Below are 55,594 nucleotides of genomic sequence, written 5' to 3'. Positions count from 1 at the left end.
CCACGCGGGCCACCTCGGGCAGCCGGGCGCGCAGTTCCGGCCCGTCGTTGTTGCCGTACACGCCGACGAGCCGCCGCGCGCGGGCGGTCATCGCGTCGAGCAGCGACTCGTCGACCCAGTCGCCGGCGTGCAGCACGACGTCCGCCGCGTCGATCGCCGTCCACAACTGCTCCGGGAGGTCCCGGGCCCGCTTGGGGAGATGCGTGTCCGCCGTGAGCACCAGCCTCATGCCGGCATCATCCCCCGGGCCCGGGCGACGTGCTCAGCGCGACGCCGGGGTGAAGAAGGCGGGCGGCGTGCCGAGGCTGCGCAGCGCCGGGTCCTGTTCGACGTCGCTGAGCACACCGACGGCGTTGATCAGGCCGATGTGCGAGAACGCCTGGGGGAAGTTGCCCAGCTGATCCCCGGTCCGCGGGTCGATCTGCTCGGCGAACAGACCCAGGTCGTTGAGTCGCGCGAGGAGGGTTTCGAACAATTCGCGCGCCCGGTCCCGCTCCCCGCCCAGCGCCAGACAGCACACCAGCCAGAACGAGCAGATCAGGAACCCCGCCGGGTCGCCGTCCCAGCGTCGCAGCAGGCCGTCGTGGGACAGCTTGGCCTCCACGGCACGGATCGTCGAGCGCATCCGCTCGTCGTCGGCCGGCAGGAACCCCACCAGGGGTAGCACCAGCACCGACGCGTCCAACTCGTCGGATTCGTAACTTCCGGTGTACGCCCCGACCCGCTCGCTCCACCCTCGCTCCAGCACCTGCGCGCGCACCGCGTCGCGGGCGGCCGCCCAGCGGGCGATGTCCTGCGGATCACCCAGTCGCGCGCCGAAGCGGACCGCCCGGTCCAACGCCGACCAGCAGTGCACCTTGGAGGACACGTGGTGGTGTTCGATCCCGCGCTCCTCCCACATCCCCGCGTCCGGTAGCGCCCAGTCCCGGGCGGCCTTGTCGGCGAGGGAGCGCAGCAGGTGGTAGACGTCCGGCTCCAACGGTTCCAGCCGGTCACGCATGAGCCAGGCCGCGTCCATCGCCTCGCCGAAGACGTCGGTCTGGCGCTGCCGCCACGCGTCGTTGCCGATCATCACCGGTGGGCTGTCGCGGTAGCCGGCGAGCTGGTCCAGGCGGTGCTCGGTGAGGTCCCGCTCCCCCAGCACCCCGTACATGATGGGCACCGGCTCCTCGTCGATCCGGCCCATCGCCCGGCCGAGCCAGGTGAACTGCCGCTGCACCTCGTCGAAGCACGCCGTCCGCCACAGCGCTCGCAGGGTCAGGCTGAAGTCCCGCACCCACACGTACCGGTAGTCGTAGTTCCGGTCCCCACCGAGCTCCTCGGGCAGCGAGGTCGTCACGGCGGCCACCACCGCGCCGCTGGGCCGGTACGTCATGCCCTGCACGATGAGCGCGCTACGTCGGACGTGGTCGGCATACATGCCCTCGTACCCGTGCCTGCGTGCCCAGGAGCGCCATCCCTCGGCCGTGTCCGCCACGGTCCGGTCGGCGTCGGGCACCTGTGGTCGCGGCGAGTCGTAGGTCGGGGCGTACCCGAGGGTGAAGTTGTGCAGCGTGCCGGCGCGGACGGTGAAGGTCGCGGCGGCCTCGCCGTCGCCGCAGGTCAGCCGCACGGTCCCGACGAGGGTGAGCCGGCTGGCTCCGCCGACCGCCTCCAGGCCGCCGTCCTGCTCGACGAGGAACGGCGTGGTCCGGCCGTACTCGAATCGGGGCCGGTAGTGCACCCGCATCGGCACCTCGCCGGCGAGGCCCCGCACGCAGCGGACCAGCACCTGCGGCGAGCGGTGACCGATATCGTGCTCGCGCGCGCCGGGCTCCAGGGCCAGCGCGTCGGTCAGCTCGACCTCGCCCTCGGCGGTGCGAAAGACGGTCCGCAGGACCAGGGTGTCGTCGAGGTAGCGGCGTTCGACGGTGAAGTCGTCGGTCTCCGGCCGGATGGACCAGTGTCCGGCGTCGTCGCCGATCAGCCGCGCGAACACCGACGGGGCGTCGAACCGACCCGGGCACCACCAGTTCACCGACCCGGTGTGGTCCACCAGAGCCGCGCTGCGGCCGTCCGCGAGGAAGCCGTGGTCGCTGATCTTTGCGGTCTGCACCCGGCTGCCTACCCGGGCCGCCCCGGCGCATGCCTCCCGGAGCCGTGGCACAGACCTGCCGGTGCGGCGTTACCGCTCGGCGCTGGCGGGAAACCGGGCGGCTGACGAGGGAGGATGCTCATGACCTCAGCTTCGGGGCCGACCGCCGCCTGGCGGACCGGCACACCCAGTGGTGACGTGCTTCCGTCCGGTCCGGCAGGCCGTCCGTCGACACCTGGCGCGGACGGGCACGGGCCGGAAGGTGGCGCACCCACCGTGACGATCGGCTCGTATCCGGACTATCCGTCCGCCCAGAAGGTGGTCGACTACCTGGCGGACAATCGCTTCCCGGTGGAGCACACCGCCATCGTCGGCACGAACCTGACGCTTGTCGAGACGGTGCTCGGACGGCTGACGACGGGCCGCGCGGCCCTGCTCGGCGCCGGTACCGGCGCGTGGTTCGGGCTGTTCATCGGCCTGCTGTTCGGCATCTTCACCGTCGGCAACTGGCTGGCGGTGATCCTGGTCGGGCTGGTCATCGGCGCGATCTGGGGTGCCGTGTTCGGCGCGGTCGCGCACGCCATGACCGGCGGGCAGCGCGACTTCACCTCGGCCAGTTCGCTGCGCGCGGGCCAGTACGCGGTAACTGTCGACGCGCAGCTAGCCGACCAGGCAAGACAGCTCCTGGGCCGCATGCAGATGCCCGGCTCAAGCCCAGCAAACACCCGCTAACCACGCGAAGGCCCCGGCGCCCCGCGGCGCCGGGGCCCTCGGCGCGTCGATCTTGCACTTTCTGTTGCGGCAAAAGTGAGCAGAGTCGGCATTTCGGCAACCGAAAGTGCAAGATCGGCGGGCGCGGGGCGGGCGCGGGGCGGGCCTCACGGTCAGTCGTGGTACTTCAGTTCGCCGGCGTGCAGCGGGACGTCTACCCGGTTTTCGGGCGGCGCCAGGGGGCAGGCCCAGCGGTCGTCGTACGCGCAGCTCGGGTTGTAGAGGTAGTTCGCGTCCAGCCGTACCCGGTCACCGGGCAACAGCTCGACGCCCCGGCCGAAGGTGCCCTTCACCGTGTCGGTGAGGTAGCGGCCCCCGCCGTACGTCTCCTGTCCGCAGGTGCCGTCGCGCAGCGGCACGAACAGCCCACCCCCGTACGCCTCGATCCACCACAGCGTCAGCGGCCCCCAGGACGTCTCGGCCACCGCCACCCGCCGGTACGTCACGACCCCGTCCGGACCGCCGGTGTCGATGCTCAGCTCGCCGCTGGCGGGCCGGAGCGGCGCTTCGACCACCGCCTCCGGATTGGGCGGGAAGTAGCGCACACCCCGGAAGGCGGACCGCTCCTCGGGCGGGATGGGGCTCTGCGGGTGGGTGGCGAAGAGGTCGTCGCGGCCGGCGCGGAAGCCCACCAGGTCGACGTCGGACAGGTACAACCGGGCCACCCGCTCCCGCCAGTCGGCCAACTCCAGGTCGGTCAGCATGCGTGGGACTCCTTGTCGAGGGACAGCTCTCCGGACCGCAGGGGCTCACCGCACGCCCGGCACCGGACCTCGGCGACGAACACCTCGCCGCAGGGGTCGTGGATGAAGTCGATTTGAGGCACGTCGGCGTCGCTGTAGGTGTCGCCCCAGCGCTTCAGCACGAGGATGACGTGACCGAGGTCCCGGCCTTTCTGCGTGAGTTCGTACCCCGCAACCTTCCCGTCCTCGGCGGTACGGGTCTGAAGGATGCCCGTTTCGGCCAGTTTCCGCAGCCGGGCGGCGAGGACGTCCCGGGGCGCGCCGACCGCTCGCAGGATCTCGGTGTACCGCGATGCGCCGAAGGCGAGCGCTCGCACGATGTGCAGCGACCACCTGTCGTTGACGGCGTCGAGCGCCACCGCGAGAGTGTCCCGCGCCGGTTTGGAATTCAAACCAGCGGTGCTACGGTTCATCTGGTTGGACATTCAAACCACACTACCCCGAGGAAGCACCCATGACGTCGCCGACCGAACCACCCTCCGAGCGGGAAACGCCCGTCGTCACCCAGCGACGAGCCTGGCTGTCGCTGGTGATCACCGGGTTGATCATCGGCACGGCGTTCATCGCCGTCTACGTCGGGCTGCAACGTGATCCCGCGCCGAGCCGCCTGCCGATCGCGGTGGTCGGCGACCAACTCGCCGCCGCCGCCCACACCGGGTTCGGCGACGCCGTCGCCGTCACCCCGGTCACCAGCGTCGACGCCGGCGCCGCCCTGGTCCACGACGGCGACGCGGTCGCGGTCCTCAGCCCGACCGCGCCCGACAGCGTGCGGCTCGACTACGCCGGAGCGAGCGGGTTCAGCGAGAGCGGGGCCGCCCGGCAGCTCGTGGCCGGTTTCGCCCGCCAGGCCGGCATGACGGTCCAGGAGAAGGACATCGTCCCGCTGGCGAACTACGACAGCCGCGGGTTGTCCGCCTTCTACGTGGTCTTCGGGGTCACTCTCTCGTCGTTCGTCCTCGCGCAGGGGCTCACCGCGGCCACCGCGAAGGTGCGCCTGCGCCACCGGCTCTACGCGATGGGCGGGTTCGCGGTCCTGATCGGCGTGGTCGCGGCCACGGTCGCCGGCCCGGTGTATGGCTCCCTGACGGCGCCGTTCCCCCTGCTCGCCCTGTCGCTCATCCTGCTGTCGGCGGCCAGCGCCTTCACGACGAAGGCCCTCGGCGCCTGGCTCGGGCCGATCGGCATCGCGCTCGCCGTGCTCACCCTCACCACCATCGGCAACGCGACGAGCGGCGCGACGATCGGCGTCGACCTGCTGCCGGGCTGGGCGCAGGCGATCTCGGCGAAGCTCCCGCCGGGCGCGGCCGTTCGCGCGGTGAACAACTTCGGTTACTTCGGCGGCTCGCACACACTGGTGCCGCTCACGGTGCTCGCCGCCTGGTTCCTGGCGGGCCTCGGGTTCGTCCTGCTCCGACAGCGGACCGCACCGCGGCGTCCGCTCGCCGAGGCCGGCCGATGACCTGACCTGGGCCGGATTCGCGGCGAGTGCGGGCCGGGCGAGCAGGGGCAGTTCATGCCCGCCCGGCCGTCACCGCTGCGGCCAGTTGCGCAGCAAGGCATCAAGGGCATCGAGGGTACGGGCCCAGGAGTCGTCCGTCGGACGTGGCGTGTGGCGGAAGCTGCCGGTCCGCTCCAGGCTCACGAAGCCGTGGAACGTGCTGTGCATCATCCGGATGGCGTCGGTCTGGTCCGGCTCGGCGAGCTGGTAGCCGCGCAGGATGGCCCGGGTCATCTCCGAGTGCCGCACTCCCGCGCTCGCGGCGGCCGTCTCCGGGTCGAGGTCGATCTGCATGGCGGCGTACCGGCCGGGATGGCGCGTCGCGTAGTCCCGGTAGGCGTTGGCGAACGCCACCAAGGCGTCCTTGCCGGCCCGGCCGGCGAGCGCGTCGGAGACCTGGTCGGCCAGCTCGGCGAGCGCCAGCAGGGCGATCCGGACGCGCAGGTCGTGGGCGTTCTTGAGGTGGAAGTAGAGGCTCGCGTCCTTCACGCCGAAGTGCCGCGCGAGAGCGGCGACGGTCACGTTCTCGACTCCCACCTCGTCGGCCAGGTCGGCCGCCACCTGGGTCAACCGCTCGACCGTCACGCCGGCACGTGCCACTCGCCACACCCCTCAAACTAGCCTCGTTAATCGCTTGCCTAGGAGAGCTAGGCTACTACCTATGTTAGCCATCACCGAACCCGCCGTCCGCGCCTCCTTCGTCAACTGCACGCAGGGCGAGGCGAAGCGGCTGGCCGTACCGGGCGATCTGGAGACGTACCCCTGGGACGACCTCGACTTCCTCGGCTGGCGCGACCCCGCCGCGCCGCAGCGGGCGTACCTGGTCGCCGAGACCGACAGCGGCCCCGTCGGGGTCGCGCTGCGGGTGGCGCCGCAGCAGACCGGGCGCGTACGGCGCAGCATGTGCTCCTTCTGCCTGACCACCCACACCGGCGACGGCGTGTCGCTGATGACCGCCCGCAAGGCCGGCCGCGAGGGCCGGCAGGGCAACTCCGTGGGGGCGTACGTCTGCTCCGACCTGGCCTGCTCGCTCTACGTGCGGGGCAAGAAGGAGGCCGGACGACGGATCGACGAGACCATCACCCTGGCCGAGAAGATCGACCGCACCACCGGCCACCTGGCCGCGTTCCTGCGCCGGGTCACCGAGTAGCCGGCGGCTGTTAAGCCAGGCTCTTACCGAGGGAGAGACCGGCGTCGGTGTAGCCGTGCCGGCTGTAGAAGCGGACCGCACCGACGTTGCGGTGGTAGATCCCAGCCGACAGATAGGTGATCCCCCGGTCGCCTGCCCACCGTTCGGCCGCCGCCAGCAACGCTGACCCCACCCCGAGCCCTCTGACATCGGGCAGCACCACCGTGTGAATCTGTGCCGACGGCTCAGGGCGCAGGATCTGATGGTCGGGCGGGTCGGAATGCCGCAGCACTTCGACCATCCCGACCACCTGACCGTCGTTGCTCTCAGCGACGAGGACACCATCCCGCCCGGCCTCGTCGGCCACCGTGGCCGCGAAGTGGCGCACCACCGCGTCACGAGGTGGAACGCGGTACGTGGCAGCGTCGAGAGCAACGTGGGCCTCAGCGTTGGCCAGGCGCAACTCCACCAGTGAGGCAACATCCGCCAAGCTCGCTGGCCGAACCGTCAACCGGGTCTCTCGCACCGTCCCGATCCTAGGGTCGAGATCTGGGCCGGCGTCGAGCTGCCCATGTGGGTGGGGTGTTCACCCTGTCGAGCTGCCCCAGATCTGGGCCATCGCCAACTCACAGCGCCCAGTCGGCGCAGCCCGCCCCATTTTTGGGGCAGCTCGACAGCTTCCCTACAAGGCGATCCGACCTCCACCCGGGCGCCGACCCTGCCTGGGCTGGGCGTCGGGTGGCTAGCGGTCGGTGGCCAGGCGGGCGTGCAGGTGCTCGTCGTAGCGGCGGCCGTCGCCGTACCGGTACGACTCGCGCAGCGTCCCCTCGGCGGGGTAGCCGGCCCGGTCGGCGACCCGGCAGGACGCCGGGTTGGCGACGGCATGGCACAGCTCGATCCGGTGCAGCCGGAGGTTCTCGAACGCCCAGGCGGTGAGCCGGGCGACGGCCCGCGTCGCGACACCGCGCCCGCGCGCCGCCGGCATCGTCCAGTAACCGATCGAGGCGTCGCCGTGGCGGATGTTGTGCAGCGACACCGAGCCGAGCAGTTCGCTGTCACCGGCGTCGGCGACCGCCAGCGAGGCGTGGTCACCGGCCGACCAGTCGGCCCGGCGACGCACCCAGAGCAGGGCAACCTGGTCGTCGATCGGGCCGTCGCCCTGGGGGTTCCACTGGGCGATGGCCGGGTCGCGCAGGGCGTCGAGCACCGACGGGGCGTCCGCGTCCCGCCAGGGCCGCAGCAGCAGGTCGTCGGCGGTGAGCTCCACGTGTTCCACGAGGCCGGAGTCTGGCACACGCCGCGTCGGTCTCGCCGCCGGATTATCCACAGCCTTCTTCAAAGCTGTACGAAGCAGGCCTGCAACCGGACAGACGTGACGCAGGCAACCCGCAACGCCACTAGTTAAATTTTTAACTAGTGCTATCGTCGTGGTCGTGACAGAGAGCCTGGACAGCACCCGAGCGGCCGCCTGGCGCGCCTACATCGAGGCCAGCCAGCGCCTGTTCACCCGGATGGAAGACGACCTACGGGCCGACAGCGACCTCAGCTTCGCCGACTACCACGTGCTGGTCCTGCTCTCCGAAGCGCCGGGGCAACGGCTGCGGATGGGCGAGCTGGCCGGCCGCCTGGTCTTCTCCCCCAGCCGCCTCACGTACCAGATCTCCTCGATGCAGCGGCGCGGCCTGGTCAGCAAGGAGCCCTGCCCGGACGATCGGCGCGGCAGCGAAGCCGTGCTCACCGCCGCCGGGCTGCTCACGCTGACGGAGGCCGCACCTCACCACCTGGCGTCGGTGCGTACCCATCTGATGGACGACCTCGACGACGCCGAGGTCGCCTGCCTCACCCGGATCTTCGACCGGCTCGGCCGCCGCCTGCGGGCGGCCGGGACCACGTCGAACACCCACGCCTCACGCTAAGGAGCCCCGCGATGCCCGCGATCACCGTTGACAACGTCCTCGTCCTGCCCCGCCTGCCCAAGCTTCACAAGGCCACCACGATCCGCAAGGTCCGCAAGGTGACCACCGCGCCCAGCGGCTTCGAGGGTGAGGGCTTCCCGGTCCGCCGGGCCTTCGCCGGGGTGTCGACGACCGACCTGGACCCGTTCATCCACCTCGACCAGATGGGCGAGGTCGACTACGCGCCGGGTGAGCCGAAGGGCACCCCGTGGCACCCGCACCGCGGCTTCGAGACCGTCACGTACATCATCGACGGCGTCTTCGACCACCAGGACTCGCAGGGTGGCGGCGGCACCATCACCGACGGTGACACCCAGTGGATGACGGCCGGCAGTGGCCTGCTGCACATCGAGGCGCCGCCGGAGCACCTGGTCACGAGCGGCGGCCTCTTCCACGGCACGCAGCTCTGGGTCAACCTGCCCCGCAAGGCCAAGATGAACCCGCCCCAGTACCAGGACATCCGGGGACGCGAGTCCGCGCTGCTCACCACCGAGGACGGCGGCGCGCTCATCCGGGTCATCGCCGGTGAGATCGCCGGGCACAAGGGGCCGGGCTCCACGTTCACGCCGATCACCATCAGCCACGTCACCGTCCAGCCCGGCGCGCAGGTCGACCTGCCCTGGAACCCCAACTTCAACGCCCTGGTGTACGTCCTCGGCGGGCGCGGCACGGTCGGCGCCGAGCGCCGACCGGTCCACACCGGCCAGCTCGCGGTGCACGGGCCGGGCAACGCGCTGCGCTTCAGCGCGAACGCCACGCAGGACAGCAACACCCCGGCGCTCGACCTGTACATCATGGGCGGCCAGCCCATCCGGGAGCCGGTGGCGCAGTACGGCCCGTTCGTCATGAACACCCGCGACGAGCTGCTCCAGGCCTTCGAGGACTTCAAGGCCGGCCGCCTCGGCGTCATCCCCACCGAGCGCATCCCGCACACCAACGGCAAGCGCCGGCGTCCCTGACCTGATCACGCAGAAGGCCCCCGGAGCGATCCGGGGGCCTTTCTGCGTAGTACCGGTCAGGCCGTCTCGTGGGCCTTCGCCAAGTCGACGAACGCTCGCCAGGCCGCCGGCGTGAAGACCAGCGCGGGGCCGGCCTGGTCCTTCGAGTCCCGAACGCCAACGACGCCGGGCAGGTTGTCAGCAACCTCGACGCAAGCCCCTTGATTGCTGCCGCTGCGGGTGCTCTTACGCCAGCGCGCGCCGGTCAGGTCCATGACTTCGCCACTTCCGTTATCAGCTCGGTGGACTGTTGCAGGGTCAGGGCCTCGGCAAGGATGGCTTCCCATTGCTCACGCAAGGCCGCTAACTCGGTGGCCCGCTCGACGACCTGGCCCCGGAGGCGGTTGTCGAGGTAGCCCACGTCAGCCAGATCCGCCAGGGAAGCGAGGACAAACGGCCCGTCGAGCCCAGCGTACGCGCCGACCCCGCGCGGGACGACATGGATTCGCACCCGCCGGCGGTCCTGGTTGAGCTGCGCCAAGTGGAACAGTTGCTCACGCATCACCGCCGCGCCGCCGACCGGACGACGCAGGACGGCGTCGTCCAAAACCGCGACGAGGTGAGGCGGGTCGTTACTGGTGAGGAACTGTTGCCGCGCAAGTCTTGCGGCTACCCGCGTCTCGACTTCCTCGGCGCTAATCCTGCCGTCACTGGCGAATACGCTGCGAGCATAGGATTCGGTCTGCAATAGACCTGGCACCCACGCGACCTCACACCATCGCAATGTGCGGGCCTGTTGCTCGAAGGTGATCCACTCACGCAGCCAGAGCGGCGCGGCGTCAAGGTCGGAGAGCCGATCGAGTAGCCGAGCGAACAGACCACCGGTCTTCAGTGCTCGATCGATGGCAGTGGCGTATTCGGAAGTGGGCGGGCGAGAGCCGGTCTCAACGGCGCTGACGTGCGTACCCGAGTAGCTGATCAGCTTCCCGAAGTCGTCCTGACTGAGTCCGCGTGAGGCCCGAGCCTGCCGTAGCTCATCGAGCAGGATTTCAGCGGCCGTCATGCTCATGTCCCCAGCCCTTCCCCACCTTCGGCCTGCGCACCCCCATGCCTCCCCACCAGGGAATTCGCTGACCGTCGAGGTCTCTCCAACATGGTCGAACACCTTCCGACACTAGGCGATCACGCACCAGAGTGGAACCAGACGGCGCGGCCGGTAGGGACCCGAACCCGGCGGACGCGTTCGTACCGGGGCCGCCCCTGACCGGCGAGCACTTGCGGGGGCGGCCCCTTCCCACGACAGCGCGAAGGAGGCACCCGTGCGCTTCACATTCCGGCGCAACGAACACGTTCCGATGGCCGGCCGTCTGAACTCGGCACAGCGGCCGGGCGGGGGTCGCGAGTGATCTCCGCGCAGGTCTCCGGCCCCGACCGGGGTCCGGTCGCGGATCGTCCGCGCCGGCACGGCCAGGCACCGCCGCACACGCCGTTACGCCCCCACTGGCTGTGCCGCGCCGACGGCCAACCGTGGCCGTGTCCGACGGCACGACTCATGCTCAAAGCCGAGTACGAGAACAAGATGCCGAGCCTGTCGATCTACCTGGCCGGGCTGCTGTACGAGGCGATGCGGGACCTGTACCACCTGAACCCGCACGACGGGCCGAGCCCGCGAGCCCTGTACGACCGTTTCGTGGGATGGGGACCGTTCCGCAGACCGATCGTGGAGCCTGCGACCTCGCACAGCGATGCGTAGAAGTCGCCAGCCACCGCCCCGCTTACGCAAGGTGTCGGACCAACGGAGGAGGACAAGAAGCGGAGCACGAAGACCTGGCCGCTCGGTGCGTATCAGCTTCCTGACAGGCATGTTCCCTGACTGTCATCCCGAAGTGACGATGGACCGCTGCACTAGGTGAAATGCGAGGAACACCATGCTGGGAGTGTCCCGGGAAGCGCTGCAGCGCTCCTACCAGTGGTCGGCTGAAATTTCGGAAGCGTTCCCCGCCTGCGCTGAACTGGTCGACAGGTTCCTCACGCTGCACCGCAAGCGTTACAGGCGACTAGCGAGCTTGCATGTCGTCTGGTTCAAGGTAGTCGGCGCGATCGAGATCGTGCTGAGCATCACGCTGCCCCTGCTGTTCGTAGTTCCCATTATCCGTGACGAGCACATGAACTACGTCTTCTTGGCGGCGGTCAGCGTGGTGGTCGCTATAGCCGCCGGCCTTCGGAACTTCTACTCGTGGGACACGAACTGGCGACTGTACCGATCCCAGGAATTCATCCTGGCTGGCATGGTCGCGCAGTGGGAGGTGCGGATGTTGCAGATCATCGGCAGCGGAGCGGCCGACGCCCAAGCGTTGGCCCTGGATGAGACCGCATCCGTTCTCGCCCAGCTCACAGACCTCTTCGAGCACGAGAACAGCACGTTGTTCTATGCCGTCGTGCCGCCAGAAAGCATCAAGAAGAATGTGCGAATCGTCCAACCGTCAGGCCCGCTGTCAGCGCCCTGATGCGAGTGCTCCTACCGCAGAGGCCGACCTGTTAGCGCACGTCGGGTCAGACGAGCCGGAGGATCTCTACGAGCTGAGAGAAGGTCGGGGTGACGATCCGCCATGAGCACTGCTGCGGATCGGTCCAGAAGTCGCTGGCCACGACCTGGGGGTCGGCGGCATCGGTGCGATAGTCGAGGGCCATCGCGACGTCGTCACCGAGGATGCGGTTGACCGCGATCAACACTGCCTGCTCCGCGTCGAGCCAGGGCAGCTCGACGGTGGCGGTGGCGGTGCTGCCGCGTGCCTCCCGGAACAGGTGCGACGACGGTGGGTCGTCGGCGAACATCGTGAGCGATCGGCTCTCGCTCCGCATCTTCTCGACGCTGGTGAGGAAGTCCAGCGGAGATTCGAACCAGGGCATGAGATCGCGGAGAACCTCGTCGCCTGGATGTCGCCAGCGGCCGGTGTTGAGGAGTTCGGTCATCAAGGCGGGCAGCACCAGGCCATTGACGTGCAAGGGGTTCTCCACGCGCACTGCCGCATGTTAGCCCTTCGCAAAGGTACGGAGGGTGTCGTAGAACGTGGTCTTCGGCCACGGTGGAGTCTCCGGGGCGGCTTTCCAGGTGAGGTGGACGAGCGCCCAGCGTTCTGGGAGCTGGACGAGGATGTCATCCGACGCCTGCGACCTGGCAACGATCCTGACGGTTTGGCCGTGCAGTGGGTGGCCAGGCGCCACCTCGACGAGAAGTTCGGCATGCAGTGCGCGGCGTTGCTGTCGTTCGGGGGATGTGCCCCCACGCAGGTCCCACCACGGGTCGGCGAAGGTGGGTTGCATGTCCACGCTGCCATTCTCGCCCATCCCGAGAGGCACGGCCGCCGCCCGCTCCCCTGCGCCGCCGATCTTGCATTTTCTGCTCGGTCATAAGCGTCCAAATCAGCTCATCCCGGCGACTGGAAGTGCAAGATCGGCGCAGCGCGGTACCGGCGGGGCGCGGTACCGCCCCCGTACGGCGGCACCCAAGTTCCCGCTGGCCGCCGCTCCGGCCAGCCGGCAGTGAGCAAGATCTGAGCAACTTCACTGATCCTGCTGTCTGACGCGTTCACGAAGCAGCAGCATCAGGGAACTTGCTCAGATCTTGATACCCGCAGACGCAGGCTCGGGGACAGGTCGAGCCGGTCGCGTGGATGATCCACACCAGTTCAGCGGTGTCGGGGCTTCCGCGCGACGGGATGCCCCGACATCGGCGATCTGGAGTCGATCAAGGCAGCGGCACCCTGACGACCGAAAACGTCAGCCTTACGAGACCGCGAAAATCCCCGCCACCCCCAGGATCACCATCACCAACACCGCTACCAGCGCCCCCCGTTCGCTCTCCACCGCCGGCTCGCGGTACTCGTTCACGGGGTTCGTCGTTTCGCGGGGCATGGTGTGGCCTCCTCGGCTGTGTCGCGTGCTCGTATGGCGTCTTCCAGGTCACCGGTCGGGCGGCCTGGCATGCGGACCCGCGTCGGGGGTCCTACCGTGAGGACGTTGTCGACCTCCCGGGAGGGCTGGACGTGCCGTTACAGGACTGGTTCCTCACCGCGCAGGAACGTGCCAACCCGGTCTCTGGGTTACCCGTTTGGACCAGGGGAAACCTCGCCGAGCCGTTGATTCACGGCGCGGCGTACTTCGACCGGCTGGTCGACGAGGTCGAGGCGTTGACCGCGGGCGACCATCTGTTCTTCACCGACTGGCGGGGTGACCCGGATCAGCGGCTGCGCCCGGACGGCCCCACCGTGGCGCAGATCTTCGCCCAGGCGGCCCAGCGCGGCGTGGTGGTCAAGGGCCTGATCTGGCGCTCACACCTGGACGTGCTGGCCTACAGCGAGGCGGAGAATCGCAACCTCAGCGAGACGGTCTCGGCGGCCGGCGGCGAGGTGCTGCTCGACCAGCGGGTCCGCCGGGGCGGCTCGCACCACCAGAAGCTGGTGGTGCTGCGGCACCTCGACGCCCCGGAGCGGGACATCGCCTTCGCCGGTGGCATCGACCTGTGCCACAGCCGCCGCGACGACGCCGCGCACGGGGGCGACCCCCAGCCGGTGCAGATGTCCTCCCGGTACGGCCCGAATCCGCCCTGGCACGATGTGCAGCTCGCGGTGCGCGGGCCGGTGGTCGGCGCGCTGGACACCGTGTTCCGGGAGCGCTGGACCGACCCGATGCCGCTGGACTCGGAGAACCCGATGGCGTACGCCCGGGACCGGCTGCGCGGCGCGGACCTGCGGCCGGACCCGCTGCCCGAGCAGCCCGCCGACCCGCCCGAGTGTGGGCCGCACCAGATCCAGGTGCTGCGCACCTACCCCGCCGTGCGGCCGCGCTACTCCTTTGCCCCGGACGGCGAGCGGACCGTGGCGCGGGGCTACACCAAGGCGGTACAGCGGGCCCGCCGCCTCATCTACCTGGAGGACCAGTACCTCTGGTCGACCGAGGTCGCGAACCTGTTCGCCCAGGCGTTGCGGGAGAACCCGGAGCTGCACCTGGTCGCGGTGGTGCCCCGGCACCCGGACGTGGACGGCCGGCTCGCCCTGCCACCCAACATGGTCGGCCGCGAGCAGGCACTGTCGCTGTGTGAACGCGCCGCCCCGGAGCGGGTGCACGTGTTCGACGTGGAGAACCACGCCGGCACACCCGTGTACGTCCACGCGAAGGTCTGCGTGGTCGACGACGTCTGGGCCAGCGTCGGCAGCGACAACTTCAACCGCCGCTCGTGGACCCACGACAGCGAGCTGTCCTGCGCCGTACTCGATGAGACGCGCGACGAGCGGACGCCCACGGACCCGGCGGGCCTCGGCGACGGAGCCCGGGCCTACACCCGGGACCTGCGGCTGCGGCTCTGGCGCGAGCACCTGGACCGCGACCCCGACGGCGCCGACGACGCCGACCTGCTCGACCCGGCCGACGCCGTCGCGGCCATCACGGCCGCGGCCGACAAACTGCAACAGTGGTACGACGACGGCCAGGTCGGCGAGCGTCCGCCCGGCCGCCTGCGCCCACACCGCCCCGAGCGGCTGCCCTGGTTCACGCGTGCCTGGGCACTGCCGGTGTACCGGCTGGTCTACGACCCGGACGGCAGGCCGCTGCGCGCGAGACTGGCCGGCACCTGGTGAGCCGGCCGGGCCGGTTCGGTCAGGCCGGCCGCGCCCGGGTGGACGGTCAGCCCTCCCGGGTACGCGAACGACGAGCGCGGTGAGAAGTAGCCGAACCCGATGATCAGCGGGTTGGCGGGGCGCAGCGCGTACATCGGGTGCCGGGGTTGCAGGAACTCCACCGACTCGATCTCGAACGGCGTGACGGGCTCGGCCACGTACGGGTAGACCGAGCTGAGCAGTTGACCGTCGCGCTGGGTGAAGTAGCGGTGGTGCCCGCTGCTGATCACGTGCCCGGTCTGCCCGACCCGACACCGGGCGCGGATCAGGGGCACTCCGTCCGCCTCGGTCTCGGATTGCAGCGCCTCACCGTTCAACTGGATCGTGGTCCGGCCGGCCAGCACCGGAGCGCCCCGCGCGGTGGCGTACTCGCGCACGACCCGGCTGGAGGCCACGTAGTGGGTCCACCAGCCGCCGGGGCTGAGCCCGCCGGGGGCGTCCACGCCGGCCAGCGAGACGCCGAGGTACGTCAACGAGTACGCGCCGAAGCCGGAGGTCTGGGTCTCGTCCTCGACGACGTACTGGTTGAGGAACACCTGTCGGTCGGCACGGGGGCGCAGCCCGGCGGGGACCAGGGCGGCGACCGCCTCGGGATCCGCCGGCAACCAGCTGAAGTAGAGGGTGTGACTGTTCACGACGAGCTGGGGAGCGGTTGGATCGAGCATGGTGCCTCCGAACCGGGTGTCTACTCCGCGACGCTACGGCCGGTCCCGCCGACGGGACAACGACGGATAGTCGACACTGCTGCCCAGTTGTCGGATTTCATGTTGACCGGTCGGTGGAGGCTCCCGGTCCGACCGGTCGGCCCCACGGGGATGACCGGGTGCCGCAACATCCGCCGCCGAAACGGGTAAGAGACCTCACAACCTGCACGATCGTCGCCACTTATGGGCGTTTTGTTGCTCAACACACCTTAAGTACATCAACCTTTCGGCTAGATTTCCGGGAGCCGATCAGGTTAAGGTGACTCCCGAACGGCCCAACTGAAGCTAAACCAAAGCGTCACCTTCTTTTTGTCCGCGGACGAGGTGCAGGGAGGACCACCATGACCGCGTCAACGATCACCGAGCAGGCGAGCAGCACGACAGCCGAGCAGACCAGCACCACCAAGCTGGACCCGCGGGCGCTCACCGACAGCGCCGCCGATCTCCTGAACGCCATGGCCGCACTGCCCGCCAACCACCCGTCGCGCGCCGCCCTTCGCGACCGGGCGATCGAGGCCTGGCTGCCGCTGGCCAACCACCTCGCGCACCGCTACAGCGGGCGGGGCGAGCCGACCGACGACCTGGCGCAGACCGCCGCCGTCGGCCTGATCAAGGCCATCGACAAGTTCGACCCGTCGCGCGGCGTCGACTTCGCCGGTTACGCGATCCCCACCATCATCGGCGAGCTCAAGCGCCACTTCCGCGACCGCACCTGGGACATCCGCGTACCGCGTCGCCTCCAGGAGCTGCGGCTCGCCATCTCCGACGCCAACAGCTCGCTGCTGCAGACCCTCGGGCGTTCGCCGACGGTCGCCGACATCGCCGCCCACCTCAAGCTCACCGAGGAAGAGGTCCTGGAAGGTCTGGAAGGCGCCCGCGCGTACAACGCGGTGTCGCTGTCCACCCCGACCGGCGACGGCGACCGGGCCACCGAGCTGGGCGACATGCTCGGCGGCGAGGACAACGAGTTCGAGCTGGCCGAGCTGCGGGTCGCCCTCGGCCCGGCGCTCGCCACGCTCGACGAGCGGGAGCAGAAGATCCTGACCCTGCGGTTCTACGGCAACCTGACCCAGTCGCAGATCGCCGACCAGATCGGCGTCTCGCAGATGCACGTCTCCCGGCTGCTCGCTCGGGCGCTGACCAAGCTCCGGGGTCAGCTCGACGGCACCTACTAGGAACTTCACGGTCGAGGGCCGGGCCAGCGTCGCCCCGGTCCTCGATCGTGTGAACACCGGCCGGGTCGCTTCCCTTCGGGGCGGCGGCCCGGCCGTTCGCGTTGGTGGCCGGCCCGCCGGGGGTCGCGCCGGGCGGTGCGAGACTGGGCCGTGCTCTCCGACGTGACCCTGGACCTGCCGGTCCGCCCCACCCTGCCGGCGATGCTCACCGCGCTCGACGCGGCCGGCGCGGCGGTCCTGGTCGCCCCGCCGGGCACCGGCAAGACCACCCTCGCACCGCTGGCGGTGGCCGACCGGGTCGACGGCCGGGTGGTGATCGCCCAGCCCCGCCGGGTGGCAGCCCGCGCCGCGGCTCGGCGGATGGCCGACCTGCTCGGCGAGCGCGTCGGCGACCGGGTCGGTTACGCCGTACGCGGCGAACGGCGGGTCTCCCCGGCCACCCGGATCGAGGTGGTCACCACCGGCCTGCTGGTGCGCCGGCTGCACCACGACCCGGAGCTGCCCGGCACGGGCGCGGTGCTGCTCGACGAGTGCCACGAGCGGCAGCTCGACGCCGACCTGGCGCTGGCCTTCACGGTGGAGGCCCGGGCCACGCTCCGGCCCGACCTGTGGCTCCTCGCCATGTCCGCCACGCCGGACACCGACCGCTTCGCCGCGCTGCTCGGCGGGACCGCCCCGGCCCCGGTGGTCCGGGCCGAGTCGGCGCTGCACCCGGTGCGGCGAATCTGGACGCCGCCACCACGACCGGTCGCGCCGCCCGGGGCGGGCCCGGTCGACCGCGCCCTGCTCGACCATGTGGCCTCCACCGTCCGGCGGGCGCTGCGCGAGCAGGACGGCGACGTGCTGGTCTTCCTGCCCGGGGCCGGTGAGATCGCGGCGGTCGCCGGACGGCTCGCCGACCTGCGGGACACCGTCACGCTGCTGCCGTTGCACGGCCGCCAGCGCGGGGCCGAGCAGGACGCGGCGCTGCGCCCCCGGACCGACGACCGGCGTCGCGTGGTGCTGTCCACCGCGCTGGCCGAGACCAGCCTCACCGTGCCGGGCGTACGGACGGTGGTGGACGCCGGACTGTCCCGGGTGCCCCGCATCGACCTGGCCCGTGGACTGGGCGCGTTGGTCACGGTGCCGGTCTCCCGGGCCGCCGCCACCCAGCGGGCCGGTCGAGCCGGCCGCGAGGCGCCGGGGCACGTCTACCGCTGCTGGTCGGAAGCCACCCACGAGCGGCTGCCCGCCCGGCCGGAGCCGGAGATCGCCACCGCCGACCTGACCGGGTTCGCGTTGGAGCTGGCCGCCTGGGGCAGCCCGGACGGTGTCGGTCTGGCGCTGCCCGACGCGCCACCGGCCGCGGCGATGACTGTCGCCCGGGACACCCTCGAAACGCTCGGCGCGGTCGACGCGACCGGTCGGATCACCGGGCGGGGACGAGCCATCGCCTCCGCCGGGGCCCACCCACGGCTGGCCCGGGCGCTGCTGGACGCCGCCGACCGGGTCGGCGCCGACCGCGCGGCCGAGGTGGTCGCCCTCCTCGCCGAGGAGAGCGCGGCCGGCCCGGGCGACGACCTGGTGGCCGGCTGGCGTCGGTTGCGCGCCGGGGTCGACGCGGGCGCCACCGCCCGTTGGCGCGCCGAGGTACGCCGCCTACGCGCCGCGCTGCCCGCTGCCTCGACCGACGAGAAGCGCGTCGGTCCCGGGCGTACCCAGGCAACCGCCCCGCCCGGCACCGCAGCACAGGCCGGCACCGCAGCACAGGCCGGCACCGCAGCACAGGCCGGCACCGCCGCGCCCCCTCGATCTGACGCATCCGCTGACCGCGACCGGCTGACCGACGATCTCGCCGCCGGGCTGGTCGTCGGTCTGGCGTACCCCGAGCGGTTGGCCCGGGTGCGGCGGCCGGGCGGATCGTCGTACCTCATGACTGGCGGGACCGCCGCGGAGCTGGCGGCCGGGTCTCAGCTGGCCGGTGCCGACTGGCTCGCGGTGGCGGTCGCGGACCGTCGTCCCGGCGCGCCCTCGGCGCGGATCCGCCGCGCCACGGGCCTGGACGAGGCGACCGCCCGGGAGGCGGCGGGGCCCCTGCTGTCCACGCGCCGGGAGGTGGGCTGGTCCGACGGGGACGTGGTGGCCCGGGAGGTGACCCGACTGGGCGCGATCGAGCTGGTGGCACGGCGGCTGGACCGCCCGGACCGGGCGGAGATCACCGAGGCCCTGCTCACCGGCCTGCGTCAGGAGGGGCTGGGGCTGCTGCCGTGGACGCCGGCGGCGCGGGCGCTGCGCGAGCGGATGGCGTTCTGCCGGCGGCACCTCGACGCCGAGTGGCCGGACGTCGACGACGAGGCGCTGCTCGCCGCCGCGCCGACGTGGCTGGGGCCGGAGCTGGCCGCCGCCCGACGGCGTGCCGACCTGAACCGGATCGACGTGACCTCGGCGCTGCGTCGACTGCTGCCCTGGGCGCAGGCCGCGCGGCTGGACGAGCTGGCGCCCGAGCGCATCGAGGTGCCCAGCGGCTCTCGCATCCGGGTGGACTACGCCGACCCGGCCGCGCCGGTGCTCGCGGTCAAGCTTCAGGAGACGTTCGGCTGGCCGGCGGCCCCGCGCATCGCCGGTGGCCGGGTGCCGGTGCTGCTGCACCTGCTCTCCCCCGCCGGGCGGCCGGTGGCGGTCACCGCGGACCTCGCGTCGTTCTGGCGTACCGGCTATCCGCAGGTCCGCGCCGAGCTGCGCGGCCGCTATCCCCGCCATCCGTGGCCCGAGGACCCGGACACGGCGACGCCCACCCGCCGCGCGGCGCCGCGCCGGCGCTGAGAAGGGGCTACTCCTCGACGACGTCGGCCACCACGACGGTGACATTGTCCGGAGCGCCCGCGTGCAGCGCCAGGTCGATCAGCTTGCCGGCGCAGGCGGACCGGTCGGGATAGGCGGCGAGCACCTCGGCCAGGGTGTCCGGGCGGACGACATTGGAGAGGCCGTCGCTGCACAGCAGCCACCGGTCGCCGGCGCGGGGCACCATCGTCGCGTACGACGGGGAGACGTCCTCGCCCTGCAACGCCTGGGTGACGACGGCCCGGCGCGGGTGGCTGCTGGCCTGGTCCGGGGTGATCACGCCCTGGTCGACGAGCATCTGCACGAAGGTGTCGTCGCGAGTGATCTGCTTGAGCACGCCCTCGCGGAAGAGGTAGGCCCGCGAGTCACCGACGTGGGCGAGGGCGAGGCAGCTACCGGTACGGGCGAAGAGCAGGGCGGTCAACGTCGTGCCCATGCCCTGGCGCTCGGGGTCGTCGACGACCGCCTGCCGAATGCGAGAGGTGGCCAGCGCGATGCCGTCCTGGAGGGCGGCCACCAGGGCGTCCTCGGGTGTCTCCACGTCCAGCGGGGCGACCGCGTCGATGGTGAGCGAGCTGGCGAGGTCACCGGCGGCCATTCCGCCCATGCCGTCGGCGACGGCGACGAGCCAGGTGCCGGCGTGCAGGGCGTCCTGGTTTCCGCTGCGGATCAGCCCACGGTCGCTCGTTCCCACGGAACGCAGCTTCAGGGTCATGGGAGGCAGCCTGCCAGGAGAAGGGCGCAGTTGTCTCTAGGAGATCAGGACGACGGCGCGTGGCGCGGCCAATCTCACGTCTCGCATTCCGACGCCTCGCGCGCCGCCGCCCTCGTCGGACGGCAGATCCCATCCAGTCGGATCAATTGACAGGACGAACCACCACTGGAAACATCGAGCTTCGACCTGGGAGCGCTCCCAGGTTGCCACCGCCACCTGCCTCACCTCCCGTCCCGGAAGGACTACCCCGTGACGCCATCCAAACGTCGCCTCCTCCTGGCTGCGGCGACCACTCTGGCCCTCACCGGCGCGGGCGCCGGAGCGGCCTACGCCGACCCTCCACCGGACGCCCCCGAACAGATCGACAACGGGGACTTCAGCGCGGGCGTGAGCCCGTGGTTCTCCTACGGCACCGACTCGCTCGGGGTCACCGACGGCCAGCTCTGCGCCGCCGTCCCCGGTGGACTCGCCAACCCGTGGGACGCCGGCATCGGCCAGGACGGCGTGCCGCTGATCGCCGGCGCCGAGTACACGCTCGGCTTCGACATCACCGCCACGCCCGGCACCGCCGTCAAGGCCGTGCTCCAGCTCGGCAGCGCCCCGTACACCACGTACGCGGCCGTGGACGCCGCCGCCACCGGCACCGTCCAGCGCGTCGAGTCGACCTTCACCGTCCCGGACGACAACCAGAACGCCCAGCTCATCTTCCAGGTCGGTGGCAGCGCGCAGGCGCAGACCATCTGCCTCGACGACGTGTCGCTGCGCGGCGGCGAGCCCCCCGCGCCGTACGAGCCGGACACCGGGCCCCGCGTCCGCGTCAACCAGGTCGGCTACCTGCCGGGCGGGCCGAAGAACGCCACGGTGGTCACCGAGGCGACCACGCCGCTGCCCTGGCAGCTCCGCTCGGCCGCCGGCGTGGTCCTGGCCAGTGGCACCACCACCACGCGGGGCGTGGACGCCGCCTCCGGGCAGAACGTGCAGACCGTCGACTTCTCCAGCTACCGCACCCCGGGCGCGGGGCTGACGCTCACCGTCGACGGCGAGACCAGCCACCCGTTCGACATCTCCGGCACCCTCTACAAGCAACTGCGCTCCGACGCGCTCCAGTTCTTCTACGCCCAGCGCAGCGGCATCGCCATCGACGGTGACCTGATCGGCGACGAGTACGCCCGCCCCGCCGGTCACCTCGGCGTCGCGCCCAACCAGGGCGACACCAGCGTGCCCTGCCAGCCGGGCGTCTGCGACTACTCCCTCGACGTGCGCGGCGGCTGGTACGACGCCGGCGACCACGGCAAGTACGTGGTCAACGGCGGCATCGCGACCTACCAGCTCCTGAACACCTTCGAGCGGACCAAGACGGCGGCCACCGCCAACGGCGGCGCCGCGCTGGCCGACAGCACCCTGCGCGTGCCGGAGCGTGGCAACGGCGTCCCGGACATCCTGGACGAGGCCCGCTGGGAGCTGGAGTTCCTGCTGCGCATGCAGGTGCCGGCCGGCAAGCCGCTCGCCGGCATGGTCCACCACAAGATCCACGACAAGAACTGGACCGGCCTGCCGCTCGCCCCGCAGGACGACCCGCAGCCGCGTGAGCTGCACCCGCCGTCGACCGCGGCCACCCTCAACATGGCCGCGACCGCCGCCCAGTGCGCGCGACTCTTCGCCCCGTACGACGCGGCGTTCGCGTCCCGCTGCGGCACCGCCGCGAAGACGGCCTACGCCGCCGCGAAGGCACACCCCGCGGTGTACGCCAGCCCGACCGACGGCACCGGCGGCGGCGCGTACGACGACTCGAACGTCACCGACGAGTTCTACTGGGCGGCTGTCGAGCTGTACCTCACCACCGGCGCGCAGACCTACCTGACCGACCTGACCGCGTCGCCGCACCACACCGGCAACGTGTTCGAACCGCGCGGCTTCGGCTGGCAGAGCGTCGCCGCGCTGGGTCGCCTCGACCTGGCCACCGTGCCGAACGGGCTGCCCGCCGCCGACCTGACCCGGATCCGGGCCTCGGTCACCACCGCCGCCGACGCGTACCTCGCCGAGCTGCGCCGGCAGGCGTACGGGCTGCCGATGCCCGGGGACGCCGACAGCTACTTCTGGGGCGCGAACAGCAGCATCATCAACAACGCGGTCGTCCTGGCCACGGCCTTCGACCTGACCCGCGACGCCCGTTACCGCGACGGCGCCGTGCAGGCGATGGACTACATCCTCGGCCGCAACGCCCTGAACATCTCCTACGTCACCGGCTGGGGCGAGCACGCCGCGCAGAACCAGCACAGCCGGATCTTCGGCCACCAACTCGACGCCACCCTGCCCCGGCCGCCCGCCGGCTCGCTCGCCGGTGGCGCGAACGCGGCGTTGCAGGACCCGTTCGTGGCGCAGCTTCTCGCCGGCTGCAAGCCGATGTTCTGCTACGTCGACGACATCAACTCGTACTCGACGAACGAGGTGGCGATCAACTGGAACTCGGCGCTGACCTGGATCTCCTCGTTCCTGGCCGACCAGGGCGACGCCGGCGCGGTTCCGGCCGTCACCTGCTCGGTGAACTACGCCAACTACGGCGCCTGGCAGGGCAACACCGGGTTCACCGCGCAGTTGACCATCCGCAACACCGGGTCCACGGCCGTCAACGGCTGGACCGCCCGGTTCGCGTTCACCGGTGACCAGCGCGTCCGGGAGGCCTGGCTGGCGAAGGTCACCCAGTCCGGCGCGACGGTCACGGCGAAGAACGAGTCGTACAACGCCAAGATCGCTCCTGGCGGCACGGTGACGTTCGGCTTCAACGCGACGACCAACGGCGGCGCCAACCCCAGCCCGGGGCTGGTCACCGTCAACGGGAACGCCTGCGCGCTGTCCTGACCGCGACCCCTGGTGGCCGCCCTCCCCCCGTGGGCGGCCACCAGGACCACCCGTTCGCCATCACGAGTCCAGCACCAGGCGGAGGGCACGCTCGCCGATGCCGCGCATCAGGGGGTTGTCCTCCGAGTGCGTCAGGAACACCAGCGACAGAGCGAGAGCCCACCCACGCGCCCTCTGCCAGGTCCCGTCGTCCGCACGGCCGTACGCCTGGCGAAGAGCAGCACGCTGCTCGGCCGTGAACAGCATCCAGGCCACGGACAGATCGGTCGCGGGATCACCCGAGGTGATGTCCCCGAAGTCGATCACAGCGCTGATCCGGCCCTGATCGACGAGGATGTTGGCGGGGTGAAGGTCCCCGTGCAGCCACAGCGGCGGACCCTCCCAAACGGGTGCGGCGACAGCCACCTCCCAGATCCGCAGCGCGGCGGCACGATCGGTCGGATCGACGTGCGCGAGCCCGTTCAGCACCCCCGAGGCGCGGCCGGCCAGAGGAATCCCGCGTAACGGGTTGACGGGCGCCTCCGGAGGAGCCGGGATGTGCAGCGCGTCCAGGAAACCGCCGAGCGTCGCCGCCGCCGCCCAGGGATCGCCGGGCGCGGACAGCGCCACGATCCGGCCCGGGAAGAACGGCACGACACTCCACGACCAGGGGTACCGGGTCGTCGGCCGACCGACACGCAGCGGCGCCGGCACCGGTAACGGCAGGCGGCCGGCCAGCTCCGGCAGCCACCGCTGCTCGTGCGCGATGAGCTCGGCGGCAATGACGCGGCGCGGCAACCGGACCAGCAACTCCTCGCCGAGCCGGCACACCAGGTTGTCCCAGCCGTTGGTGAGAATCTCGACCGGCAGGTCCGCCAGATCGGGGTGCTGCTCACCGAGCAGACCGCGCACCAGTTCGACAGAGACGGGAACCTCCGCGGCTGGCATCCTCCGGACGGTCACAGCGAAACCCTACGACCGCGCCCCGCCCGGCTGTTCGGCTCGGCTGTTGTGTGCGGCGATCAGGTCCGGCAGCTCGTGCAGCGAGTCGATGCGGAACAGGCACCGGTCGGCCACGGACGGCAGGTCGAGGATGTGCCCCCACGGCGAGCGCCGGATCAGGCACGTCTTCATCCCCGCCTCCTGAGCCGGACGGGCGTCGTTGTCGGGTCGGTCGCCGACGTACAGGATCGACGACGGATCGCCGCCGCCCTCGGCCACGACCCGCTCGAAGAAGGCCGGTGCCGGCTTCGCCACGCCCCATCCGTACGACGTGCCGACCACGTCCACGTCGAGGTCGAGAGAGCGAAGGGTCGCCTCGGCGTGGGCCGGCTGGTTACCGGCCAGGCCCACCAGCAGACCCTGGTCACGAAGGGCGGTCAGACACCCACGCGCGTCCGGGTAGAGGTCGTCCGCGTCGAACGCTTCCGGCTGGCCGGCGGCGGCTCGACGGGCAAGCTCGACCTCCAGGTCGAAGTCGGGCCGGAAGGCACGGAACGTCTCCCGGTAGTCCAGGCCCCTCGCGACGACCGCGCCGAAGACCGCCGAGAACGTGTGTCGTGGGACGCCGAGCCAGTCGGCCCAGGCGGCGAACTCGCGGGACTCGTCGAGAATCACCCCGCCGACATCGAAGAAGACCGCATTGATCAACCTGTGTCTCCCGTCCCGCTCCGGCCGTCGGTGAGCATAGGTGGCAGGTTCGACGCCCGATGCCCCGTCCCGCGCCGCGCGGGTAAACCCGGTTGGCCGGGTTCGCCCCGTCGGCCATCGTGAGAGCGGTGGACCGCGGTGAACTGACCGACGCCGAGCGTCGGGTGTGGGGGGAGCTTCCAGAGGGAGCGCGGGCCGCGCTGGCCGGTCTCTCCGGCGCGAACCTGCGTACTCTGCTGTTGGGCGTGGCCCGCGACCGCGCGGCGTCAGTACGCCCTCCGGAGGTGGTACGCCGCTGGCGCGAGGATCGCTTCGTCCGTCCGGCCACCGTGGACCCTCGCGTGCTCGCACGGGTGGAGGCACGGATGTGGCACCTGCTGCCCGCCGACGTATCCGGAGTGGAGCTCTCGCCGGTCGTACCGGTGGGCACCTGCACGGCGGTCGCGCCCGGCAGCCAGAACAGGATCGTCACCACGATGCGCGCCAGCGAGGTGCTGAGCGACCCCACCAACGCGCTCGCGATCGAGGCGTCCGTGCGTCGCCGCCAACAGGGCGAGGTGCATCTCGCGGCCGCCCATCGCGTGCTGCGGGCGCAGGACTTCGGCGGCGGCGCATCGGCGCACTTCCGTCTCTTCGCCCTGGTGTCCAGCGCGCGGGACGTCGGTTCGGGGGTCACGCAGGCACGTCTGCTGATCCGTCATCTCACCTACTGGCAGACCGTCCTCGCCGACCTGTTGCCGGCGGCGGCGCCCCAGTTGCACGTCACGGCCCTCGACGACCACGTCATCCGCGAACGGCTGGCCGACAGCGTTCGACCGGTCCTGGCCCGGGGGCCGGTGCCGCTGGTGGACGAGCCGGACCGCACGCGTGGTCGCGGCTACTACACCGGCTGCGCCCTGCGGATCACCGTCCGGAACGGCGATCTGGAGATCGGCGATGGCGGGCTCACCGATTGGACCGCCCGCCTCAGCGGCGACGCCAAGGAACGCTGCCTCATCTCCTGCCTCGCTACGGAACGCCTGGCCGACTGCCTCGACGACTGATCCGCCAAACCATGCGGTGGGGCGTCGCCCGCTCAGCGGGCGGCCTTTTGACCGGCACCACAAGATGGTTCGCCGTCACCGCGTTCAGTCCCGGAATTTGTCGTACACCTGTTCTAGCCTTAGTCCATGTTGGAGGGCTTGGCGCAGGCGGAGGCGGCGGTCGCCGACTGCCTCGACGCCGTGGTCTGGGCCCTCCCCGAGCACGATCTCGTCGCGGCCCTCGACGCCGCGCACCGGCTCGCGCAGCGCCTGGCGGCCGTGCAACTGGCGCTGGTGCGTGAGGTGGACGGTCGGGGCACGGCCCGGGCGCAGGGCGCGTCGTCGACGGCGGTGTGGTTGCGCGATCGGCTGCGGCTCGACGGTTGCGCCACGCGCCGACTGGTCGATCTCGCCGGGGCGCTCGATGCGGGAGCGCCCGGGGTGCGCGCTGCGCTGGCCGAGGGAGACATCACCGTCGAGCAGGCGCGGGTCATCGGCGAGACCGTCCAGACGGTGCACACGGCCGCCGGCGCCGAGGCGGCCGACAAGGCGGTCGGCGTCCTCATCGGGTGGGCCGGGCAGTTCGATCCGACCCTGCTGCGCAAGCTGGGCACCCGGGTCCTCGACCACGTGGCCCCCGAGCTTGCCGAAGCCGCCGCCCGGGCGGCGTTGGACGCCGAGGCGCGCCGGGCCGACCGCGACCGTCATGTCACGCTCTCCGAGCTCCGCGACGGCCGGCTGCGGCTCTCCGGTCACCTGGACGCCGAGGCGGCCGGCCTGCTGCGTGCCGCCCTCGACCCACTGACCGCGTCGTCCGGTCCGGACGACCCGCGCTGCCCCGGGCAACGCCGGCACGACGCGCTCGCCGACCTGTGCCGGCTCGCGCTCCGCACCGGCGAACTGCCCGACCACGGCGGGGAGCCGGCCCAGATCGTGGTGACCACCAGCTTCGACGTGCTGGCCCGGCAGCTCGATACCGGCACCCCTCGACACCGGCCCACAGCTCACCCCGGAAACGGTCCGTCGCCTCGCCTGCGACGCCGCCATCCTGCCCGCCGTCCTCGGCAGCGCCGGCCAGACACTCGACGTCGGCCGGCAACGCCGACTCGTCACCGGTCCCCTGCGCCGCGCTTTGGTCCTACGCGACCGCGGCTGCGCCTTCCCCGGCTGCGACCGACCACCCCGCTGGTGCGACGCCCACCACATCCACCACTGGGCCGACGGCGGCGACACCAGCCTGACCAACTCCGTGCTCCTCTGCGGCCACCACCACCGCCACCTCCACCACGGCGAGTGGACGGTCCGACTCGGCGGCGGCGTCCACCCCGAATTCGTCCCGCCGGCCTGGCTCGACCCGGACCAGCTCCCCCGCCGCAACCACTACCACCGGCGGACGTAAGCACCCTGGGTCTGCCCGGATACGAGCGCAAGCCATGGACCCGGAGGGCAGGCCGGCGAGACCGGAACCGCGCTCGGCCGGCAGTGGGTTCCGGCCGGATGTAGCAGGATGCGGGGCATGACCGATCAGTCGACCATCACCATTCGTCGCGGCGGCCCGGCTGACGCCGAGGCCGTGTTGCGGCTGCTCGACGTCGCTACCGCCTGGCTCGTCGAGCGCGGGCGGACCGGCCAGTGGGGCACGCGGCCGCCGTCCACCGATCCCGGCCAGATCGCCCGCGCCGAGGAGTGGGCCGCCAGCGGCGACCTGCACCTGGCGATGCGGGGCGACCAGCCGGTCGGTGCGCTGGTGGTGGGCGCCGCCACCGAGCACGTGCCCCCGGCCACCGAGCCGGAGCTGTACGTCCGGCTGCTCGTCACCGACCGGGCGTACGCCGGTCTGGGCATCGGGGCCCGGCTGCTGGACCACGCCGCCGGCCTGGCTCGGGAACGAGGGCTGGGGCTGTTGCGGGTGGACTGCTACGGCGGCGACGACCGGGCGCTCGTCCGGTTCTACGAGGGCTGTGGCTTCACCCCGACCGAACCGTTCACGGTGGTCCGGCCGGGGCGTGAGCCGTGGCCGGGGCAGTTGCTCGTGCGCCGGCTCGGCTGAACGTCAGCCGATCTCCTCGTCGACGAAGCACCACCGCCAGGCCTCGCCCGGCTGCGCCGAGCGGATCACCGGGTGACCGGTGGACGCGAAGTGCTTGCTCGCGTGCTGGTTCGGCGACGAGTCACAGCAGCCGACCTGCCCGCAGCTCAGGCAGGTACGCAGGTGCACCCAGTAGGTGTTGCCGATGGCGACGCAGTCGGCGCACTCGTCGGGGGTACGGGGCTCGGCGGTGCCGGCCTCGGTCAGGTGCTGACAGCTCACTGGTCCACCTCCTGCCGCAGCAGCGACTCTTCCAGGTCCAGGTCACGGTAGGCCTGCACCAGTACCTCCTCAGGAATCCGACCGGAATCCCGGGCAGCCCGGAAGACGTCACGCTCGGCGTCGATCATTTCTTGTCGCAGCCGACCGTACGCCTGCGAGGGGGTTTCCCGCTCGTCGCCGCCGAGCCGTTCCCAGGCCATGTTGGTGCGGTCCTCGAGCACCCGGCGCAGCCGGTCGACGACCGGCGCCGGAGCGCTGTCGGCCAGTTCCTCCAGGCGGTCCCGCGCTGCCCTGCTGGCCTGCTGCTGCACCCCGGCCGCGGACAGGGCGTCCTGTACCGGGTCGTCCTGCGGCAGGTTCAGGCGGCGCGCGACCATCGGGAGAGTGGCGCCCTGGCCGACCAACGTGACCACGATCACCGCGAAGGCCAGCCAGATGAACAGGGCCCGCGGGTACGGCTCGTCCTCGGCGAGCGTCAGCGGCAGGGCCAGGGCGGCGGCGAGCGTCACCACGCCCCGCATCCCGGCCCAGCCGATGATGATCGGGAACTTCGGGGAGGGGGCCGCGTCCCGGCGGCGGATGCGGGGAACCAGCCGGGCCAGGTAGGTGGCCGGGAAGAGCCAGACGAAACGGGTCAGGAAGACGGTGGCCAACACCGCCACGGTGATCAGGACGAGGGAGCCGACCGGCTCGTCGAGGTCCCGCAGCACGTCCCGCAGTTGCAGCCCGACCAGGAGGAAGACCAGCCCTTCGAGCAGGAACCGCACCAGCCGCCAGAACGCACCGGTCTGCAACCGGGACGCCGCCGACAGCAGTTGCGGCAGCTTGTGGCCGAGGGCCAGGCCGGTGACGACCACGGCGACCACACCGGAGGCGTGCACGTGCTCGGCCGTGAACACCACCGCGAACGGGATGATCAACGACAGCGCGTTGTCCAGCAGCGGGTCGCTGATCCGCCGGTGCACGAAGCCGAAGACCACCGCCCCGAGGGCACCGATCAGGATGCCGCCGCCGGTCGCGCGCAGCACCTCGACGGCCACGTCCGCCGTACCGACGGTCGTACCGATGGTGGCCATGGTCGCGACCCGCAGCAGCACCAGCGCGGTGGCGTCGTTGACCAGGCTCTCCCCCTCCAGGATGGTGACCACCCGGCGGGGCAGCCCGACGCGGCGGGCGACCGCGGTGGCGGCCACCGCGTCCGGCGGCGCGACCACCGCGCCGAGGGCCAGGCAGATCGCGAACGGCACCTGCGGCAGCAGCAGGTGCAGCACGACGCCCACCGCGAAGGCGGTGAACAGCACGAGACCCACGGCGAGCAGCAGGATCGGCCGGATGTTGTTCTTGAACGCGGGCACCGACGTCTCCAGCGCCGCGACGTACAGCAGCGGCGGCAGGATGCCGATCAGCACCAGCTCCGGCTCAAGGTGGATCTGCGGGAAGCCCGGGACATAGGACAGGGCCAATCCGAGTACGACAAGCAGGATCGGCGCGAGCAGGCCGAGCCGGCGGGCCAGCGCCGCGCCCAGGGTGGCGATCGCCAGGAAGACGACGACCGGAAACAGGCTTTCCATGGGGTACGAGCCTAGGGGTCGCGTCGTCGACGCCCGATCAGCCGGCCGGGCGCAACTTCGGCAGCACCTCGGCGCCGAACGCGTCGATGAACCCGCGCTGCTCCTGACCGACGTGGTGCAGGGCGATCTGGTCGAAGCCGAGCGCCACGTACTCCTCCAGCCAGCCGACGTGCCGGCCCAGATCGGCCGAGACGTTCACCACCTCGGCGACCCGCTCGGGCGGCACGTCGGCGGAGACCACGTCGAAGTGCTCCACGGTCTCCAGGTCCCAGCAGACCGGCGGGGCGAAGACGTTGCTGCGCCACTGGTCGTACGCGATCGCCTCGGCCTGCGCCTGCTCCTGCGCCCAGGAGACGTGCACCTGGAGGTGCAACGGTCCACGGCCACCGGCGTCCCGGTACGCGTCGATCATCGCGCGCAGGTGCTCCACGGGCGCGTTCACGGTGATCAGGCCGTCGGCCCACTCGGCGCACCAGCGGGCGGTCGCCACGCTGACGGCGGCTCCGACCAGCGCGGGCGGCTCCTCGGGGCGGGTCCACAGCCGGGCCCGGTCCACCCGGACGAGGCCGTCGTGGCTGACCTCCTCGCCGGCCAGCAGCGCCCTGATCACGTCCACGCACTCGCGCAGCCGGGCGGAGCGGACGTCCTTGCGCGGCCACGCGTCGCCGGTGATGTGCTCGTTGCTGGCTTCGCCGGTGCCCAGGGCCGCCCAGAACCGGCCCGGGTACATCGCGCCGAGGGTGCCGATCGCCTGCGCGATGATCGCCGGGTGGTACCGCTGGCCGGGCGCGTTGACGACGCCGAACGGCATGCCCGTGGCCTGTAGGGCGGCGCCGAGCCAGGACCAGGCGAAGCCGGATTCGCCCTGCCGTTCGCTCCACGGGGAGAAGTGGTCGGAGCACATGGCGGCGTCGAAGCCGGCCCGCTCGGCGTGCATCACCGCTTCCAGCAGGGCGCGGGGGTTGATCTGCTCGTGGGAGGCGTGGAACCCGAACGTCGTCATGGGCGCACCTCCTACCCACGACGACGTCCGGTGATGCGTGCTACTCGGCGTGCGCGCCCGCGCCGGCCGACGCCGCCCCCTCGCCCACCCACACCGTCTTGATGTTGCAGAACTCCCGCATGCCCAGCTCGGACAGCTCCCGCCCGTAGCCGGAGTTCTTCACGCCGCCGAAGGGCAGCTCCGGGTACGAGGTGGTCATGCCGTTGACGAACACGTTGCCGGCGTCCAGGTCGGTGGCGAAGCGCTCCTGCTCGGCCGTGTCCCTGGTCCAGGCGTTCGACCCGAGACCGAAGCTCGTGCCGTTGGCCACCTCGATGGCCTCGTCGTAGGACGACACCCGGTACAGGCCGGCGACCGGCCCGAACACCTCCTCGGACCACATCCGCATCTGCGGCGTCAGATCCGTGACGACCGTCGGCGGATAGAACCATCCGTCGCCGGTGGGCAGCTCACCGCCGCAGAGCACGGTCGCGCCCTTGTCCACCGCGTCGCGTACCTGGGCGTGCACCTCGTCGCGGCCGCGCTCGCTGGCCAGCGGCCCCACGTCGGTGTCCGCGTCCATGGGGTCGCCGACGCGCAGCGCGGCCATGTTCGCGGCGAACTTCTCGGCGAACGCGTCGAAGACGTCGGTGTGCACGATGAAGCGCTTGGCGGCGATGCAGGACTGGCCGTTGTTCTGGCAGCGGGCGGTGGTGGCCACCTCGGCGGCGCGGTCCAGGTCCGCCGAGGGCATCACCACGAACGGGTCGCTGCCGCCCAGCTCCAACACCGTCTTCTTCAGCTCCCGACCGGCGATCTGCGCGATCGACCGTCCGGCAGCCTCGCTGCCGGTGAGGGTCGCGGCGCGTACCCGGGGGTCGGCGAGAATGCGCTCGACGGCGTCGGAACCGACCAGCAGGGTGGTGAACGCGCCCTCCGGGAAGCCGGCGCGGCGGAACACGTCCTCCAGCAGCAGCGCGGTCTGCGGCACGTTCGAGGCGTGCTTGAGCAGGCCGGTGTTGCCGGCCATCAGCGCCGGGGCGGCGAAGCGCATCACCTGCCAGAGCGGGAAGTTCCACGGCATCACCGCGAGCACGACGCCGATCGGCTGGTAGCGGATGAACGCCCGGGTCGCCTTCACGGCGGCGGCGTCGGCCGGCTCGTCGGCGAGGAACGCCGGGGCCTTGTCGGCGTAGAAGCGGGCGGCCGTGGCGCACTTGGTCACCTCGGCCTGGGCGGCGGCGTACGTCTTGCCCATCTCCGTGGTCATGATCCGGGCGATCTCGTCCCGCTCGGCGTCGAGGAGGTCGGCGGCGGCGTTCATCCACCGGGCGCGCTCGTCGACGCCTGTGCCGCGCAGTTGCCGGTACGCGAGATCGGTGCGCTCGATGGCGGCGTCGATCTGTTCGGTGGACATCGCCTCGTAGGTCTTGAGCACCTGACCGGTGGCGGGGTTGGTGGTGGCGATGTGCGGCATCTTGTTCTCCTGTCACTCGAACAGCGAGTGTCGTACGCCCGGCTCCTCGCGGCGGCGGGCGGCGCGGCGGCGTTGGATCACGACCAGATCGACCACGGCGACCACCGCGAGGATCGCGCAGAGCACGCCGAGCCAGGCGATCCCGGCCCAGAACGCGAGCACCGCGAAGACCACCATGGTCACCAGCCCGAAGCTGGCGAGGGTGAGCCGCAGGTTGAGGGCGCTGTACGCGTGGCCAACCGTGCCACGGGCGCGCCGGGGCTGCGATCTCGTCATACCTCACGATCTACCCGCGATCGGGGGTGTTAACCGGTGACCGACGGCTCCACGCGCGGCGGCGCTTATAGCATCCCGAGGGCAGGCCCGAGGCCCCTTCGCCGCATACCCGACAGCAACTTCCCGCCTGACCGGGTCCAGCGCATAGAGTTACCGCGCTGTCGCTCTGCGCTGCGAGACAGGGGAAGTCATGCCTCGACGCTGGATCGCCGCCCTGGCCTGCCTCGCCGCTCTGGTGGCGCTGGCCTGCGAGGGTGGCACGTCGGCGTCACCGCGCCCCACGAAGAGCACGCCGTCATCCGGCGGCCCCGGCGGCATCGCCGCGCTCGGCGACTCGATCAGCACCGGCTTCGCCTCCTGCCTGGTCCTCACCTCCTGCGAGCGCAACTCCTGGTCGACCGGGGACGGCCTGCGGGTGGACAGTCACTACCGGCGGCTCCTCGACCAGGACTCCGCTATCCGCGGCCGGGCGTACAACCACGCGCGGCCGGGCGCTCGCGCCGACGCCCTCGAAGGCCAGGCCCAGGGAGCCGTCCGCGACCGCGCCGACTACGTCACCGTGCTGATCGGCGCCAACGACATCTGCCGGGGCGGGGTGGACGCGATGACCCCGGTGACCACGTTCCGTACGGACGTCGACCGGGGCCTGCGGGCGTTGCGCACCGGCCGGCCCAAGGCCCGGGTGCTGGTGGTGAGCATCCCCGACCTGTACCGGCTCTGGGAGGTCGGGCACGACGACGGGCGGGCGACGCGCGCGTGGAAGCGGGGCATCTGCCCGGCGTTGCTGGCCAACGCGACGTCGAACGCGCCCGCCGACAAGGCCCGCCGGGCCGCCGTCCGGGAACGGATCGACGCGTACAACGTGCAGTTGGTGGCGGCCTGCCGGGCGTACGGCTCGCGCTGCCGGCACGACGGCGGCGCGGCGCACCGGGTGCGCTTCACCCTGGACCTGCTCAACCCGCTGGACTGGTTCCACCCCAACGCCAGCGGTCAGGACCGGCTGGCCGAGGTGACCTGGCGCGCTTCCGGGCTGGCCGACTGAGGCCACCTCGCCCGCATTCGCGGATCAGGGTTGGCGGGGCTCCGGAACGGCGGGGCCCCGGCGACCGTAGAGCGCGCGGGAGCGCTCGGCCAGGTCCTTCGTGGCGGACGAGTTCGCCCAGGTGCCGAGCACGATCGCCGCACCCGGAACGATCTTGGCGACGAGTCGCTTGGCCGCCCGCACGCCGGCCATCTGAGCGAGCCGGACGCCGAGCTGCAACATCACCCGACCCAGCGGACGCTGACCGCCCAGGCCGAAGAGCGCGTCGGCGCGCTCCCGACCGGCGGCCACCCCGAGCGCCAGGCGGGCGCTCTCGGCGACCTTGTGCACCCGCTGGAGCACGAGCAGGTCGGTGGCCCGGTCGCCGTGCAGGGGGTCGACGTCGTACGCGGCGGCGATGTGCAGGACCATCCGCGCCTGCGTCCAGGCCAGCACGCCGACGTCCAAGACCGCGCCGGGCAGTCCGGCCGCGCCGGAGACCGCCCCGGACAGGCGGGCCAGGTTGACGAACTTGCGGACCGCCTGGTCGGCCAGGACGTCCGACGAGACGCCGGGGTGCTCGTTGCGGGCCCGGGCGGCCCACTGCGCGGCCTCCGGCCCGAGTCGGCGCACCGCCTCCAGCGCGAGGTGCTCCGGGGCGTACTGCGGATCGTCACGCATCCGGTCCCACAGCCGCGCCGGCGGGCCTTCGGGCGTGACCGCCGGCGCGGCCGGCAGGTCGGCCGACGGCTCGGGGGTGGGCGCGGCGGGTTGACCGCCGACGGGCGGGGTATCGGTCACCGGGTCTCCCCAGGGGTGGGTACGGGCAGGACGGCCGGTGGCGCGGTCAGCGACGGCGGTTGGACAGGCGGCTGGCCAGTCCCTTGAGCTTCTGCTGGTTCTCCGGCTTGGCCAGCTCGCGCCGACCCCGGTCCACCAGTTGCTGACCCTTGGGTGATCTCAGAAAGGTGCTGATCCGCTGCATCAGAGACATAACGTCCTCCTGTCGGTGATCCCTCAGTCATGTGTACCCCGAACCCGCAACGGATGTACCCGGGACGCGACAGGCTCAACCCTCACCGTCCACAATGGCCGGTAGGTTACCGCCTGGTCGGCGAGATGGCGTCGACGACCCGGGTGGCCCGCCATTCGTGCTGCTGGTAGTGCTCGGGGTACGCGGAGACCTGCACCGCCTGCGCGGCGTCGGTGAGGCGCATCTGCTGCCAGCCGGGCACCTGTTCGAGCGCCGTGAGGAACTGCCGGGTCGCGAACTCCGGGTCCATCAACCGACCGACCGGACCCCAGCCGCTGCTGGAGCGCTGCTGGAACAGCCCGACCGAGTCGTGGTCCCAGCCGACGCCCTGGTGCGGGTAGTCCTGGGACTCCGGCAGGACGCCGCTGGCGACGTTGTAGAGGTTGCTCTCCTGCATGGCGGTCGCCACCGCGATGACCAGGCCACGGCGCGGGATGCCCATCTTGCGGCCGGTACGGACGATCGCCTGGGCGTTCTCCATCTGGTCCTCGTCCAGGCCGGCGACCGGCGCCGGGCGGGTCGGCTTCGCCGGGACGATCTTGCGTGCGCGGGGGGTGACGTCCGGGTCGGCCGGGGTGGTGGACGCCGACGGGGTGGCGGACGGGACCGCCGAGCGGTCGAGCGCGCGGGACGCGGCCTGCTGCTCGACGCGCTCCGCCAGCTCGACGCCGGAGGTCTTCTCGCGCGACTGAGCGCCGGCGTCGCTCCGGACCTGCACGGCGGCGCCCAGACCGAGACAGCAGACCACGCCGGTGGCGAGCGCCACCTGGGCGCGGCGTCGACCGCTCAGGTCGCGGGCGTACGCCCGAAGCCGACTCGCGGTGGTTGTCCGTTCGGCTGAGGTGCCTTCCTCCGTTTCGGCAGTGGGGCCACTCGGGGCGTACGGGTCGTCGAGGGTGCCGTCGTCACGCATCAGCCGAGGCTAGGCAGACCGGAACCCCGATCACGCACGGTGATCACGTGGTCATCGCCACACAATCGGGCCCTACCGGTGGACGAGCGGGGCCGGTCGACCCGCCCGAGGAACGAACCTCGCGTACCGGAGGAAAGCGGCGCGGCGGGCAGGCCGGCACGGGCGGCGACAGGGACGGACATCGGTCCGCAGGTCCCGACATGATCGACAAACTCGGCCTTTGGGCTGAAGCGCCCATCGGCCGATTGGCGTAATCGGGTGGTTCGTCCGATCGTGCCCACCGGGCGGGCGACGGATCGCCCGACACAGGAATGCGCCAGGATGGCGGGTACGTTGCCCGAACCGGATGCTGTCCGTCGCGACGGCACCCGAACAGGCACATTCCAGGGAGGTCCGCACCGGTGCTCGACCCACACGAGCTCTACCAGCTCACCGACGATCTGCCCGACCTCGGGCAGCCGGTCCTGATTCAGGCCCTCACCGGGTTCGTGGACGCCGGCAACGCCAGCCGGCTGGCCCGCGAGCAACTGCTCACCTCGCTCGAGGGTCGGCCGATCGCCACCTTCGACGTGGATCAGCTCTTCGACTACCGCTCCCGGCGCCCGGTGATGACCTTCAACGAGGACCACTGGGAAAGCTTCGACGCGCCGAAACTGGAGCTGCACCTGCTGAACGACGACGACGAGACGCCGTTCCTGCTGCTCACCGGCCCCGAGCCGGATCTTCAGTGGGAGCGGTTCACCGCCGCCGTGGCAGGGCTCGCCGCCCGGCTGGACGTACGGCTCACCGTCGGGCTCAACTCGATCCCGATGGCGGTCCCGCACACCCGGCCGACCGGTGTGACCGCCCACGCCACCCGCCCCGAACTGATCAGCGGGTACGAGCCGTGGCTGCAACGGGTCCAGGTGCCCGGCAGCGTCGGCCACCTGCTGGAGTTCCGCTTCGGCGAGCAGGGCCGCGACGCGCTCGGCTTCGCCGCCCACGTGCCGCACTACGTGGCGCAGACCGAGTACCCGGCCGCCGCCGAGGTGCTGCTGAGCGCCGTCTCCCGCAGCACCGGGCTCCTGCTGCCCGGCGACGGCCTGCGCTCGGCCGCCGAGGTGGTCCGGGTGGAGATCGACCGGCAGGTCGCCCAGACCGAGGACGCCGCCGCGCTGGTCCAGGCCCTGGAGGAGCAGTACGACGCGTTCGCCCGCGGTCGCGGCGAGCGGAGCCTGCTCGCCCCGGACGCCGGCCCGCTGCCCACCGCCGACGAGCTCGGCGCCGAGCTGGAACGGTTCCTGGCCGAACAGACCCGCCCCGGCGACACACCCGGAAGCTGACCCGGCGGCCCTTGGGGGCAGCTGGGCGGCGACACGGCACGCGGCTGAGGCGGCGTCGCGGCGGCGGATACGGCAGGGTGGACGTATGCGCCTGGCGACCTGGAACGTGAACTCGGTGAAGGCCCGGCTCCCCCGGCTGCTGGAATGGCTGGCCGGCACCGGGCCCGACGTCGTCTGCCTACAGGAGACGAAGTGCCCCGACGGCGCGTTCCCGGTCGCCGAGGTGGGCGAGCTGGGCTACACGGTGGCCAGCCACAGCGACGGCCGCTGGAACGGGGTCGCGATCCTGTCCCGGGTCGGCCTCGACGACGTCCGCGTCGGCTTCGCGGACGAGCCGGGCTTCCCCGAGCCGGAGGCCCGGGCCATCTCCGCCACCTGCGACGGGGTGCGGGTCTGGTCGGTGTACGTCCCCAACGGGCGCACACCCGACGACCCGCACTACGCGTACAAGCTGGCCTGGTTCGCGGCGCTGCGCGACGCGCTGGAGGCGGAGTTGGCCGGCGGCCTGCCGCTGGCCGTCTGCGGTGACTTCAACGTCGCCCCGACCGACGCCGACGTCTGGGACCCGGCGGTGTTCACCCACTCCACGCACGTCACCCCGGCCGAACGGGCCGCCCTCGCCGCGCTGCGCGACCTCGGCCTCAACGACGTGGTGCCGACGCCCATGAAGGGGCCGCACCCCTTCACGTACTGGGACTACCGCGCCGGGATGTTCCACCAGAACAAGGGCATGAGAATCGACCTGGTGTACGCCTCCGCGCCGTTCAGCCGGGCCGTCCGCTCGGCGTACGTCGACCGGGAGGCCCGCAAGGGCAAGGGCCCCTCCGACCACGCGCCGATCGTGGTCGACGCCGACCTGGTGCCGGCGGTCGAGGCGTTCTGATTCCTCGCTCCCGCCGCGAGAGCGCCGGCGCTGGCTAGGGTGGGCAGATGGCAGTCGTGAAGATCAACGCAATCGAGGTCCCGCCCGGGGCCGGCCCCGAGTTGGAGAAGCGGTTCGCGGCGCGGGCCGGCGCGGTGGAAGGCTCCCCCGGCTTCCTCGGCTTCGAACTGCTCCGCCCGGTGGCCGGCGAGACCCGCTACTTCGTCTACACGCGGTGGGAGAGCGAGGAGGCCTACCAGGCCTGGGCCTCCGGCTCGGCCCGGGCCGCCCACGCCACCGCCCCCGGCGAGACGCCCCGCCCGCCGGTGTCCAGCGGCGCGAGCCTGCTGGAGTTCGAGGTGGCCCTGCACGTCCCCCAGCCCTGACCGGTATTGCCGAGATCGACTCGGGTTCGGGGAAACGGGGGTGTCCGGGCCACCGGGACACCCCGATATCGCCGACCTCGTGTTGATCAAGGCGAGTCGGGCGCGGGTCAGCCCCGGGTCAGGGCTTGCGCGACGACTGGAGCGTGGCGAACGCGATCACGTTGTCGGCGTAGCCGGTGCGACCGCCGAGGAACTGGCCGCCGCAGGTGATGAGCCGAAGCCCGGCGGGCCCCTCGTGCCCGTAGATGCGCTCGGCGGGTAGCTGGTCCTTCGGGAAGCGCTCGACGGTGTCGACCTTGAACACCACCGTCGAGCGGTCCGCCCGGGCCACCTCGATGAGGTCACCGGGCTTCAGCTTGCCCAGGTCGTAGAAGACCGACGGCCCACTCTTGGTGTCCACGTGCCCGACGATGACGGCCGGACCGGGCTCGCCGGGTGTCGGCCCACGGTCGTACCAGCCGGTCTCGTTGTGCTTCTCCAGCGGCGGTACGGCGATCGTGCCGTCCGACGCCTGTCCCACCGGCGCCACCGGCGCGGCGACCTTGATCGCCGGGACGGTGAGGCGCACCGGACGGCTCGCCGACAACCCGACCGTCTCGCTGCGGGCCGGACGGTCACCGCCGGCCGGAGCCAGGTCGAGCGGGCCGACCGAACGACCCAGTCCCGCGCCGGTGGCGAACACGCCCAGCAGCACCAGCACCACGGCGAGCGGCACGGACCAGGGGCTGCGCCCCGTCGGACGGCTGCGCCGGGGCGCGACGGCGGTCGGCGGACGGGCGGCCACCGCCGGCCGCTCGGCAGGAACGCGCGATGGGCGGGCGCGCGGCGAAGGCCCCCCGTCACTGCGCGACCGCGTATCCCCGGACTGCCGTGCCTCGCCGGATTGCCGGGCATCGCCGGACGGGCGTGCGACAGCGGACGGGCGCGGATCGCCCGGCGGGCGGGCATCGCCGGGCAGCCACGCGCCGGCGGGGGGACGCGAGCCCGTGGGCGGACGCGAGCCGGGCGGCGGCGGGGTCGGGCGGAAGATCTCCATGGCGGGCTCAGCGGCGTCCGAGGCCACGGACGGTACGGGGCCGGCGCAGGGCCACCACGGCGATGACCAGCCCGGCGACCGTGAGCGCCGCGCCGCTGGGCAGCAGCAGCTTGCCGGTCATCCCTCCGGCGCTGCCACCGAAGCCGGTTGCCGGGCCTCGACTGGGATGCGGAGAGGGCATCTTCTTGACCACCTGCAACATGGTCGACGCCGTCTCGCCGTCGGGGCACTCCAGCTTGACCCGGTAGTTGCCGGGACGGGTGCGCTCGCGCACCATCGGCGCGGCGGTGAGCACGCCGCGCTGCGGCTGTACACCGACGGCGCCGAACGCGTCCGAGACGACGGTGGCGCCGATCGAGTTGTCCCGGCAACTGGCCCGGATGCCGACCAGGTAGCCGGGCTGCACGGTACTGGGGCTCACCTCGACGAAGACGTCCACCACGGGAGTGGGCTGCGGCGCGCCACCGGGCACGCCCCCGGGCTGCGGCGCGGGCGCGGCGACCGGCCGGGCGTCGAGCAGGTCACCAGGAGCGGCTGCGGCCGGCAGGGCGTCGAGCGATTGAGCGGCTGCGGCCGGCAGCGGGTCGAGCGGGTTAGCGGGCACGGCAGCGACCGTCGCGGCAGGCGCGGCGAGCGCGGCAGGCGCGGCGAGCGCGGCAGGCGCGGCGAGCGCGGCAGGCGCGGCGAGCGCGGCAGGCGCGGCGAGCGCGGGAGCACTGGTCAGCAGCGGGATGGCGAGCATGGTCGCCACCGACAGGAGCACGCCGCCGCGGGTCACTCTCACGATGCCCCCTCTCGACGCCGTCGGACCGCGCCGGGCAGCGGACCGCCCGGCCTGCCGTACCAATCGGATCCTCTCATTCCCGGTCGCACATCACATCCGATCCGCCGACGACGTCGCGTACGCTCGGATCGCTGTGACCATCACCGACCCTGACCCCGCCGCCGTCCCGCCCGCCGGCCGGCCGATCCGCACCTTCCACCCCCGTCGGGGGCGGATGAGCAGCCGGCAGACCGACGCGTTGGACCGACTCTGGTCCTCCTACGGCCTGGACGTCTCGGGCGAGCCCGTCGACCTGGCCGCCCTCTTCGGCCGCCGGGCCCCGGTGGTGCTGGAGATCGGCTCGGGAATGGGCGACAGTACGGCCGCGATGGCCGCCGCCGACCCGGACCGAGATTATCTGGCGGTCGAGGTGCACACGCCGGGAATCGCGAACCTGCTCGACCTGGTGAACCGCGCTGACCTGGGGAATGTCCGGGTGGCTCGGGGTGACGCGTTGGAGCTGGTCAGCGGCCTGCCGGAGGGCGCGCTGGCCGCCGTACACGTGTTCTTTCCGGATCCGTGGCCGAAGGCCCGGCATCACAAGCGGCGGATCATCCAGCCGGCGCACGTGGCCCTGCTGCGGTCCCGGCTGACCCCCGGCGGCGTGCTGCACTGCGCGACCGACTGGGCCGAGTACGCCGAGGCGATGCGGGAGACCCTGGACGCGGACCCGGAGCTGGCCGACGCGTACGGCGGATTCGCGCCGCGCCCGGCGCACCGCCCGGTGACGAAGTTCGAGCGACGGGCGATCACCGCGGGCCGTCCGGTCGCCGATCTGATCTTCCAACGGCGCTGACTGATCCTGCGGCGGCGCCGACTGATCCTCCGGCGGCGCCGACTGATCTTCCGGCGGCGCGGAAATGCGAGCCGGTTGGCGCCGGAGGGCATGATCCAGGCACCATGGACACGCTATGACGCTCACCGCCGCGCTGCCGAGAAGCGCCGACCCCGACACCCTCTTCGACGCGTTCGCCGGCTGGGCGAAGGAGCGCGGCCTCGACCTCTACCCCCACCAGGAGGAGGCGGTCATCGAGATCGTCTCCGGCGCCAACCTGATCATGAACACGCCCACCGGCTCGGGCAAGAGCCTGGTGGCTATCGCGGCGCACTTCGCGGCCCTGGCCGACAACCGGACGACGTTCTACACCGCGCCCATCAAGGCGTTGGTGTCGGAGAAGTTCTTCGCGCTCTGCGAGGTCTTCGGCGCCGAGAACGTCGGCATGCTCACCGGCGACGCCAGCGTCAACGCCGACGCCCCGATCATCTGCTGCACCGCGGAGATCCTGGCCAACCTGGCGCTGCGCGAGGGCGACCGGGCCGACGTCGGCCAGGTGATCATGGACGAGTTCCACTTCTACGCCGAGCCCGACCGGGGCTGGGCGTGGCAGGTGCCGATCATCGAGCTGCCGCAGGCGCAGTTCGTCCTGATGTCCGCCACCCTGGGGGACACCACCCGCTTCGTCGACGACCTGACCCGCCGTACCGGGCGGCCCACCGCCGTCGTGCGCTCGGCCGAGCGGCCGGTCCCGCTCATCTTCTCGTACGCGATGACGCCGCTGCACGAGACGCTCGAGGAGCTGCTGGAGACCAAGCAGGCCCCGGTGTACGTCGTACACTTCACCCAGGCCGCCGCGCTGGAACGGGCCCAGGCGCTGATGAGCGTCAACGTCTGCACCCGCGCCGAGAAGGACATGATCGCGCAGGCGATCGGCGGCTTCCGGTTCACCTCCGGCTTCGGCAAGACGCTGTCCCGCCTCGTCCGGCACGGCATCGGCGTGCACCACGCCGGCATGCTGCCCAAGTACCGCCGCCTGGTCGAGACCCTGGCCCAGGCCGGCCTGCTCAAGGTCATCTGCGGCACCGACACGCTGGGCGTCGGCATCAACGTGCCGATCCGCACGGTGCTGTTCACCGGCCTGAGCAAGTACGACGGGGTCCGTACCCGTCTACTGAAAGCCCGCGAGTTCCACCAGATCGCCGGGCGCGCCGGCCGGGCCGGGTACGACACCATCGGCCGGGTCGTCGTACAGGCGCCCGAGCACGTCATCGACAACGAGAAGGCCCTGGCAAAGGCCGGCGACGACCCGAAGAAGCGCCGCAAGGTCGTCCGCAAGAAGCCACCGGAGGGCTCGATCGGCTGGGGCCAGCCCACCTTCGACCGCCTCGTCGAGGCCGAGCCGGAACCGCTGACGTCCAGCTTCCAGGTCAGCCACTCGATGCTGCTCAACGTGATCGGCCGCCCCGGTGACGCGTTCGCGGCGATGCGGCACCTGCTCACCGACAACCACGAGGAGCCCGCCGCGCAGCGCCGGCACATCCGCCGAGCCATCGCCATCTACCGGGCGCTGCGGGCCGGTGGGGTCGTCGAGGAGCTGCCCGAGCCGGACGAGACCGGCCGCCGGGTGCGTCTCACCGTCGACCTCCAGCTCGACTTCGCGCTCAACCAGCCACTGTCGCCCCTCGCCCTGGCCGCCATCGAGCTGCTCGACGCCGAGTCCCCGTCGTACGCCCTCGACGTCCTGAGCGTGATCGAGTCGATCCTCGACGACCCCCGCCAGATCCTGTCCGCGCAGCAGTTCAAGGCGCGCGGCGAGGCGGTCGCCGCGATGAAGGCCGAGGGCATCGAGTACGAGGCCCGCCTCGAACTGCTCGACGAGGTGACCCACCCGAAGCCGCTCGCCGAGCTGCTGGGGGCCGCGTACGAGATGTACCGGCAGGGCCACCCCTGGGTCGCCGACCACGAGCTCTCCCCCAAGGCCGTCGTCCGCGACATGTACGAGCGGGCCATGACCTTCACCGAGTACGTGCAGTTCTACGGGCTGACCCGCTCGGAGGGCCTCGTGCTGCGCTACCTGGCCGACGCGTACAAGACGCTGCGCCAGACCGTGCCCGAGGACGCCAAGACCGAGGAGCTGATCGACCTCATCGAGTGGCTGGGCGAGCTGGTCCGCCAGGTCGACTCCAGCCTCATCGACGAGTGGGAGCGGCTGCGCAACCCGTCCGACGTGGCCGAGGTGGCCCAGGCGCACGCCTCCCTGAGCGACCGGCCACCGGCGGTGACCCGCAACGCACGGGCGTTCCGGGTGCTGGTGCGCAACGCGCTGTTCCGCCGGGTGGAGCTGGCCGCACTGCGCCGCTGGGACCTGCTCGCCGAGTTGGACGCCGCCGACGGCTGGGACTACGACGCGTGGGCCGACGCCCTGGCGCCCTACTTCGAGGCGTACGACTCCATCGGCGTCGGTCCCGACGCCCGCGGCCCGGCGCTGCTGATGATCGAGCAGGGCCGCGAGCGGTGGACCGTCCGGCAGATCTTCGACGACCCGGACGGCGACCACGACTGGGGCATCAGCGCCGAGGTGGACCTCGTCGCCTCGGACGAGGTCGGGGCGGCGGTCGTACGGATCACCGACGTCGGCCAGCTCTGAGGTGCCGCGCCCGGTGGCGGTATCGTCCGCCGCCGGGCGGTCGGGGACCGAGCAGAGTCGGGGGACGCCGGGCGGCGACGTCCTCGATCCAGCCGAACAGCAGCACCGCGCCCGCGGTCAGGAGGCACACCCCGGCCAGCCGCACCGTGATCGAGGCGACCGAGGTGTACGGGAGCACCGGCGCGAGCAGCACGAACATTCCGAGGCTGGCGGGAATGTGCCAGAGGTAGATGGTGACCGCCCGCGCGTTGACGACCCGCAGCACGGCACCCAGCGGCACCCGGCCGACGAGCCGGGGCCGTACTCTCAACAGCACGGCGACGAGGGCCATTGACCACAGTGTCGTGCCACCCGCGATGTGGTTGAGGTCGACGGCCACGCCGGCCACCATGGCGGTGACCACCCACGTTCCGCCGGCCACGGCCAGCCCCGCGACGAGGCAGCCGTACCAGCGCCACGGCACACGATGCAGCAGCAGGTCGTGGTGGGCGAAGCCCAGCAGCCAGCAGGACAGGTAGGCGGCGACGAAGTATCCGGCGCGTACCCCGGCGAGGTGCACGCCGATCGGCAGGGCGGTGGCGACCCCGATGCTGGGCCACGGCCAGCGTCGGAACACCCGCAGCAGGACTGGCGACAACAGCACCAGCCAGAGGTACGTGACGATGTACCAGAGCCCGATGTGGAACACCCAGGCCCAGGACGGTCCGCCCACGGGAGGCACCCGCAGGGGCAGGATCCACCAGACCAGTCCAGCCCATTCGCCCACGCCCTGCGGCCGCCACCTGACGGCGAGCACCGCCAGGGTGATCACGCCGAACACCCAGACCGGCAGCAGCAGCCGGCGCAGCCGCCGGAGCACGGCCGACGGACCGTGCCGGTCCAGCGATGCCGCCATCAGCGAGCCGGCGATGCCGAACATCAGACCCATCGCCGGCACCAACAGGCTCAGCCAGACCCAACCGGTCACGTGGAAGAGCACGACGCGACCCAGGGCGATCGCGCGCAACAGGTTCAGGTAGCGGTCACGGTGGACGGAGGAGTCGGCGGACGGGACGGTCTCTACCGCCGCGCCTCTGGCAGGGACGACGTCCCTGGACACCTGACCAATGACCACAAGGCACAATAGCGCCACTAATGCGACAAAAGTGCCGTATTCCCTACGCGGACCGTCTTCGCCGACCGCCCCGGCGTTCGAGCGGACAAGCCGGCGGATGTCACACGCTGCGCGGTCGCCGGAACCTGGTTCCACCCCTCAACTTCGCTGGGCAATGTCAGACCCGTCGATTAGAATGTATGTACTAATAAAGATCCTGACCTGCAGGATTACGACTGGGAGGACGCCCGTGACCGCGCCCACCTCCACGCCTCTGACTCCCTACACCACGCTGCTCGGCTTCACCCGCTACGTCGACCGCACCGGCCCCACGAAGGCCACCTTCGTGGGTGGTCTGCGTAAGCAGCGAGCCAGCCGCTCCGGCTTCAACCCGCACGGCCAGTTCGTCAAGGCGCTCAAGGCCGACATCGCCTTCCACACCGGCGGCACCCACCTCGCCGGCGTGGTCGACGTGGTCAAGCCCCGCTGGCGCCCGCTCTACCAGGCGCTGGTGCCCGGCGCCACGGCCTGGCTGCACTCCCTCGGCGACCCGGCAACCCTCGACCTGGCCCAGACCCGCGACGCTCTGGCCATGCTCGGCGACCTACCCGTCAAGATCAACCCCCACTTCGGCGTACGCCACGCCGACGGCCACGCCGACGCGGTCCGACTGCACTTCGACGAGGCACCGCCGAGCGAGGAATCCGTGCTCGCCACCCTGCACCTCATGGCCCGCCACATGGACGCCGTCCTCCCGCACGCCGAGCCCGTCCTGGTCGACGTCCGGCGCGGTCAGGCCCACCGCATGCCCACCGACGCCAAGCCCGAGCAGATCGAACGCTGGCTGGCCGGCGAAGCCGCCGCCTTCCGCGCCATCTGGTCCACCGCCGCCTAACCCACTCGCACCGCCCGCACCCCACCCGCGCCGCCCGCACCCCACTCGCACCGACCGCACCCCACCCGCCCTGCCCGCACGCGCTTGCTCCGCACCCGCAAGATCGCGCTCCGCCAAGATCCGCGCAACATCAGGGATAGTGCTGCTTCCCGCGACTGGGAGGCAGCAAGAACACTGAAGTTGCGCGGATCTTGGCGTGTTGGCCCTGGGCGGGAGTTATCCACAGGGGCTGCCGGCGGCCGCGTCTGCCCGTCAGGGTGTCGTCATGCCTGCTTCTCCACGGCGTCCGGCGAGGTTGCAGGGGCGCGTCTTCCGCGGTTCCCGCGCCGTCGCGGACGGTCTGCTCACCCCGGCGGAACTGCGCAGCTCAGCGTGGCGCCCAATCTTCCGAGACGTCTATGCCGATGCTGAACTGGAGGTCACCCACCGCGCTCGTTGTGCCGCCGCCGCACAACTGGTACTGCTTCCGGGTGTGGTCATCGCAGGGCGCAGTGCGGCGGCGCTCTACGGCGCCTCGTCGATCGCTGGCGACGCGCCGGTCGACGTCCTCGTGCCCAGCGGTCAGCGATTCGGACCGGTGTCGGGACTCGTCGTACACGCTGGCGCAATCGACGGGGCCGACGTCACGCTGCGCCAGGGCATCCCGGTCACCACGCCGCTGCGTTCCTGCTGGGACCTGGCCCAGTGGTTGCCGACGGAGGAGGCCGTCGCGATCGTGGATCGACTCGCCCACAAGCACCTGGTGGCGCTTGCAGCACTGCGGGCGAACGCCCGAGAGCGGGTCGGCGACCGAGGCTGGAAGCGGATGGTGCGGGTCGCTGAACTGGCAGACGCGGGCGCGGAGTCGACGCCCGAGTCCCGACTCCGGGTGCGGATCGTGCTCGCCGGTCTGCCGGCACCGGTCACCCAGTTCGTGGTCGAGCGCGACGGGAGGTTCGTGGCCCGTCTCGACCTGGCGTGGCCGCACCTCAAGGTCGCCGTCGAGTACGACGGGCTCTGGCACGACGACACCGAGCAGTTCCACCGGGACCGGCGGCGGCTCAACCGCCTTCTCGGTGAGGACTGGATCGTGCTGCACGTCACCGCGAAGCGATTCCGGGACGACTTCGACGGCTTCCTCGACGAACTCCGCCAGGCCCTCCGCTCCCGCTCCCGCTGACCCTGACCCGAACCGGGCGCCGACCCCGACCCGGGCGCCAGTCCCAAGATCCGCGCAACTTCAGGGATCCTGCTGCCTCATCGGCTCGCGAGGCAGCAGTTTCCCCGAAGTTGCGCGGATCTTGGAGGGTGGGCGGAAGCCGCGAGGGTCAGGCGGCGGGGAGGTACTTGGCCAGGTCGTCGAGGATCTTGTTCGCGGCGCCGACGCCGATGCCGGTCATCCAGATCTCGTCGGAGACCGGGTACGCCTTGCCGGCCTTGACCGCGCCCAGGCCCTTCCAGAGGGTTCCGCCGGCCACCTTGGTCTGCTCGGCGGCGGCCTTGTCGCCGTACGCGGTCACGAAGATGACGTCGCCGTCGACCTCGTTGATCCGCTCGGGGCTGACCAGGTCGAAGCGCTTGTCCTCCTTGTTGGCGAGCAACTGCCGCTCGGGGCGGCCCAGACCGGTGTCGCCGATGACGATGCCGGAGAAGGAGTCCGGGCCGTACACCCGGATGTTGCCCGGAATGAACCGCACGATCGACACCTTGCGGGCGGCGGGGTCGCCGAGGGTGGCGCCGAAGTCCTTGGCTCGCTTCTCGTACGCGCCGAGCAGGTCCTTGGCCTGCTGCTCACGGCCGAGGGCCTTGCCGTCGAGGAGGAAGTTCTCCTTCCAGGTGATGCCCACCTTGTCGGTGAACACGGTCGGCGCGATGGCGGCCAGCTCGTCGTAGAACTTCTCCTGGCGGAACTTGCTGCCGAGGATCAGGTCCGGCTTGAGGGCGTTGATCGCCTCCAGGTCGGGCTCGGTGAGCACCCCGACCTCCTTGATGCCGGCGAGCTTGTCCGCGCCGAAGTACGTGGGCCAGCTCTTGGCCTCGCCGGCGGTGGCCGCGCCGACGGGCGTGATGCCCAGCGAGAGCGCCGTGTCGATCTTGTCGGTGTCGAGCACGACGACGCGCTTGGGTTCGGCCGGGACCTTGGTGGTGCCCATGGCGTGGGTGATCTCCCGGGTCTCCCCGGTGGCGGAGCCGGCGACCGGGTCGCTCTCACCGCAGGCGGTGAGGCCGACCCCGAGGGCGACGGCCGCGGCGAGAGCGGCGACGAGACGACGCATCAGTGTCCTTTCGAGGGGTACGTGCCGGCGAGCGGGGTGGCCGCGTCGCCGTCGGCGGATCGGGCGTCCGGTACGGACGCCGTCGACGAATCGGGGCCGCCAGAGCCAGCGGCAGCAGCAGCGGCCGGCAAAGAGCCAGCGGCAGCAGCAGCCGGCGCAGAGCCAGCAGCAGCCGCAGCGGCCGGCGCAACGGACCCGGCAGGAGCAGCAGCCGGCGCAACGGACCCGGCAGGAGCAGCAGCCGGCGCAACGGACCCGGCAGGAGCAGCAGCCGGCGCAACGGACCCGGCAGGAGCAGCAGCCGGCGCAACGGACCCGGCAGGAGCAGCAGCCGGCGCAACGGACCCGGCAGCGGCAGCGGCCGGCGCAACGGACCCGGCAGGAGCGGTAGCGGCGGGAAGGACCGGGCCGCCGGTGTGTGCGGGCACCACCAGGGGTGCGCCGGTCACCGGGCAGGGCACGACGACGCAGGCCAGTCCGAAGACGTCCCGGACCAGGTCGGCGGTGAGGATCTCCCGGGGTGGGCCGGCGGCCACGACCGCGCCGGCGCGCATCGCGACCAGGTGGTCGGCGTAGCGGGCGGCCTGGTTGAGGTCGTGCAGGACGGCGACCACGGTACGGCCACGCTCGGCGCGGAGCCGGTGCAGCAGGTCCAGCACCTCCACCTGGTGGGCCAGGTCGAGGAAGGTGGTCGGCTCGTCCAGGAGCAGCGCCTGGGTGTCCTGGGCGAGCGTCATGGCGATCCACACCCGTTGCCGCTGGCCACCGGAGAGGCTGTCCACGGGCCGGTCGGCGAGGTCGGCCACGTCGGCCAGGGTCATCGCCTCGTCGACCGCCGCGGCGTCGGACGACGACCACTGCCGCCACCACCGCTGGTACGGCTGCCGGCCGCGTCCGACCAGGTCGGCCACGGTGACGCCCTCGGGCACCAGCGGGCTCTGCGGCAGGACTCCGAGCCGGCGGGCCACGTCGCGGGTGGGCAGGTCACGGATGGCGGCACCGTCCAGCAGGACGGTGCCGTGCCGCGGGGTGAGCAGTCGGGCCATCGTGCGCAGCAGGGTGGACTTGCCGCACGCGTTGGGGCCGACGATCACGGTGAACGCGTCGGTGGGCAGGTCCAGGGTGAGACCGTCGAGCACGGTCCGCTCGTCGTAGCCGACGACCAGGTCGCGGGTGGAGAGCATCACACGACTCCTTGCGTCACGACGACCGCCGCCGTCCACGAAGCAACAGGAAGATCAGGTACGGGCCGCCGATCGCGGCGGTCAGCACGCCCGCCGGCAGTTGGGTGGGCGCGAACAGCCGGCGGCCGGCCAGGTCGGCGAGGACCAGCAGGAGCGCGCCGAGCAGCGCGGCGCAGACGAGCGGGGGCCGTTCGGCGCGGACCAGACGGCGGGCCAGTTGCGGCGCGACCAACGCCACGAAGTCGACGGCGCCGACCTGGGCGGTGACCATGGCGGCGACGAGCACGCCGGTGGCGGCGAGCCCGATCCGGCGGGCCACCGGGCGCAGCCCGACACCGCGCGCGGTGTCGTCGTCGAGGGCGGTGCTGTTCAGTGCCCAGCCGGCCCACGCCAGCACCGGCAGCAGCACCGCGAGTGTGCCGGCGATCCAGGCCGCCTCGGTCCAGCCCTTGCCGGCGAGGGTGCCGATCAGCCAGATCTGCGCCCGCAGACCGTCGATCGGGTCGGCGGTGAGCATGACCACCTCGGTCAACGCCCGGAAGGCGAACGCGACCGCCACCCCGGCGAGGACGAACCGCTGCGCGGCCAGCCCGTGCCGCGCGCCGAGGGCGAACAGCAGCAGCGCCGCCAGCAGGCCGCCGACCAGCGCGCTGGGGGCCACGAGCACCGCCGCCGCCCCGCTGGTCAACGCCACGGTCGCGGCGAGGCCGGCGCCCTGGGTGATGCCGATGACGTCCGGGCTGGCGAGGGGGTTGCGCGCCACGCTCTGGATCAGCGTGCCGGCCACGCCGAAGGCCGCGCCGGCCACCGCCGCCAGCACGACCCGGGGCAGGCGAAGATCAAAGACCACGAGGTCGTACGGGGTGCCCGCGCCGGAGAGCGCCCGCAGCACGTCCGCCGGGGCGACGTACGGGGTGCCCAGCGAGAGGCTGAGCACGACGGCCAGCAGGAGCAGTACGGCCAGCACGGTGGCCACCAGCGTCGCGCGGCGGCGGATCAGCAGGCTGACCGGACCGATCCGCAGCAGCGACCGCCCGGGTAGCCGAGACGGGCCGCCGCCCGGCGCACCGGGCACCCCGGCGAGCCCGGCCAGGCCGGGCGCGTCCCCGGGGCAGGCCGGGTCACCGGCGCGAGCCGGACCAGCGGCCGGGGCAGCGGCCGGACCAGCGGCGCGAGCAGGGTCAGCGCCGTGAGCAGGGTCAGCGCCGTGAGCAGGGTCAGCGCCGTGAGCAGGGTCAGCGGCGGGAGCAGGGTCAGCGGCGCGAGCCGGACCAGCGGCATGGGCCGGACCGGCGCCGGACGCTTCGGCGGGACGGCCGGCGGTCACGCGGTCACCACCCGGGCGCGGCGGACCAGGACGGCCAGCAGCGGTGCGCCGATCAGGGCGGTGACGATGCCGGCGGGTATCTCGCCGGGCGGGGCGACGAGTCGGCCGACGACGTCGGCCCCGAGCAGCAGCGCGGGTCCGAGCAGGGCGGAGACGGCGAGGGTCCAGCGGTGGTCCGCGCCGACCAGGGCGCGGGCGAGGTGCGGCACGGCCAGCCCGACGAAGGCGACCGGGCCGGCGGCGGCCACTGCGGCGCCGGTCAGCAGCACGGCGGCGAGTCCACCGCCGAGGCGGACCAGGCCGATGCGGTGGCCCAGGCCACGGGCCACGTCGTCGCCGAGGGCCAGCGCGTCCAGGCCCCGGGCCACCAGTGCGGCGACCAGCAGCCCGACGAGGACGAACGGCAGCACCTGGGCGGTGACGCCGAGGTCCCGGCCGGCCAGTCCGCCCACCACCCAGAACCGGTACTCCTCGAAGGTGCGGGCGTCGATGCTGAGCAGCGCGTACACCCCGGAGGCGAGACTGGCGTCGAGCGCCGCGCCGACCAGCGCGAGGGTGACCGGGCTCGCGCCTTCGCGGGCCCGGCTGGCGATGGCGAAGACCAGCAGGCCGGCGGCGAGCGCGCCGGCGATGCCGAACCAGACGTACCCGGCGAGCGTGCCGATGCCGAAGACGGAGATGGCGAGCACCACGCCGAACGACGCGCCGGCGCTGATGCCGAGGATGCGCGGCTCGGCGAGGGGGTTGCGGGTGAGCGCCTGGAACAGCACGCCGGCCACGGCGAGCGCGAGCCCGACGGCGAGGCCGAGCGCGGTACGTGGCATGCGCAGTTCCCGGACGATGGTGGTCGCGTCGCTGCCGTCCGGCGCGACGAGCGCGTGCCAGACCGCGCCGACTCCGAGTTGCCGGCTGCCCAGCGCGAAGCTGGCCAGGACGGCGATCACCAGCACCAGCGCCGCCCCGACGGTGACGGCGACCCGTCGGCCGGTACGGGCACCGGACCGGTTGCGGGCCGGCGTCGGCCGGGCGACGAGGGTGGTCACGAAACTCCTGCACGTTCGAGCTTAGGTTCGCCTAACCTTAGCCGACCTGCGGAAAGTGACCTAACCGGCGTCGGTCGATGCCGTCGAGGCGGCCTGCGGCACTCCCACCGAGCCGCCGTCCCCGGCCGCCGCGGCGCCGCGCGGCAACACGTTCAGAGGCCGCATCATCTCGTTGTCCTCGTGCTCAAGAAGGTGGCAGTGCCAGGAGAAGCGGCCCGGCAGGTCGAAGCGGGCCTTGATCCGGGTCACCTCCCACGGGTACGCGAGCACGGTGTCCATCCATCCCCGCTCCCCCGGCTCCGGCTCCGACCGGCCCGACCGCCCACGGCCCAGCAGCTCGAACTGGGCCTGGTGCAGGTGGACGGGGTGGACCTGGCGGGTGAAGTTGCGCACCTCCCAGACCTCGGTCGCGCCGACGAGGGGCTGCTCGGTCGCCGGGTCGCTCCAGCGCATCGGGAGGCCCCGGCCGCGCTCGTCGAGGGTGCCGAGCAGCATCACCATCGATCCGCCGGACATCCGTTCGTTGAGCGACAGCCGCCGGACCCGCTCCGGCGCACCGAGCCGGGGGTGAGCCGGCAGTTGCAGGTGCTCCGGCGGCACGCTCGGGTCCGCGTCGGTGGCCTCGGTGACGACGAACCGCAGCACCTGCCCGGTGGTCCGCGGGTCGGCCGGCGGAAAGTCCACCCCGGGTCGGCCGCCCCGGTACGCCCACTCGGGCCCCTCGTTGACCAGGAACAGCTCGGTGCCGGCGGGCACGCCGGTGAAGTCGACGATCACGTCGGCCCGCTGGGCGGGGCCGAGGGTGACGCGGTCGTGCGACACCGGCTCGGGCAGGAAGCCGCTGTCGCTCCCGATCTGCCAGATCGGCAGCACCGGACGGGCCGGCCGCGCGGTGGCGTGGGCGGCGACGCTGAGCATCAGGAAGCGGCTGTTGCAGCCGTTGAGCAACCGGAACCGGTAGCGCCGGCGCTGGACCGTGAGGCTGGGCCAGGTACGGCCGTTGACCACGATCGTGGTGCCGGAGAACGCCGACGTCCACGCTGAACCGTCGTGGTGACCGCCCGGGTAGACCAGCTCGCCGTCGGCGCTGAAACTGCGGTCCTGGATCAGCAGCGGGATGTCGTGGTGGTCGGTGTCCGGCGGATCGTCGTGGCCGGGCGTAGGGCCGGGCAGCACCCCGTCGGGCAGGTCGTCGCCGCCGAGCAGGTAGAAGCCGGCGGGCCCCGCGTAGACGTTCTCCCGGGTGAGGCCCAGCGTGTGGTCGTGGTACCAGAGCGTGCAGGGCCGCTGATCGTTGGCGTACTCGAAGGTGGCCGAACCCGCCGCCCAGCGCAGGCCGGACCCCTCGGCGAAGCGGGACCGGAACTCGCCGTACGCGCTGCCCGTCACGGCGACGTCGGCCGGCAGGTCGCGGGCCACCGGCAGGTACCACGCCTCGGCGTGCCCGTCGCTCTCCTGCGTGCTGTGCCCGCCGTGCAGGTGGACCACCTGGGGCACCGGTCCCCGGTAGCCACGGCGGCTGCCGTCCGACCGGCCGTGCCCGTCCCGGCCCTCGCGGCCACCGGCCGGGTTGGCCCAGTGCAGGGTCTCATCGACGGGCAGCAGGTGCGGCAGGTAGTCGCCCCGGTCGTCGACGAGTTCGTTGACCCAGGTCACCCGCACCGGGCGGTTCACCCGGGCGACGATGCTGTGCGCCGGGTAGCCGAAGCTGCCGGGGTGGGCGGTGGACCCGTAACCCCACACGGTCGTACGCGGCCAGGACAGCGGCAGGATCTGCTGCCGGAACTGCCGCACCCCGATGACATACGTGTCCCGCTCCGGATCATTCGCCACCCGCGGCATGGCCGGGGGGATCCGCAGCGGCGCGACGTACTTCGGGATGTCGTCGGCGCGCAGCATCGTCGCCGCGGCGAGCGCCCGGCCCGCGGCCGTCGAGCCGGCCGGGACCAGAACCGCGGCGCCCCCGGCGGCACCGGCCACGAGCACCTGTCGTCTGCTGACCATGCCGCACCCCCACTCGTATCCGACCTCGATAAGAGAATGAGTTTCGCGGACGGGGGCAAGTGGTGTGGAAGGCGGATAACACCCGTAAGAGGGACAGCAAGCGCCATAGGGTGTGGGGCATGCGATTCGACCAGCACACGGTCGTCGTCCTGACCCGACCGTCGGATCCGCCGGACCTGCCGCGGGAGGCGATCGACCGGCTACGCGACGCCCATCTGGCCCACCAGGCAGGGCTCGTGGAGCAGGGGCTGGTGCTCGCGGCCGGCCCGCTCCTGCACGCCGACGACGACCGGATGCGGGGCTTCGTCGTCTTCTCCATCGCCCCGGACGAGGTACGCGGGCTCTACGCCGACGACCCGGCCGTCCGCGCCGGCCTGCTCACCGCGCGGGTGGCGAGCTGGATGGTGCCCGAGGGCAACGTGCGGTACGAGGGCGTGCCGATCCCCACCTCGATGCTGGAGGCGGCGGCGGGCGACTGACGCGGTCAGCCGGGCAGGTCCGCGATCGCAAGCACGCGCAGGTCGTCCGGCTCGCCCACGATGACCCGTAGCGCCGGGAAGTACGCGCTCAGCACCGGACGGCACCTGTCGCACGGCCCGACGACCGTCCGGCCCCGGTCGGCGACCGACACGATCGTCTCCAGCTCGGTCACGCCCTGCGTGGCGGCGGTGCCGATCACCACCAGCTCCGCGCAGGTGTCCCCGCTGTCGTGCCGGACGTCCACCCCGGAGAACACCCGCCCGTCGGCGGTACGGGCGGCCGACGCGCCGGTGTGGTGGCCACTGCGGCACCGCAGTTTGGCGACCGCCGTGGCGGCCTGCACCAGCGCCCGATCGGTGTCCCGCAGCTCCATCCCGGCCCCCCAGCGCTCGACATCGGCCGCAACTGTAGACCGCCGTGAACGGGCCGGAGCACCCACGCGCGGTAACCCAGGGGCGGTCCGCCGCCGGGCTGCCTATCCTTGGGCACGACATGCAGAATCCAGCCTCCTCCGCCGCGACCGATCCCGTCCGCGACCTGCACCGCCGCCTCAGTCCCCTGATGTTCCGCGACCAGCGCCGGCTTCAGCGACGCCTGGACGGCGCCCGCAAGCTGCGCGACCCGCAGCGCCGGGAGGCGGCCCTGACCGAGATCACCGCCGAGCTGGCCCGGGCCGAGCAGCGGCTGGCCGCCCGGCGGGCCGCGGTACCGGTGATCACGTACCCGGCGGGGTTGCCGGTCAGCGAGCGCAAGGACGACATCGCCGCCGCCATCCGCGATCACCAGGTGGTGATCGTGGCCGGCGAGACCGGTTCGGGTAAGACGACCCAACTTCCCAAGATCTGTCTGGAGCTGGGGCGGGGCATCAACGGCCTGATCGGGCACACCCAGCCCCGGCGGCTGGCCGCCCGGACGGTGGCCGACCGGATCGCCGACGAGCTGGGCACCGAGCTGGGCGACGTGGTCGGATACAAGGTGCGCTTCACCGACCAGGTCAGCGAGCGCAGTCTGGTGAAGCTGATGACCGACGGCATCCTGCTGGCCGAGTTGCAGACCGACCGGATGCTGCGCCAGTACGACACGCTGATCATCGACGAGGCGCACGAGCGCAGCCTCAACATCGACTTCATCCTCGGGTACCTGCGGGAGCTGCTCCCCCGCCGGCCCGACCTCAAGGTGATCATCACCTCGGCGACGATCGAGACCGACCGGTTCGCCAAGCACTTCGCCGACGCCGAGGGCGAACCGGCGCCGGTGGTCGAGGTCTCCGGCCGCACCTACCCGGTCGAGGTCCGCTACCGGCCGCTGGTCCTCCTCGCCGAGGACGACGAGGACGGCGACGCCGACGAGGAGAACGTCCGCGACCAGATCCAGGCGATCGGCGACGCCGTCGAGGAGCTGGCCGCCGAGGGTCCGGGCGACATCCTGGTCTTCCTCAGCGGCGAACGGGAGATCCGCGACACCGCCGACGCGCTGGGCAAGCTGGTGCAGAAGAAGCGGTCGCTGCTGGGCACCGAGATCCTGCCGCTGTACGCGCGGCTCTCCGCCGCCGAGCAGCACCGGGTCTTCGCGGCGCACAGCTCGCGACGCGTGGTGCTCGCCACCAACGTCGCGGAGACCTCGCTGACCGTGCCCGGGATCAAGTACGTGGTGGACCCGGGCACCGCCCGGATCTCCCGCTACTCCAACCGGCTCAAGGTGCAGCGACTGCCCATCGAGCCGGTCTCGCAGGCGTCGGCCAACCAGCGCAAGGGCCGCTGCGGTCGTACGTCGGACGGTATCTGCATCCGCCTCTACGACGAGCAGGACTTCCTGTCCCGCCCCGAATTCACCGACCCGGAGATCCTGCGCACCAACCTGGCGTCGGTCATCCTCCAGATGACCGCGATCGGGCTGGGCGACCTGGCCGCGTTCCCGTTCATCGACCCGCCGGACAAGCGCAACATCACCGACGGCGTCAACCTCCTGCACGAGCTGGGCGCGCTGGACCCGACCGAGACCGATCCGGCCAAGCGGCTCACCACGCTGGGCCGGCGGCTGGCCCAGCTACCGGTCGACCCGCGCCTGGCCCGGATGGTCGTCGAGGGCGAACGCAACGGCTGCGCCACCGAGATCCTGGCGATCGCCGCCGCGCTCTCCATCCAGGACCCCCGCGAGCGCCCGGCGGA

The 55,594-nt window shown here is 72.0% G+C and carries 55 protein-coding genes and 2 pseudogenes (2 of these 57 cut by a window edge); 24 read left to right on the top strand and 33 right to left on the bottom strand.

Annotated features, from left to right (window positions below):
* On the bottom strand, positions 1-229 hold the start of the coding sequence (locus tag ACQPZK_RS10715) for a metallophosphoesterase family protein (RefSeq protein ID WP_433538145.1). Its footprint begins 272 nt before the window's first position; the window shows 229 of its 501 coding nt (coding positions 1-229); it begins with the start codon at positions 227-229; the stop codon falls past the left edge of the window.
* Between the two features lie 33 nt (positions 230-262).
* The gene (locus ACQPZK_RS10710; protein WP_433538144.1) at positions 263-2,095 is read right to left on the bottom strand and encodes a glycoside hydrolase family 15 protein; all 1,833 of its coding nucleotides are present in this window, start codon (positions 2,093-2,095) and stop codon (positions 263-265) included.
* 120 nt (positions 2,096-2,215) lie between these two features.
* Here ACQPZK_RS10710 and ACQPZK_RS10705 point away from each other — a divergent pair, with 120 nt between their 5' ends.
* Positions 2,216-2,806 carry a general stress protein gene (locus ACQPZK_RS10705; RefSeq protein WP_433538143.1) on the top strand — a complete coding sequence of 197 codons (591 nt, stop codon included), beginning with the start codon at positions 2,216-2,218 and terminating at the stop codon, positions 2,804-2,806.
* Positions 2,807-2,958: 152 nt separating this feature from the next.
* Here ACQPZK_RS10705 and ACQPZK_RS10700 read toward each other — a convergent pair whose 3' ends face one another.
* Positions 2,959-3,546, bottom strand: a complete 588-nt coding sequence (locus ACQPZK_RS10700; protein ID WP_433539171.1) for a DUF1684 domain-containing protein — start codon at positions 3,544-3,546, stop codon at positions 2,959-2,961.
* Positions 3,543-4,013, bottom strand: coding sequence for a winged helix-turn-helix transcriptional regulator (locus ACQPZK_RS10695; protein WP_433538142.1), 471 nt, complete (start codon positions 4,011-4,013; stop codon positions 3,543-3,545). The genes ACQPZK_RS10700 and ACQPZK_RS10695 overlap by 4 nt, the downstream gene beginning before the upstream one ends.
* A gap of 29 nt (positions 4,014-4,042) precedes the next feature.
* On the opposite strand from ACQPZK_RS10695, the gene ACQPZK_RS10690 reads away from it, so the two are divergent.
* On the top strand, positions 4,043-5,047 hold the full coding sequence (locus tag ACQPZK_RS10690; protein ID WP_433538141.1) for a hypothetical protein: 1,005 nt from the start codon (positions 4,043-4,045) through the stop codon (positions 5,045-5,047).
* Positions 5,048-5,116: 69 nt separating this feature from the next.
* On the opposite strand, the gene ACQPZK_RS10685 is transcribed toward ACQPZK_RS10690, so the two are convergent.
* The gene (locus tag ACQPZK_RS10685) at positions 5,117-5,686 is read right to left on the bottom strand and encodes a TetR/AcrR family transcriptional regulator (RefSeq protein WP_433538140.1); all 570 of its coding nucleotides are present in this window, start codon (positions 5,684-5,686) and stop codon (positions 5,117-5,119) included.
* A gap of 61 nt (positions 5,687-5,747) precedes the next feature.
* On the opposite strand from ACQPZK_RS10685, the gene ACQPZK_RS10680 reads away from it, so the two are divergent.
* Positions 5,748-6,236 carry an FBP domain-containing protein gene (locus ACQPZK_RS10680; protein ID WP_433538139.1) on the top strand — a complete coding sequence of 163 codons (489 nt, stop codon included), beginning with the start codon at positions 5,748-5,750 and terminating at the stop codon, positions 6,234-6,236.
* A gap of 10 nt (positions 6,237-6,246) precedes the next feature.
* Here ACQPZK_RS10680 and ACQPZK_RS10675 read toward each other — a convergent pair whose 3' ends face one another.
* Together ACQPZK_RS10675 and ACQPZK_RS10670 are read right to left on the bottom strand one after the other, a co-directional pair.
* Positions 6,247-6,741, bottom strand: a complete 495-nt coding sequence (locus tag ACQPZK_RS10675) for an N-acetyltransferase family protein (protein WP_433538138.1) — start codon at positions 6,739-6,741, stop codon at positions 6,247-6,249.
* 216 nt (positions 6,742-6,957) lie between these two features.
* Positions 6,958-7,491 carry a GNAT family N-acetyltransferase gene (locus ACQPZK_RS10670; RefSeq protein WP_433538137.1) on the bottom strand — a complete coding sequence of 178 codons (534 nt, stop codon included), beginning with the start codon at positions 7,489-7,491 and terminating at the stop codon, positions 6,958-6,960.
* 157 nt (positions 7,492-7,648) lie between these two features.
* Here ACQPZK_RS10670 and ACQPZK_RS10665 point away from each other — a divergent pair, with 157 nt between their 5' ends.
* Entirely contained in the window at positions 7,649-8,131 is a 483-nt protein-coding gene (locus ACQPZK_RS10665; protein ID WP_433538136.1) for a MarR family winged helix-turn-helix transcriptional regulator, read from the top strand.
* A gap of 11 nt (positions 8,132-8,142) precedes the next feature.
* The gene (locus tag ACQPZK_RS10660; RefSeq protein ID WP_433538135.1) at positions 8,143-9,129 is read left to right on the top strand and encodes a pirin family protein; all 987 of its coding nucleotides are present in this window, start codon (positions 8,143-8,145) and stop codon (positions 9,127-9,129) included.
* 56 nt (positions 9,130-9,185) lie between these two features.
* On the opposite strand, the gene ACQPZK_RS10655 is transcribed toward ACQPZK_RS10660, so the two are convergent.
* Complete coding sequence (locus tag ACQPZK_RS10655; protein ID WP_433538134.1) at positions 9,186-9,383, bottom strand: DUF397 domain-containing protein; 198 nt, start codon at positions 9,381-9,383, stop codon at positions 9,186-9,188.
* Positions 9,374-10,177 carry a helix-turn-helix domain-containing protein gene (locus tag ACQPZK_RS10650; RefSeq protein ID WP_433538133.1) on the bottom strand — a complete coding sequence of 268 codons (804 nt, stop codon included), beginning with the start codon at positions 10,175-10,177 and terminating at the stop codon, positions 9,374-9,376. Before ACQPZK_RS10650 ends, ACQPZK_RS10655 begins: the two co-directional genes overlap by 10 nt.
* A gap of 333 nt (positions 10,178-10,510) precedes the next feature.
* Here ACQPZK_RS10650 and ACQPZK_RS10645 point away from each other — a divergent pair, with 333 nt between their 5' ends.
* Both ACQPZK_RS10645 and ACQPZK_RS10640 read left to right on the top strand, forming a co-directional pair.
* Positions 10,511-10,861: a hypothetical protein gene (locus tag ACQPZK_RS10645; RefSeq protein WP_433538132.1), complete on the top strand. Its 351-nt coding sequence runs from the start codon at positions 10,511-10,513 to the stop codon at positions 10,859-10,861.
* 184 nt (positions 10,862-11,045) lie between these two features.
* Positions 11,046-11,615 carry a hypothetical protein gene (locus ACQPZK_RS10640; protein ID WP_433538131.1) on the top strand — a complete coding sequence of 190 codons (570 nt, stop codon included), beginning with the start codon at positions 11,046-11,048 and terminating at the stop codon, positions 11,613-11,615.
* Positions 11,616-11,661: 46 nt separating this feature from the next.
* On the opposite strand, the gene ACQPZK_RS10635 is transcribed toward ACQPZK_RS10640, so the two are convergent.
* Positions 11,662-12,132 (bottom strand): hypothetical protein, encoded by a 471-nt coding sequence (locus tag ACQPZK_RS10635; protein WP_433538130.1) that lies wholly within the window; start codon positions 12,130-12,132, stop codon positions 11,662-11,664.
* Positions 12,133-12,141: 9 nt separating this feature from the next.
* Positions 12,142-12,432: a hypothetical protein gene (locus tag ACQPZK_RS10630; RefSeq protein ID WP_433539170.1), complete on the bottom strand. Its 291-nt coding sequence runs from the start codon at positions 12,430-12,432 to the stop codon at positions 12,142-12,144.
* Positions 12,433-13,154: 722 nt separating this feature from the next.
* Here ACQPZK_RS10630 and ACQPZK_RS10625 point away from each other — a divergent pair.
* The gene (locus ACQPZK_RS10625; protein ID WP_433538129.1) at positions 13,155-14,744 is read left to right on the top strand and encodes a phospholipase D family protein; all 1,590 of its coding nucleotides are present in this window, start codon (positions 13,155-13,157) and stop codon (positions 14,742-14,744) included.
* Here the strand turns inward: ACQPZK_RS10625 and ACQPZK_RS10620 are convergent.
* Positions 14,693-15,448 carry a hypothetical protein gene (locus tag ACQPZK_RS10620; RefSeq protein ID WP_433538128.1) on the bottom strand — a complete coding sequence of 252 codons (756 nt, stop codon included), beginning with the start codon at positions 15,446-15,448 and terminating at the stop codon, positions 14,693-14,695. The genes ACQPZK_RS10625 and ACQPZK_RS10620 overlap by 52 nt on opposite strands.
* Before the next feature lie 380 nt (positions 15,449-15,828).
* Here ACQPZK_RS10620 and ACQPZK_RS10615 point away from each other — a divergent pair, with 380 nt between their 5' ends.
* Both ACQPZK_RS10615 and ACQPZK_RS10610 read left to right on the top strand, forming a co-directional pair.
* Complete coding sequence (locus ACQPZK_RS10615) at positions 15,829-16,662, top strand: SigB/SigF/SigG family RNA polymerase sigma factor (RefSeq protein ID WP_425734370.1); 834 nt, start codon at positions 15,829-15,831, stop codon at positions 16,660-16,662.
* 150 nt (positions 16,663-16,812) lie between these two features.
* On the top strand, positions 16,813-19,464 hold the full coding sequence (locus ACQPZK_RS10610) for an ATP-dependent RNA helicase (RefSeq protein WP_433539169.1): 2,652 nt from the start codon (positions 16,813-16,815) through the stop codon (positions 19,462-19,464).
* Positions 19,465-19,471: 7 nt separating this feature from the next.
* Here ACQPZK_RS10610 and ACQPZK_RS10605 read toward each other — a convergent pair whose 3' ends face one another.
* A complete protein-coding gene (locus ACQPZK_RS10605; protein WP_433538127.1) occupies positions 19,472-20,197 on the bottom strand; it encodes a PP2C family protein-serine/threonine phosphatase in 726 nt (241 codons plus the stop codon).
* A 249-nt stretch (positions 20,198-20,446) separates the two neighbouring features.
* Between ACQPZK_RS10605 and ACQPZK_RS10600 the strand changes: the two genes are divergently transcribed.
* On the top strand, positions 20,447-23,056 hold the full coding sequence (locus tag ACQPZK_RS10600; RefSeq protein ID WP_433538126.1) for a glycoside hydrolase family 9 protein: 2,610 nt from the start codon (positions 20,447-20,449) through the stop codon (positions 23,054-23,056).
* Between the two features lie 60 nt (positions 23,057-23,116).
* Here the strand turns inward: ACQPZK_RS10600 and ACQPZK_RS10595 are convergent, their stop codons facing one another.
* Together ACQPZK_RS10595 and ACQPZK_RS10590 are read right to left on the bottom strand one after the other, a co-directional pair.
* Positions 23,117-23,983, bottom strand: a complete 867-nt coding sequence (locus tag ACQPZK_RS10595) for an aminoglycoside phosphotransferase family protein (RefSeq protein ID WP_433538125.1) — start codon at positions 23,981-23,983, stop codon at positions 23,117-23,119.
* Between the two features lie 24 nt (positions 23,984-24,007).
* On the bottom strand, positions 24,008-24,685 hold the full coding sequence (locus ACQPZK_RS10590; protein ID WP_433538124.1) for an HAD family hydrolase: 678 nt from the start codon (positions 24,683-24,685) through the stop codon (positions 24,008-24,010).
* Between the two features lie 128 nt (positions 24,686-24,813).
* On the opposite strand from ACQPZK_RS10590, the gene ACQPZK_RS10585 reads away from it, so the two are divergent.
* From ACQPZK_RS10585 to ACQPZK_RS10575, 3 genes and pseudogenes are all read left to right on the top strand, one after another.
* Positions 24,814-25,728: a hypothetical protein gene (locus ACQPZK_RS10585; protein ID WP_433538123.1), complete on the top strand. Its 915-nt coding sequence runs from the start codon at positions 24,814-24,816 to the stop codon at positions 25,726-25,728.
* A 126-nt stretch (positions 25,729-25,854) separates the two neighbouring features.
* Positions 25,855-27,106, top strand: a pseudogene (locus ACQPZK_RS10580) (DUF222 domain-containing protein).
* A 117-nt stretch (positions 27,107-27,223) separates the two neighbouring features.
* Entirely contained in the window at positions 27,224-27,757 is a 534-nt protein-coding gene (locus tag ACQPZK_RS10575) for a GNAT family N-acetyltransferase (protein WP_433538122.1), read from the top strand.
* Positions 27,758-27,760: 3 nt separating this feature from the next.
* On the opposite strand, the gene ACQPZK_RS10570 is transcribed toward ACQPZK_RS10575, so the two are convergent.
* The 5 genes from ACQPZK_RS10570 to ACQPZK_RS10550 are packed head-to-tail and all read right to left on the bottom strand — an operon-like array spanning position 27,761 to position 32,324.
* Entirely contained in the window at positions 27,761-28,018 is a 258-nt protein-coding gene (locus ACQPZK_RS10570) for a UBP-type zinc finger domain-containing protein (RefSeq protein ID WP_421475686.1), read from the bottom strand.
* Positions 28,015-29,589, bottom strand: coding sequence for a Na+/H+ antiporter (locus tag ACQPZK_RS10565; protein WP_433538121.1), 1,575 nt, complete (start codon positions 29,587-29,589; stop codon positions 28,015-28,017). The genes ACQPZK_RS10570 and ACQPZK_RS10565 overlap by 4 nt, the downstream gene beginning before the upstream one ends.
* A 37-nt stretch (positions 29,590-29,626) precedes the next feature.
* On the bottom strand, positions 29,627-30,592 hold the full coding sequence (locus ACQPZK_RS10560; protein WP_433538120.1) for a TIGR03885 family FMN-dependent LLM class oxidoreductase: 966 nt from the start codon (positions 30,590-30,592) through the stop codon (positions 29,627-29,629).
* Positions 30,593-30,632: 40 nt separating this feature from the next.
* A complete protein-coding gene (locus ACQPZK_RS10555; protein WP_433538119.1) occupies positions 30,633-32,048 on the bottom strand; it encodes an NADP-dependent succinic semialdehyde dehydrogenase in 1,416 nt (471 codons plus the stop codon).
* Between the two features lie 12 nt (positions 32,049-32,060).
* Entirely contained in the window at positions 32,061-32,324 is a 264-nt protein-coding gene (locus ACQPZK_RS10550; protein ID WP_433538118.1) for a DUF6343 family protein, read from the bottom strand.
* A 190-nt stretch (positions 32,325-32,514) separates the two neighbouring features.
* Between ACQPZK_RS10550 and ACQPZK_RS10545 the strand changes: the two genes are divergently transcribed.
* Entirely contained in the window at positions 32,515-33,366 is an 852-nt protein-coding gene (locus ACQPZK_RS10545) for a GDSL-type esterase/lipase family protein (protein WP_433538117.1), read from the top strand.
* A 24-nt stretch (positions 33,367-33,390) separates the two neighbouring features.
* Here ACQPZK_RS10545 and ACQPZK_RS10540 read toward each other — a convergent pair whose 3' ends face one another.
* From ACQPZK_RS10540 to ACQPZK_RS10530, 3 genes are all read right to left on the bottom strand, one after another.
* On the bottom strand, positions 33,391-34,146 hold the full coding sequence (locus ACQPZK_RS10540) for an EcsC family protein (RefSeq protein ID WP_433538116.1): 756 nt from the start codon (positions 34,144-34,146) through the stop codon (positions 33,391-33,393).
* Between the two features lie 46 nt (positions 34,147-34,192).
* Positions 34,193-34,339 (bottom strand): hypothetical protein, encoded by a 147-nt coding sequence (locus ACQPZK_RS10535; protein ID WP_355050252.1) that lies wholly within the window; start codon positions 34,337-34,339, stop codon positions 34,193-34,195.
* A 106-nt stretch (positions 34,340-34,445) separates the two neighbouring features.
* A complete protein-coding gene (locus ACQPZK_RS10530; RefSeq protein WP_433538115.1) occupies positions 34,446-35,291 on the bottom strand; it encodes a peptidase M23 in 846 nt (281 codons plus the stop codon).
* Between the two features lie 401 nt (positions 35,292-35,692).
* Here ACQPZK_RS10530 and ACQPZK_RS10525 point away from each other — a divergent pair, with 401 nt between their 5' ends.
* From ACQPZK_RS10525 to ACQPZK_RS10515, 3 genes are all read left to right on the top strand, one after another.
* Positions 35,693-36,613 (top strand): proteasome assembly chaperone family protein, encoded by a 921-nt coding sequence (locus ACQPZK_RS10525; protein WP_433538114.1) that lies wholly within the window; start codon positions 35,693-35,695, stop codon positions 36,611-36,613.
* A gap of 85 nt (positions 36,614-36,698) precedes the next feature.
* Complete coding sequence (locus ACQPZK_RS10520) at positions 36,699-37,496, top strand: exodeoxyribonuclease III (RefSeq protein WP_433538113.1); 798 nt, start codon at positions 36,699-36,701, stop codon at positions 37,494-37,496.
* Between the two features lie 47 nt (positions 37,497-37,543).
* Entirely contained in the window at positions 37,544-37,861 is a 318-nt protein-coding gene (locus tag ACQPZK_RS10515) for an antibiotic biosynthesis monooxygenase family protein (protein WP_433538112.1), read from the top strand.
* Positions 37,862-37,979: 118 nt separating this feature from the next.
* On the opposite strand, the gene ACQPZK_RS10510 is transcribed toward ACQPZK_RS10515, so the two are convergent.
* Together ACQPZK_RS10510 and ACQPZK_RS10505 are read right to left on the bottom strand one after the other, a co-directional pair.
* A complete protein-coding gene (locus ACQPZK_RS10510) occupies positions 37,980-38,645 on the bottom strand; it encodes a class F sortase (protein WP_433538111.1) in 666 nt (221 codons plus the stop codon).
* A 259-nt stretch (positions 38,646-38,904) separates the two neighbouring features.
* On the bottom strand, positions 38,905-39,684 hold the full coding sequence (locus ACQPZK_RS10505) for a hypothetical protein (RefSeq protein WP_433539168.1): 780 nt from the start codon (positions 39,682-39,684) through the stop codon (positions 38,905-38,907).
* 130 nt (positions 39,685-39,814) lie between these two features.
* Here ACQPZK_RS10505 and trmB point away from each other — a divergent pair, with 130 nt between their 5' ends.
* Together trmB and ACQPZK_RS10495 are read left to right on the top strand one after the other, a co-directional pair.
* A complete protein-coding gene (trmB, locus tag ACQPZK_RS10500; RefSeq protein WP_433538110.1) occupies positions 39,815-40,516 on the top strand; it encodes a tRNA (guanosine(46)-N7)-methyltransferase TrmB in 702 nt (233 codons plus the stop codon).
* Positions 40,517-40,631: 115 nt separating this feature from the next.
* The gene (locus ACQPZK_RS10495) at positions 40,632-43,145 is read left to right on the top strand and encodes a DEAD/DEAH box helicase (protein ID WP_433538109.1); all 2,514 of its coding nucleotides are present in this window, start codon (positions 40,632-40,634) and stop codon (positions 43,143-43,145) included.
* Here ACQPZK_RS10495 and ACQPZK_RS10490 read toward each other — a convergent pair.
* Positions 43,123-44,244 carry an acyltransferase family protein gene (locus tag ACQPZK_RS10490; RefSeq protein ID WP_433538108.1) on the bottom strand — a complete coding sequence of 374 codons (1,122 nt, stop codon included), beginning with the start codon at positions 44,242-44,244 and terminating at the stop codon, positions 43,123-43,125. The two genes, ACQPZK_RS10495 and ACQPZK_RS10490, sit on opposite strands and share 23 nt — an antisense overlap.
* Before the next feature lie 244 nt (positions 44,245-44,488).
* Between ACQPZK_RS10490 and ACQPZK_RS10485 the strand changes: the two genes are divergently transcribed.
* Both ACQPZK_RS10485 and ACQPZK_RS10480 read left to right on the top strand, forming a co-directional pair.
* On the top strand, positions 44,489-45,133 hold the full coding sequence (locus ACQPZK_RS10485; RefSeq protein WP_433538107.1) for a hypothetical protein: 645 nt from the start codon (positions 44,489-44,491) through the stop codon (positions 45,131-45,133).
* A gap of 265 nt (positions 45,134-45,398) precedes the next feature.
* Positions 45,399-46,292: a hypothetical protein gene (locus tag ACQPZK_RS10480; RefSeq protein ID WP_433538106.1), complete on the top strand. Its 894-nt coding sequence runs from the start codon at positions 45,399-45,401 to the stop codon at positions 46,290-46,292.
* Between the two features lie 148 nt (positions 46,293-46,440).
* Here ACQPZK_RS10480 and ACQPZK_RS10475 read toward each other — a convergent pair whose 3' ends face one another.
* The 6 genes and pseudogenes from ACQPZK_RS10475 to ACQPZK_RS10450 form a co-directional block, all read right to left on the bottom strand.
* Entirely contained in the window at positions 46,441-47,388 is a 948-nt protein-coding gene (locus ACQPZK_RS10475; protein ID WP_433538105.1) for an ABC transporter substrate-binding protein, read from the bottom strand.
* A gap of 419 nt (positions 47,389-47,807) precedes the next feature.
* Positions 47,808-48,572, bottom strand: a pseudogene (locus ACQPZK_RS10470) (ABC transporter ATP-binding protein); the annotation flags it as partial.
* 16 nt (positions 48,573-48,588) lie between these two features.
* Positions 48,589-49,647, bottom strand: a complete 1,059-nt coding sequence (locus ACQPZK_RS10465; RefSeq protein WP_433538104.1) for a FecCD family ABC transporter permease — start codon at positions 49,645-49,647, stop codon at positions 48,589-48,591.
* Positions 49,569-49,853: a hypothetical protein gene (locus tag ACQPZK_RS10460; RefSeq protein WP_433538103.1), complete on the bottom strand. Its 285-nt coding sequence runs from the start codon at positions 49,851-49,853 to the stop codon at positions 49,569-49,571. Before ACQPZK_RS10460 ends, ACQPZK_RS10465 begins: the two co-directional genes overlap by 79 nt.
* A gap of 42 nt (positions 49,854-49,895) precedes the next feature.
* A complete protein-coding gene (locus ACQPZK_RS10455; protein WP_433538102.1) occupies positions 49,896-50,942 on the bottom strand; it encodes a FecCD family ABC transporter permease in 1,047 nt (348 codons plus the stop codon).
* 60 nt (positions 50,943-51,002) lie between these two features.
* A complete protein-coding gene (locus ACQPZK_RS10450) occupies positions 51,003-52,946 on the bottom strand; it encodes a multicopper oxidase family protein (protein WP_433538101.1) in 1,944 nt (647 codons plus the stop codon).
* Positions 52,947-53,065: 119 nt separating this feature from the next.
* On the opposite strand from ACQPZK_RS10450, the gene ACQPZK_RS10445 reads away from it, so the two are divergent.
* Positions 53,066-53,425: a YciI family protein gene (locus ACQPZK_RS10445; protein ID WP_433538100.1), complete on the top strand. Its 360-nt coding sequence runs from the start codon at positions 53,066-53,068 to the stop codon at positions 53,423-53,425.
* A 5-nt stretch (positions 53,426-53,430) separates the two neighbouring features.
* Here the strand turns inward: ACQPZK_RS10445 and ACQPZK_RS10440 are convergent, their stop codons facing one another.
* A complete protein-coding gene (locus ACQPZK_RS10440; protein ID WP_433538099.1) occupies positions 53,431-53,799 on the bottom strand; it encodes a cytidine deaminase in 369 nt (122 codons plus the stop codon).
* Positions 53,800-53,918: 119 nt separating this feature from the next.
* Here ACQPZK_RS10440 and hrpA point away from each other — a divergent pair, with 119 nt between their 5' ends.
* Positions 53,919-55,594, top strand: the 5' portion of a protein-coding gene (hrpA, locus tag ACQPZK_RS10435) for an ATP-dependent RNA helicase HrpA (RefSeq protein WP_433538098.1). 2,377 nt of this gene lie beyond the right edge of the window; 1,676 of the gene's 4,053 nt are visible here — the first part of the coding sequence; it begins with the start codon at positions 53,919-53,921; its stop codon lies off the right edge, out of view.

Origin of the sequence: Micromonospora sp. CA-249363, from assembly GCF_050950185.1 — a bacterium.
Classification (GTDB): domain Bacteria; phylum Actinomycetota; class Actinomycetes; order Mycobacteriales; family Micromonosporaceae; genus Micromonospora.
The sequence above is the reverse complement of the archived record's forward strand: the minus strand, read 5'-3'. Positions and strand labels throughout refer to the sequence as shown.

Coding starts and splice junctions, on each gene's coding strand:
- ACQPZK_RS10705 (WP_433538143.1), top strand. CDS start 2,216: ATGACCTCAGCTTCGGGGCCGACCGCCGCCTGGCGGACCGGCACACCC.
- ACQPZK_RS10695 (WP_433538142.1), bottom strand. CDS start 4,013: ATGTCCAACCAGATGAACCGTAGCACCGCTGGTTTGAATTCCAAACCG.
- ACQPZK_RS10690 (WP_433538141.1), top strand. CDS start 4,043: ATGACGTCGCCGACCGAACCACCCTCCGAGCGGGAAACGCCCGTCGTC.
- ACQPZK_RS10680 (WP_433538139.1), top strand. CDS start 5,748: ATGTTAGCCATCACCGAACCCGCCGTCCGCGCCTCCTTCGTCAACTGC.
- ACQPZK_RS10660 (WP_433538135.1), top strand. CDS start 8,143: ATGCCCGCGATCACCGTTGACAACGTCCTCGTCCTGCCCCGCCTGCCC.
- ACQPZK_RS10655 (WP_433538134.1), bottom strand. CDS start 9,383: ATGGACCTGACCGGCGCGCGCTGGCGTAAGAGCACCCGCAGCGGCAGC.
- ACQPZK_RS10650 (WP_433538133.1), bottom strand. CDS start 10,177: ATGAGCATGACGGCCGCTGAAATCCTGCTCGATGAGCTACGGCAGGCT.
- ACQPZK_RS10630 (WP_433539170.1), bottom strand. CDS start 12,432: ATGCAACCCACCTTCGCCGACCCGTGGTGGGACCTGCGTGGGGGCACA.
- ACQPZK_RS10620 (WP_433538128.1), bottom strand. CDS start 15,448: ATGCTCGATCCAACCGCTCCCCAGCTCGTCGTGAACAGTCACACCCTC.
- ACQPZK_RS10615 (WP_425734370.1), top strand. CDS start 15,829: ATGACCGCGTCAACGATCACCGAGCAGGCGAGCAGCACGACAGCCGAG.
- ACQPZK_RS10605 (WP_433538127.1), bottom strand. CDS start 20,197: ATGACCCTGAAGCTGCGTTCCGTGGGAACGAGCGACCGTGGGCTGATC.
- ACQPZK_RS10595 (WP_433538125.1), bottom strand. CDS start 23,983: ATGCCAGCCGCGGAGGTTCCCGTCTCTGTCGAACTGGTGCGCGGTCTG.
- ACQPZK_RS10575 (WP_433538122.1), top strand. CDS start 27,224: ATGACCGATCAGTCGACCATCACCATTCGTCGCGGCGGCCCGGCTGAC.
- ACQPZK_RS10565 (WP_433538121.1), bottom strand. CDS start 29,589: ATGGAAAGCCTGTTTCCGGTCGTCGTCTTCCTGGCGATCGCCACCCTG.
- ACQPZK_RS10560 (WP_433538120.1), bottom strand. CDS start 30,592: ATGACGACGTTCGGGTTCCACGCCTCCCACGAGCAGATCAACCCCCGC.
- ACQPZK_RS10555 (WP_433538119.1), bottom strand. CDS start 32,048: ATGCCGCACATCGCCACCACCAACCCCGCCACCGGTCAGGTGCTCAAG.
- ACQPZK_RS10550 (WP_433538118.1), bottom strand. CDS start 32,324: ATGACGAGATCGCAGCCCCGGCGCGCCCGTGGCACGGTTGGCCACGCG.
- ACQPZK_RS10545 (WP_433538117.1), top strand. CDS start 32,515: ATGCCTCGACGCTGGATCGCCGCCCTGGCCTGCCTCGCCGCTCTGGTG.
- ACQPZK_RS10535 (WP_355050252.1), bottom strand. CDS start 34,339: ATGTCTCTGATGCAGCGGATCAGCACCTTTCTGAGATCACCCAAGGGT.
- ACQPZK_RS10530 (WP_433538115.1), bottom strand. CDS start 35,291: ATGCGTGACGACGGCACCCTCGACGACCCGTACGCCCCGAGTGGCCCC.
- ACQPZK_RS10520 (WP_433538113.1), top strand. CDS start 36,699: ATGCGCCTGGCGACCTGGAACGTGAACTCGGTGAAGGCCCGGCTCCCC.
- ACQPZK_RS10515 (WP_433538112.1), top strand. CDS start 37,544: ATGGCAGTCGTGAAGATCAACGCAATCGAGGTCCCGCCCGGGGCCGGC.
- ACQPZK_RS10495 (WP_433538109.1), top strand. CDS start 40,632: ATGACGCTCACCGCCGCGCTGCCGAGAAGCGCCGACCCCGACACCCTC.
- ACQPZK_RS10480 (WP_433538106.1), top strand. CDS start 45,399: ATGCCTGCTTCTCCACGGCGTCCGGCGAGGTTGCAGGGGCGCGTCTTC.
- ACQPZK_RS10475 (WP_433538105.1), bottom strand. CDS start 47,388: ATGCGTCGTCTCGTCGCCGCTCTCGCCGCGGCCGTCGCCCTCGGGGTC.
- ACQPZK_RS10460 (WP_433538103.1), bottom strand. CDS start 49,853: ATGCCGCTGGTCCGGCTCGCGCCGCTGACCCTGCTCCCGCCGCTGACC.
- ACQPZK_RS10450 (WP_433538101.1), bottom strand. CDS start 52,946: ATGGTCAGCAGACGACAGGTGCTCGTGGCCGGTGCCGCCGGGGGCGCC.
- ACQPZK_RS10445 (WP_433538100.1), top strand. CDS start 53,066: ATGCGATTCGACCAGCACACGGTCGTCGTCCTGACCCGACCGTCGGAT.
- ACQPZK_RS10440 (WP_433538099.1), bottom strand. CDS start 53,799: ATGGAGCTGCGGGACACCGATCGGGCGCTGGTGCAGGCCGCCACGGCG.